Origin of the sequence: Akkermansia sp. JRP_AM1 (assembly GCF_049262625.1) — a bacterium.
GTDB lineage: Bacteria > Verrucomicrobiota > Verrucomicrobiia > Verrucomicrobiales > Akkermansiaceae > Akkermansia > Akkermansia massiliensis.
Genome location: NZ_CP118234.1, coordinates 2,634,638 through 2,692,308, shown reverse-complemented (window position 1 = coordinate 2,692,308; position 57,671 = coordinate 2,634,638). Strand labels below are relative to the sequence as shown.

The following is a 57,671-nucleotide window of genomic DNA, read 5'->3' as shown; positions in this document are numbered from 1 at the left end:
CGCACTCGTGAGAGTGCGACAGGGTTGCAAGTGCGCCTTGATGCTGATTGGACGGTTTCAATCCACGCACTCGTGAGAGTGCGACATTCAGGCAATGGAAGAAGCCAGAATCAGAAAGGTTTCAATCCACGCACTCGTGAGAGTGCGACCAATAGAAGAAATTGCAAGTTGTTCAAACATATATTGTTTCAATCCACGCACTCGTGAGAGTGCGACATTTCCCTGCTCTGAAATACAAAGGTGCCAATAGGTTTCAATCCACGCACTCGTGAGAGTGCGACCGTCCGGCACAACAAATAGAAAAAAAAGAAAATGTTTCAATCCACGCACTCGTGAGAGTGCGACCCGCTCTGGCCACCGTTGAAGACCTTGTTAAAAAGTTTCAATCCACGCACTCGTGAGAGTGCGACTTCGCCGAATGAACTAGCAAAAATGGTTGAAGCAGTTTCAATCCACGCACTCGTGAGAGTGCGACTAATGCTGAATTGGTTGATGAAGTAATGGGGGAAGTTTCAATCCACGCACTCGTGAGAGTGCGACTCGCATGGGGTTTACCTTTGTAGATTGCAATGATGGTTTCAATCCACGCACTCGTGAGAGTGCGACTCAATACCTGTTTTCTTGCTGGCAACTTGTAAAAGTTTCAATCCACGCACTCGTGAGAGTGCGACTCTGGTCTTCCGTAAAGGTCTGGCTTTCAGCATGGTTTCAATCCACGCACTCGTGAGAGTGCGACACCACGTTGGAGTTGGCCTTGGGAAGAGTGACAATGTTTCAATCCACGCACTCGTGAGAGTGCGACTCAATACCTGTTTTCTTGCTGGCAACTTGTAAAAGTTTCAATCCACGCACTCGTGAGAGTGCGACGACATGGCAAGGTGCTTCTGGACAGCGCGGTCCCGTTTCAATCCACGCACTCGTGAGAGTGCGACCCGTTTCAAGCTTAATGGCTTCAAATATTACAGGTTTCAATCCACGCACTCGTGAGAGTGCGACAGTCTGGTGTTCTACTTTGAATTCAATCCTTGAGGTTTCAATCCACGCACTCGTGAGAGTGCGACGGGAGGAGCCCCCTTCGGATTGCCCGTTCCCGGAGTTTCAATCCACGCACTCGTGAGAGTGCGACCATCAGGCCGCAGGGCCAGACCCTGCCGGGAAAGGTTTCAATCCACGCACTCGTGAGAGTGCGACTATTCCAACCGTCCTTGGGCATCGCCATAATACCGTTTCAATCCACGCACTCGTGAGAGTGCGACTCGAGAGACTGCCGACTGCATTAGCCAGAAGAGGTTTCAATCCACGCACTCGTGAGAGTGCGACAATTGCGCGCCTTTGGCGTCATGATACTCTAGCGGTTTCAATCCACGCACTCGTGAGAGTGCGACGGGTCCTGGGCAGGATTGTCAATCCGGGTGTATTGTTTCAATCCACGCACTCGTGAGAGTGCGACTCATGTAGCTCCACCGCCCCGTGCCCTTGTTGAAGTTTCAATCCACGCACTCGTGAGAGTGCGACGCGTTGATCCCCGTCTTATAGTCGGCAATCAAAGTTTCAATCCACGCACTCGTGAGAGTGCGACTTCCGTAGAGGTAAAGATGTCCTGAACCAGATTAGTTTCAATCCACGCACTCGTGAGAGTGCGACATTCCTTTGCAATGTATGTTTGCACTGCACGACGGTTTCAATCCACGCACTCGTGAGAGTGCGACGGCCTGGACGCCTATGGCTTGAGTATCAACAGCGCAACGGGTGTTTTGCGCCAACCTCCCATGGAGGCACACATATTCCAGGCCGTAAAAAAGAGATGATAGTTGTCAAGATTAGAACCCCAACGGATTACGTAAATCGCCGGTGTCCCGGGAATTTTCTGTGAGCTTGGGGTTGGCGGAAGGGAGACCGGGAGACGCGCTTTTCATGCGTTAAAAAGCCCACATCTCCGGCAACCAGGGCCTGTGCACGATGCAGGAATATCCTAGCCTGTTCCCTCTTTCCCGTCCAGAATTTTGCAGGCCCCTCCCCGGAAACCGCCTTATTCTCTTTTCCACAAAAGAAAAGGCGCCCCGGGACTGCCGTGGTCCCGAAGCGCCCTGCGGAAAATATCCGCGGTTTACATAATGCTTTTGCGCGTCCACCTGTTCAGGCTCAACAGCCATACCAGCGCCAGGGAGACGGCGGAGGCCAGGCAGGCCAGCAACGGTATTTTCACGGCGGCGGGGAGCCCCCATTCCAATGAAGTTCACGAAGTCATAGGAACACTGGACAAAGAAGAAGTGGCACAGGTACACGCCGAAGGTGAGCGCCGCCACCTTGCCCAGCACCGGGCTGGGCTTGATCCTGAGCCTGCTGACGATGGCAAAGATGGCAAAGGTCATCAGGAAGACGTTGATGCCGGAGAAGTACCAGAGTACCTCAAGCTTGGAATATTGGCCGGGGAAGTGCTTCTGCGTTTCCAGGAAGCCGAAGAACGTGACGGCAAAGCCGACCAGGAAGAGGGGAACAGTGATGGCGAGCATCTTTTTCCAGCTCCAGGCCAGCGGGTATTTGGCCAGGTAATGGGCCAGCACCATGTACCCCAGGAAGCCGGCAAAGTTATAGAACATGCCGTACGGGTTCCAGTCGCAAACGCCCAGAATGCCCATGTTGCCGTAATTGCCTTCATAGCCCAGCGCCGGGGCAAGCATCTGGAGGTAGGGGAGAGTCATGCTGAATACCCAGATGCCCAGGAAGATTTTCACATCCTTCCTTTTGGCCTGCGTCAGCCACGCGCTCATGATGGGCATGAAGAGGTAGAGACCCACCAGCATGTATACGTACCACAGGGGCGTGGTGTCATAGTTGAAGTTGAAGAGAAAGGTGTAAAGCTTGCCGACGGTGGCGCTCCAGGTGTAGTTGTCCATCACGATGTTGGGGCTGGCCGTATGCACGCCCGCGGCAAAGTAGCCGAAGTAGAGCAAGGGAAGCACCAGGGACCAGACGACGAGCGGAATCAGCACCCTTTTGAGGCGCTTGGAGTAAAAAGCGCCCATTTCCATGGTGACGGGAAAGAGCAGCACGCCGGAGATCATGGCGAACAGCGGCACGCACGGCCGCACCAGACTGCCCCAGAAGACGGCGGATTTAAAGTTGAAGGTGCCGTCAAAACTGCCTACGAACGGATCGCAGCAATGGGCCACTACAACGAGAAAACAGGCCAGGATGCGCAGGAAGTCAACCCAGGCGATGTGGGTGCCGTGGGAGGTCAGTGGTTGGTTGGTGCTCATGGATGTGTGGTAGGGAAAATTGCCGCATCGTCGCGGACGTTCCAGGAAATATACCCGTTTCCCGGAAACGTTCTATCACAAAATGGGGAAAAGAAACAAAAGCGCCCAGGAACAGGCCTACGAGAGCGGAAGAAAGCCCGGGAAGAAGCTAAAAACAGCGGCAAGCCAGTCAGAAGAGGCCGTGTTTCCTGTGGATTTCAACTTTTTTGCCGCCCGAAGGGCGCAATAAACGCCGCAGGCCCTCTTCCGTGCTACTTTAACTTTTCACCGTTTGCCGGAGGGAATTTCTTGTATCCGGCAGAGTTTATCTTTTACCCAACCGGGTAAGCCCGGTTTTCCCGCCCTTGCAAGAAAAATCCCTCCGCAGGGCTTCGGCGGCAGTTCATCCAATGAAGGCCGCCCGGCCTTCATTCCCAGGAGGGCGTTTTCCGTTTGGACTGCGGGGGCATTTTCCTGCGCTGTCTTTATACTCATAATCACGCCGCCTGGGAGCCAGGGTTCAAGGCTCCCCTCACGCCCCGGCCGTCTTGAAACTGCCCGGAGGCGGGATGATGTTGCCGTAGCGGTGAACGGTTTCGGAAACGGCTTGTTCCCGGAAATAGCCCAGCAGTTCCAGGCGTCCGTTGGCAAGCACGGGCCGGTCCAGCACTTCCACATCCCGGGCGCGTGCGGCATTCGCCAGAGCCTCGGAGATGCCCGTTCCACGCAGGAATTTCACGCCCTGGGCTGCCTCCGGCATCCGGTCGATGAGTTCGGCTTCCGTCTCCACCGTCAGGGACGCATAGTAACCGTTCATTTTCTGAATCCAGGGATGGCCTTCCTCCACGCTCAGGTGCAGGGCTGCTCCGCACAGTTTCGCGCCCAGCAGCAGGATGGCGGCGTCAGCGTCAGACATGTTTTCCACACGGGCCAGTATCCCCTTCACGGGTACGTAACGGAATGTGTTGTTTTCCCCGTAGATATGGGAAGGGTCATGCTCCACGCCGAATTCCTCCATCCACCACTTGGCCTGGGAACCGGCCGCGGAACGGATGCGCTTGGCGCAGTCCGGCAGTTCGGAGCACAGCTTTTCCACCAGCCCGGTGATGCGTTCCCCCGGCGTGCGCAGTTTCTGCGGGAGCGCCTTTTCCTCCCAGCTTCCCAGCATGGTGAGGTAGTTGGGGCCGCCGGCCTTGGAGCCGGGCCCCATGGAGGAGTGGTTCCACCCGCCGAACGGCTGGCGGCGCACGATGGCGCCGGTGATGACGCGGTTGATGTACGCATTGCCCACCTGCACCTTGCTTTTCCACAGGGCGATTTCCCGTTCATCCAGGGACTGAAGTCCCCCGGTGAGGCCGAATTCGGAGTCGTTCTGGATGTCAATGGCTTCCTCCAGGTTTTCCGCACGGATGATGCCCAGCACCGGGCCGAAGCATTCCGTCTGATGGAACCAGCTTCCAGGCTTCACGCCCAACCGGATGCCGGGCGACCAGAGGCACGGGTTGTCTTCCGAGGGTTCCGGCTTGAGCAGCCATTCCTCCCCGGGTTCCAGTTGCGTGAGCGCCCGGAGCAGGTCGCCTTCCGGTTCCTTGATGAGCGGCGTCACCACGGAGCTGACCTCCCAGGAGCCCCCCACCTTCAGGCTGGCTGCGGCATCCTTCAACTGGCGCAAGAAGGCCGGGTTGTCATAGACGGAGGCCTCCACAATAGCCACGCTGGCGGCGGAGCATTTCTGCCCGGAATGGCCGAAGGCGCTTTTTACCAAATCTTTCACGGCCTGGTCCGGGTCCGCCGTGGCGGTGATGACCATGGCGTCCTTCCCGCTGGTTTCAGCCAGCACATGCAGGTCCGGCCGCAGTTCACGCAGCATTTTCCCGGTGCGGTAGGAGCCCGTCATGATGATGCCGTTCAGGCGCGGATCCATCAGGAATTTGCTGGGAAATTTCATTGCGCGGCATCGGCACGAATTGAAGCACGCTCTTAGGTACCCCGGCGCGCCAGAACGCCTGGACGATCTGCCAGGCCGTATAAACGGCCAGCTCGGACGGCTTGAACACCACCGTGTTCCCCGCCATCAGCGCGGCGGCCACCCCGCCCGTGGGAATGGCGAAGGGAAAGTTCCAGGGAGACATCACGCAAACGGTACCCAGCGGTGTCATTTCCACGCCGTCGTTCATGCCATCGCGGTCCAGCCCTTCCGCATAATAGCGGCAGAAGTCTATGGCCTCACTCACTTCCACGTCCGCCTCCGTGGGCACCTTTCCGGCGTCCCTCACCATGGCTGCAATGGCCTCCCCCGGATTCTGGACAGCTCCTGCGCCGCCTGGTGCAGGATTTCAGCGCGTTCGCCAACGCTCTTGGACGCCCAGGAGGCGCGGGCCTTGTCCGCCGTGTCCAGCGCGTGTTCAATCTGGTCAAAGTCCGCATACGCGAATTTGTAGGAGACTTCATTGTGGCGGGACGGGTCGCGCCCCACGCCCCACAGGTTGGTCGTGATTTCCTCACCGTTGATGACCAGGGGAATTTCCTCGCCGGATTTTTCCTTTTCCGCGGCAATCAGGCCGTTGATCCATTCCGCATTCTGCCGCAGGGACCAGTCCGTATCACGCTCATTGGCAAAGGCGTCCCGGTAATGCGTGGGCTGCACGGGGTCCGTAGCGCGGTTCTGCGTACGGTTGGGGCCGTATTTCACGTCGTCCTTCTCCTGGCAGGCTTTTAAGAACCGCTTTTTTTGCGCCTCCCAGCTCCGGGAGCCCGGCGTCATGCCGAAGAGGTCATGCAGGAAGTTTTCCTCACTGGTGTTTTCATCCAGCCGCCGCACCAGGTAGGCAATCGCGCTGTGGAAGTCTTCCTTCAGCACCACAGGGGCATACAGCAGCAGGCCGTCCGCCGCCTGGCGGATGACGCGCGCCTGATGGTTCGCCATCCCCTCCAGCATTTCAAATTCCACATGGTCCCGGACGCCTTCCCGCTCACGCAGCAGCATGGCATAACACAAGTCAAACAGGTTGTGGGAGGCAACGCCGAACTGCACATATCTAGCGTTCTCCGGCATGCAGCCGTAATGGAGCATTCTCTTGTAGTTGGCGTCCACCTGGGCCTTCGTGCCGTATGGGGCCTGCGCCCAGTCATGCATGGAGGCCTCCACTTTCTCCATCGCCAGGTTGGCGCCTTTCACCAGGCGTATCTTGATGCGCGCGCCGCCCTTCTCCACCCGCTCCTTCGCCCAGGCGCACAGCTTCATTTGTTCCTCCCAGGAGTCCGGCAAATAAGCCTGGAGCACAATCCCGGCTTCCATCTGCATGAATTCATCCTCCATCAGCGTGCGCTTGAACGCTTCCGCCGTCAGGTGGAGGTCACGGTATTCCTCCATGTCCAGATTCACGAATTTGGGTCTTTTGGAGCCGTCCGGCAGTGTCACCGCATTCGTGATGGCCGCCCGGTACAGGATGCGCAGGCGCTCCTGAATCAGCTGCACGGTTTCTTCAAAGGCCACCAGATGAATCTGGCTGAAAATGGCTGAAATCTTGACGGAAATATAGTCGCAGTCCTTGTCCGCCAGGCGGTCCACGACCTGCTGGAGGCGGTGGTGGGCCTCGCTTTCACCCAGAATGGCCTCTCCCAGCTGGTTGATGTTCATCCGGATGCCGGCCTTGCGCCTGCGGCGCAGGTGGGAGCGCAGTTTTCCATCCTCCGCCGGAAGAATCACGTTGGAGCTCTCCTTCCGCAACTGGCTGGTAATCATGGGCATCACTACGCCGGGAAATTGTACGGAGAATTTGTCCCCCAGCTTCATGGCGAACCGGTCCGCGGCGGACAAATAACGGGGAATACCGTAGCCGTCCAGCAGGTAGCGGAACAGCTCCGCGCCCCGCGCCGGCGAGGAAGGGCGGAACACGCGGTCCGCCAACGCCAGCGTAAAGGCCTTGCCCGCAGGGTCGTTCATCATGCGCTCCATCTGCTCCGCCTGCTTTTTCTCCTTCCTGCGCATCCCGGCATTCGACTGTTTCAGAATGGATTCCGCCAGTTCCACAGCCTTGGCGGCCAGTTGCTGGTCAGTCCATTTGTCACGGCGCGCCGCCGCCATCATGTCCGGGATGGATGAGTCTGTCATAACGGTCCGAAGACTAGCCCCGGACAGGGGCAAAATCAAGCCAATTTGCCGGGCCCTTCCTGTGGAGAAGGGAATCACGAAGAAAAAACGCGTCCCTTGATTCCGTGACGGCAACCGGGAACCCTTCCTGTCCGTTTCCGGAAGCTCCGGAAAACCGCATCAATCATACCGCGCGGCAGCCAGGCGAGCCCTCCTCAGCTCTTCCCGGAGCTGGTGCGCGCGCCTGCCGCAAACGCTGGCGCGGTCCATGTCCCGCACTTCCTCCAGAACGGCAACCGCCCGGTTGAAAGCCTCCTCACTCTCCGCCGTGTGGGCGTCCCGGTACAGCGCTTCTTCCAGCCGGACCCAGAGGGGATGCACCATGGAGAGCAGGATCAACTGGCGTTCTTCCAGGGGAAGGGAGGGATCATCCGCCCTTTTCCGCCACGCTTCCAGGCATTTCCGGATGGAAGGGGCATCACAGGCCTGGAAGGATTCGCAGAGGAGCGCCGCCGTTTCCCGGTTTTTCTCCAGGCGGCGGGCTGCCGCGCGGGCGTTCAGAAAGGCCGGAACCGTGCAATTCAGTTTTTCCAGGCGTTTCATCGTTCCCGGATAATCCCGGAACCAGGCTTCCGCCGGCACCGGTTCCAACGCCCGGCAAATGGCGGCGGCCTCCTCCGCAGGGTCTCCACCCTTCGGAACGTCATTCACCAAAGTCACCGGGCGCACGCGCCGGGCCTTGTCCGCCAGCAGGGCCGCCTTTTCCCGCAGGGATGCGGCATGCGCTCCCCCTTCCACCAAGTCAAATACACGCCCCCTGGAATCAAGCAAAACCACCGCAGGCAGCACGCGCACGCCATGCTCCGCCGCACGGGACAGGCTGCCGCCTTCTTCCCAATCCTTCACGGAGGGACGTTTGGGCACTGTGACAAACTGCACGTCACGGACATGTTCATCCAGCGCACGGCGTTCTTCCGTTCCTGGACGGAGCGCCTTCAGCCAGCGGGCTTCCGCCGCGCCGGGCTCCGCAGAACCGTACACCACCAGCACGGGAGGCGGCGGAGAAGGAGGCGGGGCGCAGGAAGCGGGGGAATCCTCCGCTTCCGCACGGCCCGGAACCGCCGTCACCAGCGCCAGGCAAACAGACGCAATAACCGCTGCAACCTTCATGAAAACTGCCGGCTTCAGGCGCGCCGGATGGTAATGCGCTTGTAACGGCCGTCGCCTTCCTCGGATTCCGTCGCAATGCCTTCCATGGATTGAAGGGCATTGTGCACCAGGCGGCGGTGGTAGGCGTTCAGCGGCTGCATCTTCATCGGCTTGCCGCTCTCCTGCACGCGTTCGGCCAGGGAACGGGCCTTTTCCAGCAGGCGGGCCTCGTTGCGTTCCCGGTAGTGATCGCAATCCACCTTCACGCGGGGTGCATCCTCCATCTTGCGCTGGATCATGCGGTTGACCAGGTACTGGAGGTCGTCCAGTCTGTCCCCGTCTCCCCCGATGATGTACTGGGAATCCGGGGAGGAAATATTCAGGCACACGATGCCGTCCGCCTCCGTTACTTCAATATCCGCGGAAAAACCCAGGGAGGCCAGAAGGCTCTTCAAACTCTGTTCAGCTATTTCTTGCACCGTCATCACTTTAATTCAATAGGAAAATGGTTCCATACCGGAAAAGCCGCCCCGCGCCATAACGGCATGAGCCTTTTTTCCAATACCCGATTGACATAAAAATCATAACCTATTTATTCCCCGCGTCTATGAAAATTTGTGGAAGTTCCGTCCCATTTCATGTACGCAGCGTACCCCCGTCCCGCTGCGCCGGAAACGCCGCTGCGCTGCTCCCTCCTATTCCGGCTTCCCCTGCTCCGCTCCTGTTTATTCCACCTCCTTCATTCCGTCCGCCCCCTGTTCCAGACGGTATTTTTTCACGGATGCCGGAATTTTTCCTCCTTCCGGATAAGTCTTTACCACCACCGTTCCGTCATCCTCCAGCCTGACGGTTCCCATTCCCGTGCGGCAGCAGCCCACCTGCTTCAGCATGGCAGAGGCGGAGATGCAGCTCTTATCGTCGGAGACATTCGGTTCTTGGGAAATGCGGAAAATGCGCATATATGAAGCTCCTGCTCCCGCTTCATGAACCAGAACCAGTTCAGGAATGCCGTCCCTGTCCAGGTCCACCAGCCTCATGCACGGTTCCCCTGCGGGAGAACCGGCAAAGATTCCCACAATATGGGGCTGGTCCCCGTCTTCCCCGCAGAAATTCATTTCCGCCACCAGATAAATTGAATCTTCACCCGAGCCATGGGAGCGGTCGGCATAGAGATGCACGCGGCTAATCATGCCGTAGGGAATATCCGGATTTTTCGGCACTGAGAGGCTCTCCACCGGTTCCAGATGCAGGGAACGCGGAGGCTTCCCGAACGCCGTCCGCGTGTCCACGGCTACATCCCCGCGGTCTTCCGCCTGCTGCCCTGCTGCGAATGAAGCATGGACCACAGGCAGAAAAGCCATGCCAATCAAACAAGCCTTTTCCATAGATGCCATTCTCTATCATATAAACGTTTCAAGTCGAGTTCTTTTCAACGAATCTCCATCATCCCTGAACGGAGGCTGCTGACAAAACATGACAGAACATCACCGGAAAAAGAGAAGTCGAACCCTTACCCGTATAGAAGAAATTCGGTCCCATCATGAACAAGCAAATGAAAAAAAAGACGCCGCCCATGGAAGACAGCCTCGCTCCTTTCACCGACGGAAAGGAAGCGGAACCCCATTACACGGATACGATTGATCCGGAGCTGATCAAGCCCACTCCGAAGCCTACGCCGCCCAATGCGGAACCCTCCGCTCCCGGCTCCATGAAAATGCCGGACAATACCACGGAAAAAATCAAGGATCTGGACACCATGCGCTCCAACGGCATGGACCAGCCGCTCACAAGCAACCTGGGAGTTAAAATAGCCAATGACCAAAATACACTTAAAGCCGGAAGCAGAGGCCCCTCTCTGCTTGAAGACTTCCACTTTCTGGAAAAAATGGCTCATTTTGACCAGGAGCGGATACCGGAACGCGTGGTTCACGCAAGAGGTTCCGGGGCACATGGCTATTTTCAGGTATACAAGTCCCTTTCCAAGTACACCAAGGCGGGCTTTCTGCAGGATCCGGGAGAAAAGACCCCGGTCTTTGTGCGTTTTTCCAACGTGCAGGGCTTCCGAGGATCTCCGGATACGGTGAGGGACATCCGCGGCTTCGCCACCAAGTTCTATACCAAGGAAGGCAACTATGACCTGGTGGGCAACGACACGCCCGTCTTTTTCATTCAGGACGCCATCAAATTCCCGGATTTCGTCCATGCCGTCAAGCCGGAGCCCCACAATGAAATGCCTCAGGGGCAGACGGCCCACGACTCCTTCTGGGATTATGTTTCCCTTCAGCCTGAAACCCTGCACAACGTCATGTGGCTCATGTCCGACCGCGGCATTCCCCGGAGTTACCGGACCATTGAAGGCTTCGGCATTCACACGTACAAGCTGGTCAATGAAGAAGGGAAAAGCACCTTCGTCCGCTTCCACTGGAAACCGGCGTATGGTAAAAAATCCCTGATCTGGGATGAGTCCCAGGCGTTGACAGGACGCGATCCGGACTTCCACCGCAAGGATCTCTGGCAATCTATTGAAGCCGGGGATTATCCGGAATTCGAACTCGGTTTGCAGCTCATTCCGGAAGAGGACGCAGACAAATTCGACTTCGATATTCTGGACGCCACCAAGCTCATTCCGGAAGCGCTGGTTCCCGTGGAAATCGTCGGCAAGATGGTGCTGGACCGCAACCCGGACAACTTCTTTACGGAAACGGAACAGGTCGCCTTCTGCCCCGCCAACATCGTGCCGGGCATCGATTTTTCCGACGACCCGCTACTTCAGGGCCGCATCTTCTCCTACAGCGACACCCAGCGGCACCGCCTGGGCGGAGCCAACTTTACGGAAATCCCCATCAACCGGCCCGTCTGCCCCTTCCACAATAACCAGAGGGACGGCTTCCACCGCATGCAGATAGACACCGCTCCGGCCAACTACAATCCCAACTCCATCGGGGACAACTGGCCGCGTGAAACGCCCCCGGAAGAAGGCGGTTTCTCCACCGCCCCCCAGCCGGTGAGCGGCGTCAAGGAACGTCTCAGGAGCCCCTCCTTCGCGGAATACTATGCCCAGCCCCGCCTGTTCTGGATGAGCCAGACTCCCGTGGAGCAAAGGCACATCATTGACGCCTTCAGCTTTGAAGTAGGTAAGGTGACGCGCCCGTACATCCGGGAACGGGTAGTGGACCTGCTGACGCGCATTGACCCAAACCTGGCAGCCGGAGTAGCTAAAAACCTGGGCATTGAACTCACGGAGGAACAGCTTAACCGGGAACTGCCCAAACCGGTCTGCGGCCTGGAAAAAGACCCGGCGCTGAGCCTGTACGCCAACCCGGACGGCAACCTCAAGGGCATGCGCGTCTCCCTGCTGGCGGCGGACGGCGTCAGCCTGAAATCCGTGGAGGAAATCTGCAGCGCCCTGCACAAGGAAGGCGTGCACCCCCAGATTCTTGCCCCGCACATGGGAAGCGTGAATACGGAGGAAGGGAAAGACCTGCTTGTGGACGGCACCCTGTCCGGCAACCCCTCCGTCGTGTTTGACGCCGTCATCGTGCCGGAAGGAGAGCAGAGCATTAAAACGCTCCTGATGAACGGAGACGCCAAGTACCACCTGCGCCAGGCATACCGGCACCTGAAAGCCATCGGCCTGCCCGGCGACGCCAGTGAAATGCTGGAAGCAACGGACCTGCCCCGGGATATGGACGACGCCGGGCTGCTCACGCCGAAAGACACCAAGGCCCTGATGAAACCTTTCATCACGGCCATGAAACAACACCGCGTCTGGGCCCGCGAACCCAAGGCGCTGGATTTCGGCGCCTGATTCATTCCCATTCAGAAACCGATTCAATACATCATTAAACAGGGGCTGCCGCACCGAAAGGTGCGGCAGCTTTTTTATCCATAACGGCAGACGTCCAAATGATGCTCCAGGCAAAAGCAGCATTCATGCAGTCTTAACGTTCCATGCGGGATGACCTTTCTCCGGGACAGCCGTAGATTTTTTCCGAAGTGGGTTTCAACCGTTTCCATTTTATCCGGGGAATGTAAGGCACTTCAAGCCAGGGCGCCGCTGGATCAAATTTCAGCCCATCCGCAACCGAAGGAAGGGTAGATTCTCATGAATCCCGTCCAGAGTTGCCCTGACCGTTGAAGAAGCCAGCCCGCATGGAATGTGCAGGCCTTCCATGCCGGATGAGCCGGAGTTCATCATGGATAAGGAGGCGCCAAAGTTGTTCAACTACCTCACTACAACCAATAATAAACAAAAATCATGGATAAAATTACCTCCATCAACGGAATTTTACTGACGGCCCATAATGATTTTTATGAGCATGAAAAAAATAATTCCGTTCACATCACAGAGGATGAACGAACGGCCTGGAACTCCAAGGCTGAAGCATCTGAAGTTAATTCCAAAGTAAGCACGGAAACATTCGATGCCCACAAAGCGGACGCGTCAGTCCATATCACGGAAGAGGAGCGCAACCGATGGAATACCGCTCCCCACTTGGATGAGAGTGGCAATATGACGCTTGCAGGAAGCCTGACGACGGCAGGGACCTACAACGCCAACGGCGGCATCAATATTCCGGTTGATCCTGTCACGGAAACGGACGCGGCGCGAAAACATGAGGTCAGGGTACTTAACGAGATTTCCAATGGAGCCGCTCGGAATTATTTCAATTTTTCCACGCCTCCGTTTGGTAAATTGCTCTCGCCGTTTTCCTGGCTGGCTACCTATTGGCCTAAACCGGCAACGGAAAATGGCTGGGTGGATTTTAATTTCCGATGCGCGCCTTTTGGGCAGGAAAGCGATCGTGGGGGGTCTTATACCGCTGTGACCGGAGTTTTTTTACCACTGACTACCGGTTTGGGATATCAGCGCATGTTCCAGGTTGTCGCTGGCGGATTGTTGAATGTCACGCTTAATGAGGAGTGGTCCGGACCTGACGATTATCCGTTTTCCAGCCCTACGGAAGGTGTATCCATGTGGTGGGATGTTTATTTTGGAGACCAGCTCGCGGACCAGGACAACAAAATTCCCGCGCGCGGGAGGCTTTGCAGATTTAATCACAACACCAAACAGGTAGAGCTGTTGAGCAAGACGGCGCTGCTGCCTGACAATTTCAGGCTGCGGGGGATTGCGATAGGATGGGGAAATGACGGTAATGGGGGTATATGGGTTGTGGGAACCAACGAAAAGACGGCAGGCCGGCTGGAGGCCTACCGCATTTGTGAAAACACATGGCTCACCTCATCCTATCACAATTGTGTCAACATGCAAAATATAAGGCTATTATGTGATAGAGAAGCGCTGGAGGTCGGAGTGGAGCCGTTAAAAACTTACACAGGCCTTTACGGGGAAAAATCCGTAGTGGCGGAATGGTGTGAAATGATGGAAGTTAAATCATGATGAAAGCACAAATACAAATACAATTCCCATTGTTGGGAGAATGGGACAAATTGAACATGACTGCCGTTTTTCCCTCTTCCGGAGGTTTTATAGAGTCCCGCATTTACACGGAGAACGACATTCCTCCTTCTCATGCTCCGGCCCTGGAAGCTGTGGTGGAAGCCCTTGTCTCCATGGGCGCGCCCTGGCAGGTCCAACAGGTGTGGGCGAGAGTGGAGCAGTTCATTTCCAAGGTTCCGGAAGGAGAGCAGGAAAGTCCTATTGAGATGACGGAGGGTGTGGTCCTGACGGTTGACGCCGTCAATGAAAGCGGAGGACACCGGAGATTCACCTCCGTCCATTATCCGGATTTTGTGCTCATGAACTCCGCCGCTGTAGATTTTTTCAAGCATTTTACTAAATAATAGATTGAACATCAACAAACAAGATACTAAAAAAGATAAACAGGCGGAGTCTGGCCGCTGGGGGAGGCGGGTCAAATACCTGATGGCGGCAACCATGGCAGCATCGGGCGCCAGTGGATACGTTAGACATTCCGGGGATGCGGGGGCGGAATACACGGCAAGCTGCCATGCCGCCGCCCTGCTCCGGGAATCAAGGCATATTCCCTATTCCCGGGCACAGCCGGGAACGGACATGCCGTCCGTTATGCAGCAACATGCAAGCAAGTAATCATGTGCACCAGAACCCGCGCTTACCTGACGCTCCTGAGAGAGTACAAGGCCGAGATTGTCATGATTGTAGGCTTTGCTGCCGCTGCAATCATGTATGCCGACATGCGGACGTTCATCAATGAACAAACCCGCACCCTTACCGAAATTAATTTACGCCTTTCCAATCTCGAACACCAAACTCAAAAATAAATATCGCACCCGACCAAGGCCAGAGTGTATCCGCCTGGTAAACCACCTATAAAAGAAAACCCCGCAAGCCATTAAGCTTGCGAGGGTTATTAATGGTACACGGAGAGGGATTCGAACCCCCGACCAACTGTGTGTAAGACAGCCGCTCTACCACTGAGCTATCCGTGCATGAGGTGGCGGGAATATATACCGGAGAACCCGGACCGGCAAGGAGAAAATGAGAAAAATGCGTCCTTCTCCCCCTACCTGATGTCCACGCGCCGGAGCGCGCGGTAATGCAGAATGACGAAGAGGACGCACAGGACGGCTTCAGACCAGTAGAAAATGTCCAGGGCGTCACGGCCGGAGGTGAAGCCGTAAGAGTGCAGGCCCACGCCCAGCATGTTGACGCCCCACCAGGCAAAGGCGATGATGACGCCGCCCACCACGTTGCTGAAGTGGAGCAGCCAGGGGGACAGCCACCCGGCTTTCCGCGCGTGCAGCACGGTCAATTGCCACAGCACAATCATCAGGGCCCCGTTTTCCTTGGGATCCCAGCCCCAGAAGCGCCCCCAGGATTCATTGCCCCAGATGCCGCCGAAGACCGTTCCCACCAGCGTGAATACCAGGGAGAAGCACAGGATGCCGTAAGCCATGCGGTCCAGGGATTGTTCCGTTTTCCTGCCGATCAGGCGCAGGGGGGAGGCCAGCAGGTACACATGGGAGAGCACCGCCGCCAGCAACCCGGCCGCGTACCCCAGCACAATGGTGATGACATGGGTGGAGAGCAGGAAGTTGGAGCGCAGGATGGCTACCAGGGGGTCCATGTGGTCCACGGCCTGGGAGGATTCGTACAGAATGCCCATCTGGCAGGAGAAGGCCCCCAGCAGAAGCCCCGCCGCCAGCACGATGCCCTTTTTGCTGAACAGCTCCGCCACCAGCGCGCAGAGCACGCCCATGCACGCGATGAAGGCGATGGTTTCATACGTGTTGCCCACCGGGGACCTCATGGTGATGAGCACGCGGATGACCAGGGCCGCCGCCAGCACGCCGGTCCCCGCCGCACCCAGCAGCCACGCAGGGCTGAACCCGCCGGGCCGCAGAAAACGGCGCCAGAGGGGAGCGTTGGCGGCAGGACGGAAGAGGGCGCAGAGCAGCAGGCACACGAACGCCGCCACAAAGACGGCCAGGGAGGCATAGAGCGGGTCCAGGCGGTAGTAGAAGATTTCCCTTTCCAGGCTGTGCCGTTCCCCGGCGGAGGCGGCTTCATTGGGCTGCGCCAGTTTTTCCAGCAGCAGTCCTTCCGCCTTCATCCGCAGTCCGGAGGCTTCCGCGCCTTCCATGCCGATGGCCTTGCGTTCCAGCAGGGAGGCCATTGCCAGAAAGGCTCCGGTGGCTTTGTCCGGGGCAGCCGTCCAGAGACGCTCCCCATTCTGGCCCGCAGAGGGGAACCAGCGGGGGAATTCCATCCGTTCCATGGCGGAGGGGTCTTCCAGCATGATACGGGAGCCGAGCATCCAGCCGCGCACCACGTCAAAGTTGCGGGAAAGGGCCAGGATTTCCTTCTGGGCTTCCGTCAAATCCGTTTCTCCCAGCAGCCGGATTTCCCGGACGGCGCGGGTCATTTCCTCCCAGTGTTCCGCAATCTGCGCGTAGGAGTATTTTTTCCGCTTGTCCGCCTGGTCCGGCAGGTGCAGACGCCTGACCACTTCCTCCCGGTTAACCAGGAAAACGGGGTATTGTTCCGCGAATTCCGGGCGGAACATGCAGTCCAGCATCCATTCCACCGGAGAGAGTTTCCTTTTCCCCTCCGGCGTCTCCATGGCAAAGCTTCTTTTGCCCAGGGTCCGGAGCAGATGGAAGCCCGCGTACGTGGAGACGGGCTTCAGGCGGCCGCCGTCCTGGACGGCCATTGCCCCGGCCCGTTCCACCAGGAAGGAGGACCAGGGCACGTAATGCTCCACCCGGACCGGATGAGAGGCAGGCCGGGCCGCCAGCATGCCGACGCCGAAGATTGCCGCCACCAGCACGCAAATGCCTATCAGTCGCAGGCGGCGCTTGCCGCCGGGAGCGGGCGGCTCCAGATGGTCGTCCGCCGCCTCCGCTCCGGCGGGAGCCTGGCCGGGTTTGCGGCGCAGGTACCTTCCGAAGACGCAGGCAAAGTGCCACAGCAGTCCCGCGGCAATGATGTAGGAAGACCATTTGGGCATTTGCTCCAGGGGATTGTGGGAAGCGCGGAGGACGGAGATGAGCCTGCCCGGATGCAGGGAGTCCTGCCCCCAGCTCATCTGGTACAGCGTCCAGCCGGAAAGGCGGAGAGGCTCGTTCATGCGGATGACGGCATCATACTGGCCGCCGGATTCCGGAAAGACGGTTACCTGGGATTCATAGGATTTGGGCTTGGAGGTGCCGGGATAAAATTCCGGCACGAAACGGTTCAGGCGGAGGTCAAACGGCAGGGACTGCTCGTGCACCCGGTCGCCCTGGGGCAGTTCCACCTGGTCCACGGCCACCGTCATTTTATTGCCCAGCATGATGCCGGCCAGCAGCAGCAGAATGCCGCCGTGGGCCACCAGCACGCCCGCGTGCCTCCAGGTCCACCGGACGCGGAACATCCCGCCTATGAGCAGGTTGGCAAACAGCAGGGCGCAGGTAATGCCCATGCCGGGCAGCGGCAGGGAAACCAGGGAGTTTTCCCCGCCCAGCGGCATCAGCACATACGGCGCGCCGAAGAAGGATTCTATGGCCGCCTCCGGCCCCATGGAGGAAGACAGCCGCACCTGATGCAGCGTTCCGGCAAACGTCAGCACCAGCAGGATCAGCATCAGAGCGATGCCCAGCCCGTAGCTTCCGGCGAATTTCCAGAGGCTGCGCCCATATTTCATCCACACCGCATCCGTGCGTTTCCAGTCCATCAGCGTAAGGCGTCCGTAAGTAAAAAGAGGGCCGATCACACGATCAGCTCGTGAAACCGGCCCCAATCATGTTTCTGGAGAAAGGACGATTAGAAGTTGTCCGCCAGTTCTTCAAAGAACGCCTGGGGATGCACGCAGGCCGGGCACACCTTGGGGGCGGTGGAGCCGGTGTGCACGTAACCGCAGTTGCGGCACTTCCACTGGATTTCCTTTTCCTTGGCAAATACCTTGCCTTCGCGCACGTTTTCAGCCAGCTTGAGGTAGCGCGCCTCATGGTGCTGTTCCACAGTGGCAATCTGGCGGAAGGTTTCCGCAATGGCGGGGAAGCCTTCACGGTCAGCCACCTCGGCAAACGTGGGGTACATTTCGGACCATTCGTCGCGCTCGCCGGCAGCGGCGGCCAGCAGGCATTCCTCCGTAGATTCCAGGGGGGCCGTGCAAACGGTGTGCGTTACTTCAACGCAGGCGTCCTTCAACAGCTTGAAGAACACCTTGGCATGTTCCTTTTCATTGTCGGCGGTTTCCAGGAAGATGGCGGCAATCTGCTCATAACCGGCTTTCTTGGCCACGCCGGCAAAGTAGGTGTAGCGGTTGCGCGCTTCGGATTCTCCGGCAAAAGCCTTGAGAAGGTTCTTTTCTGTTTCTGTTCCTTTGATGGATTTCATAAATTAGTCATCTGGTTGCGTAAGCGGGATTATCCTAATCCGGGCTTGCCGAAAAACAAGCTTTTATTGAATGAATCTAAAAAATCATTTTCCTGCCGATTTTCCGGAAAAAGCCTCGCGCCACGGGTCATCCAGCTTGCCCGGAACGCTTTCCAGCTCCCGGAGGATTTTCTCCCGCTCACGGGAAATGCGCTCCTGGTCCGCGGGGTCCGGCGCGGGGGCCTCCCCGGGCACCGGCAGCAGCCCGTCCGGCGTTTTGCCGCCGTCCGGGGAAATCGGCGGGGTGACCTCCTTGCCGTCTTCATCCGTCCCCGGTTCCGGATTGTCCGGGTCCGGGTTATCCTTTTTTCCGGAGCTTTCCGGAGCGGCCAGGTTCCGGTACAGGAACACCAGGTCCCCTGCCTCCACGGCTCCGCTGCGTATGTCCGCCGGAATGCGCGCCCGGCCCATACGTTCCTCCGTCACGATCAGGTTCGCGACCCTGCGGTTTTCCTCCCTGCCCGGAGACTGGGAAATGAGCACGGTTCCCGGCTCGTAAACGTTCCCGGCCAGCGCAATGAGCACATAGTTGTGGCTGGGGTACACCTGCTCCACCTTCCCCACGTACACGGGAGGCCGGGCGGTCTTTTTGACGGGCCGCACCTGCTGGGAGCAGGAGGCGCCCAGCAGCGCGAACGCCGCCAGAGCAGGCAGGGAAAGGATTCGTTTCATGGGGAGGGGCTTTTCTCGTCGTTTCATTCCACCAGCACCTTGCGCGGACGGTTGGTATTGTCCGCCGGGGCAATGATGCCGCGGGATTCCAGCAAATCCATCATGCGCGCCGCGCGTCCGTACCCGATGCTCAAACGCCGCTGCAGCAGGGACGTGCTCACCTTGCGCTCAATGACAGCCACTTCCAGGCATTTGGCGTAGCATTCCTCCTCCGCGTCGTCCAGCGGGCTGTCCGCCCCTCCGCGGGAGGGTTCGTCCAGGGATTTCTGAACCTCTTCATGGAATTTCTGCCTGGCCTGGGAGGCGCAGTGGGCTACCAGGGCTTCCACTTCGTCATCGGAAATAAAGGCGCCCTGCGCCCGCTCCACCTGGGCGGAACCCGGCGGCAGGTACAGCAGATTGCCCTTGCCCACCAGTTTTTCCGCGCCCTGCCTGTCCAGAATCACGCGGCTGTCCGTGCCGCTGGCCACCTGGAAGGCGATGCGCGTGGGAATATTGGCCTTGATCGTCCCCGTCACCACCTGCCTTCTGGGCGTCTGCGTCGCCACAATGAGGTGGATGCCCGCGGCGCGGGCTTTCTGGGTCAGGCGGCCGATGTTCGTTTCAATGTCCGCGCCCACCGTCTGCATCAGGTCCGCAAGTTCGTCAATGATGATGACGATGTAGGGGAAGCGTTCAGGGATGACGCCGTCGTCCTCCAGGTCCAGTTCATCATCCTCTTCCGCGGGCCATTCCCCCTGGGATTCCAGGTCACGGGCAATGGATTCCGCCAGGGCTTCATCCACCTCCCCGTCTTCCGGTTCCTCCGCCTCTTCCGCAGGCGCGTCCGGCGGCCGCTTGTTGAAGGCTTCAAAGTTGCGCACGCCCACCTTGGCAAAGCAGTGGTAGCGGTGCTCCATTTCATTCACGCACCAGCGCAGGGCATTGGGCACTTTCTTGGGGTCCGTCACCACCGGCACAATCAGGTGCGGCAGCTTGGAATAAGGCTGCATTTCCACCACCTTCGGGTCCACCAGGATGAGCCTGAGCTCATCCGGCCGGAATTTCAGGAGCATGGAGGAGATAATGCTGTTGATGCACACGGATTTGCCGGACCCGGTGGCCCCGGCCACCAGCAGGTGCGGCATGGATGCCAGGTCCCCGATCACGGTGCGGCCATACACGTCCTTCCCCAGGGCCAGCGGTATTTTCTTCTTGGGGAGCAGAAGCCGGGGTCCTGCAAGAGTTCCCGCAATGGCACGGCCACCTTGTTGCGGTTGACGATTTCAATGCCCACCGTGTCCTTGCCCGGAATGGGCGCCACGATGTTCACGCTCTCCGCCTTCGTCGCCAGCGCGATGTCCTTCGCATACTGGTCAAAGGTGTTCACGCGCACGCCGCGCGCGGGGTAAACTTCATAGCGGGTGATGGTCGGGCCGCGGGTAATGTCCCCCGGCGTCACGTCCACGCGGAACGTCGTCAGGGTATCAATGATCTTCTGCTGGATTTCCAGCATTTCATCCTTGTCCTCTTCCGTAGGGCCTTCCGGCTTTTCTTCATAATGCAGCAGCTCAAACGGAGGAAGCTCGTAATCCCGGAATTCCTCCGTAGGCGGCGTGGACAGTTTGGAGAAAGGCTGCTCCCTGGGAGCGGGCTTGATTTCCGCCGGCTTCGCCACGGTAATCCTGGGGCGCGGCGTCAGCGGAAGATGCCCCTGCGTACGCGGTGCGCGGGGGGCGGGAGCGGGGTCTGCGGACCTGGCAGGGGAAGCCGCGGCCACTTCATTATATAAGCCTTCCAGGTCGTCCCCGGTGCGCTGCAGGCGGGGAGAGGATGCCCTGCCCTTTCCGGCCGGCCTGGGGGCGGACAGGGCCGCATCTTCCATGCTGGCCCTCACGCGCGCCGCCTCCCTGGCAAGCTGCGCGGACTGGCGCGCCATTCTTTTCTCCTTCCTGTTCATGCGCCAGGCGCGCCACTCCCGCAGCATGGCGCGGAACAGCGGGCGGGGATGCATTCCCGCGGCATAAACCAGGGCCAGCAGATAGCCCAGCCCGGAAAGAACCAGCACGGCGGACGTGCCGGTCAACGGAAGAAGCAGCCCCGTTCCCAGCAGATGTCCCGCCAGGCCGCCGGCGCCCTGAATCTGGTGGCGCGCCACCCATGCGTCACCCGGCACATGCCCGGCCGTCAGGAACAGGCAGCCGAACAACAGCAGGAAAAGGCCGCCGTACACCACGCTGCGGGGCAGACTTCCACGGTGCAGCAGACGGTAAAGCCCCCACCATTCCAACAGAATGACCAGCATCCAGGCCATGCCGCCCAGCGCCCAATAAAGAATCCCCGCGCCGTACAATCCCGCCACGCCCAGCACATTGGAGGTGCCCGGAATCACCTGACCGGAATCATTTAAATAACTCCAGCCTATTTCCCGCACGTCAAACGTCAGCATGGCCGCAAGCAGCGCAGCCCCGCCCAGCAGGGACACGACGCCCCACGCCATTCCTATCCAAACAGGGGGACGCCCCTCTTCACGCTCAAATGCATGATGCTCCTGCACATCCAATGCCATACCTGCCTTCTATCCTAACAACTCCGCGCCCCCAACTCAAGGCTAAACAAAAGGAGGGGGTCCGGAAGGCCGCAGGTTTCTCCCGATTACGGTGGAAATGACAGATTTCAGGAAGGAAAAACCCGGAAGAGCCTCCTTTCCGGACTCCACCGAACAGCGTCATGCATAGTCCTTCCCTTACCTGCGCAAACGGCTTCATTCCCCTTCAAACCAACACAAATACAGCAATAACCAATTCAACCTTCCTATCTTATTGATTACACTAATTCAACCATATTTCTATTATAAAAAGACATGTTATTCAATACTTGGGCACCTGTAATAAAATATCCAGCGGATTGCAAATCCTATCAAAATAATAGGGTACGATAAATTCCATCATAACACACTTAATTACATATATTTATATACAGAAAACAATAGTTTGAGTTAAATTTTTTTAGTTTTTTAAGGCGCGGGAATGATAAATAAGTATTTTTTCTTTAATGATTACTATTGACATCGGATTTGCAATCCGGTAACTCTGCCGCGCCGCTTATGTACATACATATCTGCAAACCGTTTCTTGGAAGCCTCCTTGCCGGAATAGCTCTCATCATCCTCATTCCGCTGCTGCTGACCGTTTCGGTACTTCTTGTACTTTCTACAGGGAAATCCCCGTTTTTTCTTCAAACGCGCGTAGGGTACAGGGGAAGACTGTTCAAGATCATCAAATTCAAAACGATGAACGACCGGAAGGATGAAAACGGGCAGCTCCTGCCCGATGAGCAGAGGCTGTTCCCGCTGGGGCGCTTCCTCCGCAGCTCCTCCCTGGACGAACTTCCCCAGCTCATCAACATCCTGAAGGGTGACATGGCTTTTGTGGGCCCCCGTCCCTGGATTCCGTCCCAAATGGCCGCGTTCCCGCCCAACTACTGCCGGAAGCGCTGCTCCGTGCGTCCCGGCATCACCGGCATGGCCCAGATCCACGGCCGCAATGGCATCCCCTTCTGCCGCCGCCTTTGCTATGACCTGATCTACGTCCAGAACGTCAATCTGAGAATGGATCTCTCCCTCCTTTTCCAGACGGCCCGCACGGTCGTCATCCGTGAAGGAATCCAGCAGTGCAACGAGGCGTTCCAGAGCAAGCTGGGGCAGACCCTCGTTCATAACGACCTTTCCCTGCCCTCCTCCCCCCTTCCCAGAAGATCATTCTGAATACCTCCATCCAACCTCTCTCCAACCAATGAACATCAACAACCTAATCAGCAAAGCCGCCCTCTGCTCCGCAGCGCTGGCCGCTTCCTCCCTCCTGCCCTCCTGCGTCAGCCCCAAGGAAGTCCTGTATATCCAGGACGTCTCCGGACAGACCAATGAAAAGATCAAGGGGAATTACCAGACCGTCATCCAGAAGGACGACCAGTTATCCATCACCGTCAGCAGCAAGCAGCCTGAACTGGCCGCCCCCTTTGCCGTCTCCGAAATAGGGTCCAGCAGCCAGGGCACCAGCTCACGAAAGGGTTACCTGGTGGACGCCAACGGCTACATCGTCCTGCCGGTCATCGGAAAGATCAAGGCGGCCGGCAAGACCTGCTCCCGGCTGGGGGATGAAATTGCCGCCACCCTGCGGAACAGGGACTACATCAGCGACGCCTCCGTCAACGTCCAGATCACCAACTTCAAGTTCTCCGTCCTGGGTGAAGTGGCCTCCCCGGGCACCTACAACGTGGACGGCCAGCGCCTGACGATTCTGGAAGCCCTCAGCCGCGCCGGAGACCTGAACATCGACGGCAACCGGGACATCACCCTGATCCGTGAAACCAACGGACGCCGCCAGATCGCCACCGTGGACCTCCGCAGCAAGGACCTCTTCCAGTCCCCCTATTATTACATTCAGCAGAACGACACCATTTACGTGACGCCTGCCGAACGCAAGATCAACACCCGCAGCGATACCGTCCAATACATCGGCTGGACGGCTTCCGGCCTCGGCCTGATTATCGGCATCGTTGCCCTGTGCGCCCTGTAAGCGCACATCCCCCCATTTCCCGCCTTTCCGTCCTCCGGAAAGGCGGAGCCTTCTTTGATTGATTCCTTTTTATGCCAGATACTCCTGCTCCCCCGCAGCCCCTCCCGCCGAGGAACCGGAATCTTCCCTGTCACTGGATGTCATCACCAGCATCCTTCTGAGACGCTGGTACTGGATTTTGCTCTTCGCCCTTCTCGGAGGCGCCGGAGCCTATTACGTGACCGGCAAGCAGAATTACATTTTTGAAAAAACGGCCAGCGTCATCATGCGGGAATCCAACAAGGATTCCTCCTCCTCGGACCGCATCAAGGTGGAACTGGGCATGGATTCCGGAGCCGCCAACCTGGCCAATGAAAGCTTCATCCTCCGCTCAAGCACAGTGATGCGGAACACGGTGGAGGACCTGACGCTGAACGTCTCCTACTGGAAGCAGCAGGACCTGCGCCAAATAGACCTGTACAAGGACAGCCCCATCACCGTGACGTTTGACGACATCGCGGAGAACCGCTTCTGCACCTTTGACGTTACGCTGGAGCCGGAAAACGCCGTGACGCTGACGTACCATGACGCCGCCGGCAACCCCATCCAGGAGAAAGGGAAGCTCCACGCCCCCATTTCCCTCCCCTTCGCCACCGTCACGGTTTACCCCACCTCCAACATGCCGGAAACCGTTTCCGGGACCACCATCACCGTGCGCCGCATTCCCGTGAACGCCGCTGCGGACCAGCTCCTTGCCAATTTTACGGTCACGCGTCCGGACGCCAAGGAATCCAGCATCCTGCAAATGACGCTGACCTCCACCAATCCGGACAAGGCCGCGGACACGCTGAACAAGCTGATCGCGGTTTACAATGACCACTCCACGGAGGAACGCCGCACGAAGGCGGTGAAGACGAAGGATTTCATCCGGCGGCAGCGCGGCCAGATCGGCGCGGACCTGAAGGAAGTGGACCAGAAAATGGATGATATCAAAATCAAAAACGACATCATCGCAGACACGGAAGCGTCCATCTCCGCAGACTTCAACGCGGCCCAAACCCTGGACAATTCCATCTTTGAGCTCCAGACGCAGATGAAGCTGGCGGACGGCCTGAAGGAAAACCTGGACGCCCTGGGCCACAAGGCGGGTCTCATTTCCCTGGATACCGGCATTGCGGATTCCGGGGTTTCCCGCCAGATTGAAGCCTACAACGCCGCCTATCTGGAATACCAGAAGGTCGCCGGAAGCGCCGGGGGGCAGAACCCCATTGTCGTCACCCTCACGAAGAGGATGGACGCCACCCGCAGCGCGGCGTCCAGGTCCCTGGACAATCTCCGCAACAATCTGGAGCTGAAACTCCAGGAACTCACCAGGAAGAGGCAGGACATCGCCAAGCGGCTGACGGCCACCTCCGGAAAGGCCCGGGAGCTGACCCCCCTGGACCGTGAACACCGGGTGAAGGAGGAACTTTACCTGACGCTTTTAAGCAAGGAGCTGGAAAACGACCTGACGCTGGCCCTGACGGAATCCTCCGCGCGCGTGCTGGAATCCGCCCACGGCACGGATTACCCCATCTCTCCCAACACCAGAAAATCCGTGCTGACCGCGGCGGCGGGGGGCGCCATCGTCTGCATCCTCGGCTTCCTGGGGCTGGCCCTGCTCAACAACAAGATAAAGAACAGGAAGGACCTGAACGCCGTCACGCACCTTCCCGTGGTCGCGGAGCTTCCGGCCATGACCAAGAAGGAGCAGCGGCAGGTGGCCCGCATGTTCACGGATGAACACTCCGTCATTTCTGAGTATTTCCAGATCCTGTGCCACAATGCGGACTCCATGCTCCCCGTCACCCGGAACCAGGGGCACGTCATCCTCCTCACCTCCACCATGCAGGGGGAAGGGAAAACGTTCATCTCCGCCAACCTCGCCATGTCCTTTGCCAACATCGGCAAGCGCGTCCTGGTCATTGACGGGGACCTGCGCAAGGCCTCCCTGTCCAAGCAGCTTGACGGCAAGGGCCGCAAGGGGCTGAGCACCATCCTTCTCCGCAAGGTGGAAGACCCGTTCTCCGTCATCCGCACCCTGCCGGAACATCCCGGAGTGGACATCCTGTACGCCGGGCCCCAGGTTCCCAACCCGGTCACCCTCCTTTCCCTGCCGGAAATGGAGGAGCTCATCCGCCTCTTCAAGGAACGCTATGACGCCGTCATCATTGACTCCCCGCCGTACGGCATCCTGGCAGACACGGCCATCCTCGCCAGCCACGCGGATATTTCCCTGTACGTCATCCGCAGCAACAGGATAGACAAGCGGCACATCGCCACCGTCCAGCAGCTTGCGGAATCCGGCCAGCTTCCCAACATGGGCTTCGTCATCAACGCCGTGGATTTCAAATCCAGCAGCTACAGCTATTACGGCTACGGCTACCACTACGGCAACACCTCCAAGAACAACCCCTCCTGATTCCCGGCCTTGTTTTCCTCCCTCTTTCAACCCAGGTTTAAAACCGCTGCGCTCTGTCCGGACGGAATGGATATGCACTGCCATTTGCTGTGGGGCGTGGACGACGGAGCGCACATCCTCCGGGACAGTCTGGAAATCATTTCCCGATTGAAAGAAAAAGGATTCAGGGGAGCCTATTGCACCCCCCACATCAGCAGCCGCTATCCCTCCAACACGCCCGCCCGCCTGAAGGCCCGCTTCCAGCAGCTTCTGGATGCACTGCCGGACCGGGATTTCGACCTGCGCCTGGCGGCGGAATACATGCTGGACCACCATTTTGAACAGGCGCTTGAGGAGGAAGAGCCGCTCAGCCACGACGGCAGCCACCTGCTCGTGGAGCTTCCCCAGTTCCGCCTTCCCAGCGCCTGGAGGGACAGGCTCCAACTGGTCCAGGAGAAAGGCTTCGTTCCCGTCCTGGCCCATCCGGAACGCTACGGGAAGATCATGCCTCCGGAGGAACTGGCTGCCCTGGCCTCACAGGGAATCAGCTTCCAGGGGAACATAGGCTCCCTGTTCGGGCTTTACGGGAAATCCTGCCAGGCGGCCGCCCGGAAATTCCAGAAGGAAAACCTGTACCTGTGGTGGGGAACAGACGCCCACAATGCCAACATGCTCACCAAACTCCGCCTGTAACACCTTCCCCGCCGGGAAGGGCGGGACGCCCGCTTTTTCCCTGCATCCGCCGCCATGAAAATCACCGTCATCACCGTTTGCCGCAACAGCGCCGCCACTCTCCAGGACACCCTGGAAAGCGTGCTGGCGCAGTCCTGGACCGGCTATGAATACCTGGTCGTGGACGGCGGCAGCACGGACGGCACCCTGGAAATGCTTCAGGACGTTGAAGAGCGCTTCCACGGGCGGCTGAAATGGATTTCCGAACCGGACAACGGCATTTACGACGCCATGAACAAGGGTGTCCGCATGAGTTCCGGAGACGTCGTCGGCTTTCTGAACGCGGACGACTATTACCAGGACAACGGCGTTCTGGAAACCATTGCCGGAGCCTTCGCGCAGCACGGGACGGACGCCGTTCACGGCAACCTGCATTACATCAATGCGGCCCGGAAAGTCGTCCGGACATGGCGCGGAACGGACTACAAGCCCGGCTCCTTCCAGCGCGGATGGTGCCCGGCGCACCCCACGTTCTACTGCAAAAAGGACTGCTTCACCCGCTATGGCGGCTTTGACCCCTCCATCGGCAGCGCGGCGGATTTTGAGCTGATGCTCCGCTTTATTGAAAAGAACCGCGTCTCCACAGCCTATATCGACCGCAACATGGTCTTCATGCGCACCGGCGGTTCCAGCACGGCGGGATTGCGGGCCATCCTGCGCAATACGCGCCAGAACAGGCAGGCCTTCAGGAAAAACAGCCTTCCGTGCCCGTGGCACTACGGCGTCACCCGGCTGCTGTCCAAGGCGGGCACCACGGGCAATCCCGTCCGCTACTTTTTCCAAACCCGGTAATATCCCCTTTCACTGTCCCATTTGCCTTCCATGAACCTGCTCTTCTATTTTGACCATCCCATCCTGCCCCATGCGGGCGGAACGGAACGGGCGGCGTATCTTCTGGCGCAGGCCCTGTCACGGCACGGCCACCGGGTTTCCTTCCTGTCCCTCCGGGGCGCGGATTCACTGCCTGCGGAACCGCCTTATTTCCTCCTTCCCCGCACAGGCACGCTCTCCTGCGCGGAAAACAGGGAGTACGTGGAAACCCTGTGCGCCGGGCAGCAGACGGACTGCATCATCAACTGCGGAGCCAACCAGGACGACTCCTTCTTTTTCAGCCATGAGCGCCTTTCCGTCCAGGCGTCCATCGTCTCCTGGATCTCCTTTGACGTCCATACCGGGCTGGATTACTTTTCCGCCCTGCTCCGGAAGGATTTCAGCACCTGGGGCAACACCGTGAAAACGCTGCTGCGCCGGGCGCTCCTGCCGTACAAAAAGCATGTGGCCGTCAGCAACAAGAGGAGGAAATACAGGGACATGTTCCGCGGCTCGGACAAGGTGGTGTTCCTTTCCCCCGCTACACGGAAGACGCCCTTCAACTGGCGGGCGAACCGGAAAGGGCGCGCCTGTACGCCATCCCCAACCTGCTGACCTATGATCCCGTGCAGCCCGGCCTTTCCGGGAAGGAAAACGCCGTTCTTTACGTGGGGAGGCTGGTGGATTCCCCCAAGAAGGCGGACCGCCTGCTGAAGGTCTGGAAAAGGGTGCAGCCCCTGCATCCGGACTGGCGCCTGTACCTGGTCGGGGACGGCCCGGAACGCGGCAACCTGGAACGGCTGGCGGCACGGCTGAACCTGGAAAACGTCCATTTTGAAGGAGTGCAGGACCCCGCGCCCTACTACCGGAAGGCCCGGATACTCTGCCTCACCTCCACGCACGAAGGCATGCCCATGGTGATTAACGAGGCCCTTTCCTACGGCTGCACCCCCATCGCCTTCAACAGCTTCCACGCTGCTGAAGATATGCTGCCGGACCGGGAGACGGGGCGGCTCATTCCGCCCTTCAGCCTGCGCCTCTTCGCCCGGGAGCTGGATGAGCTGATGAGCGGCCCCTACGTGCCGCCCAGCACCAGGGTATTAACCAATTATCAACCGGAAAAAGTGATTCCCCTCTGGATGGAATGCCTGCAAGAACAACCATGAGCAACATCGTCATCTATCTCCCTTACGAGCCTCTGGGCAAGCAGGGCGGCATGGAGCGCGCCACCCATGGCCTGGCTGAAATGCTGCGGGACGCCGGACACAGGGTTCTGCTGCTCTGCCGTGAGAAAAACAGGCTGGGGGAAACGTACTTTGCGCCCGTTCCCCTCGCCTTCCTTCCTTCCGGCCTTTCCCGCAGCGGAGAGAGGGACTACCTGCTGAAACTGCTGCGGGAGGAAAAGACGGACGTGCTTATTGACCAGACGGAGGGGGGCGTCACGGGCCGCTGGGGCATCTTCCGCACGCGCACCCAGATGGAGGAGGCTCCCGTGAAGCTGGTCGCCGTGCAGCACAGCTCCCAATACTCCGCCCTGCGTTATTACCATCTTGTCCACAAGCGCCGGGGCGCCGCCTCCTTCTCCGGAAAATGCAGGGACTTCCTGTTCAACGCACTGGCGCTCCCCGTGAAGCGGCTCCGGGCGCGGCGGCTGCAAAAAAGCCTGTTCCGGGAACTGGCGGCCAATTATGACCGCATCGTCACTCTTTCCCGCGGCGGCATGGAGGAATTCCGGCTGCTGGCTCCCGGCACGCCTGCGGAAAAACTGGCGGCCATTCCCAACCCCGTCCCGCCGATTGAAGCGCCGCCCCTGCCGCAGGAAAAGGAACAACGCGTCCTCTTCGTCGGCAGGCTGGACAACTCCGTCAAGGGCGTGGACAGACTGCTGAGGATATGGGCGCGCGCCGGAAAATCCCTGCCGGACTGGCACCTGGACATTGTGGGAGACGGCCCGGACGCCGCCGCCCTGAAAGAACTAGCGGAACGCCTGCGACTTTCCAACGTTTCCTTTGAAGGCTTCCGGAACCCGGCCCCCTATTACCGGCGGGCCTCCATCTTCTGCATGACCTCCACGTTTGAGGGCTTCGGGCTGGTTCTGCCGGAAGCCATGCAGCACGGCTGCGTTCCCATGGCCTTCAACAGCTACGCCGCCGTGCGCGACCTCGTCATCCCCGGTGAAACCGGCATCCTGGCCCCCCCTTTGACGAGGAGGAATACGCGCGCCAGCTCCTCCGCCTGATGCAGGACGACCCCCTCCGCTCCGCCATGGCGCAGGCAGGCCCGCAGCATGCCGCCCTTTTCTCCCCGGCGAACGTCGTGCGGGAATGGAACTCCCTGCTTCAGCACTAACCGTCCACCTTTCAATGAAGATTCTCTTTTGTTTCATGGGCACGCTCAATCCATCCTGCGGCGGGGTGGAGCGCACCATGTGCAATCTGATTCATGAATTGCAGGCCCATGGGCATGAATGCGCCATCGTGAGCTGGTACCGGAACACCCCCTACGAGCCCTTTTCCGGGATTCAGAAAATCCTGCCCACTCCTTCCTCCCGGATAAGGGAGGAGCGGCAGGCGGCTTTCAGGCAGGCCCTGGAGGAACGGCAGCCGGATATCATCATTCATGACGGGGAACTGCTGGGGGCGGGAGCCCTGTTCCCCGGTCCGGCAGGCAGGAAGCGCCTTCTGGAAGCCTTTTCCGGGAAAACTCCCGCCATTGTCGACATGCACCACTCGGACATCCGCGGCCGCCTCCGCGCGCCTTTCCTGAAAAGGATGTATTACAACGTCACGTGGCGCAGGAATTTCTATCTCCGCATCTCGCAGGCGGACGCCTTCGTCGTCCTGTCAGAGTCCTTCAAACAGGACTTTTACGACTTTCTGCCGGGAGTCCGGAAGGAAAAAATCACCGCCATCCCCAACATGAATTCCTTTGAGAACGGGAGCATCCCTTCCGGAAAGGCCAGGGAAGTCCTGTTCGTGGGGAGGCTGGACAATCCAGTGAAGGGGGTGGACCGCCTGCTGAAGATATGGAGCATGGTCTGCCGCCGGGAACCCGGCTGGTTCCTGCGCATCGTGGGGGACGGACCGGACCGGGAATACCTGGCCGCGCTGGCGGAGGAATGCGGCTGCACCAACTATTCCTTTGAAGGAGCCACGGACCATCCGGAAGAATACTACCGCAAAGCCGGAATCCTGTGCATGACGTCCACCTTTGAGGGCTTCGGCATGGTCCTGATTGAAGGCATGCAGCACGGCTGCATCCCGATGGCCTTTGAATCCTTTACCGCCGTGCGGGACATCATTGAACCGGACCGGACCGGAATCCTGGTCCCTCCCTTTGACCTGGAGCAGTACGCCGCCCGGCTCCTGGACCTGATGAGGGACGGAGGGAAGAGGGAAGCCATGTCCGCGGCCTGCTTCCGGAGCAGCGGGAAATTCGGCAAATCCCGCATCGCCGGACTGTGGGAAAACCTGCTCTCCAAGCTGGCGGAAAAGCCCAGATGAACCGAACCCTTTCCGTTTACTCATGAATATCTGTTTCATCGCCTGGGAACATTTCGGCGTGGGGGAGTCTCCCGCGTCCTGACGCGCATCATGAATGCGCTGTGCCGGGAGCATGAAATCAGCGTGTACTGCCTGCGGCGCCCACCGCTGGAAAACGCGTACGGGCTGGACCTGGAGAACATCCGCTTTTTCCACCATGAAATGAACGTTTACGAGAAAATGAGGCGTTCCGTGATGGACAGGCTCGTCACCCGGACTCCCCTGTTCTCCTCCTCCGCAGGCGCCCGCGCGTACGCTTTCCTGCGGTACACGCATTCCTTTAAAAAGCGCCTCACCAGCCACATCAACCGCCACCAATATGACGCCGTCGTCTTCGGGTCCGGCTTTGAGGACTCCCTGCTGCTCGCCCTGCTCCGGCCGCGGCTTTCCCCCGCACCAGAATCATCTCCTGGTCCCACGCGGCCTATGAAGACTACTTCGGGTTCAAGGGCCCCCATTTCTCCCGTTACTTCCGCCATGCGCTCAAGCGGTTCTACCACCGCTTCGACCAAATCGTCGTCCTGTCGGACCACGACAGGCGGAACTTTGAAACGCGCCAGCACCTGGCAACGCGGCGCATCTACAACCCGGCCAGCTTCACGGCGGAACGGCATTCCGCGCTGACGTCAAAAACGTTCGTCTTCGCGGGCTCCCTGTCCTCCCACAAGGGGGCGGACCTGGCCCTGGTGGCATTCGGGGAATTCAGCAGGAATAACGGGGAATGGAACCTGCACGTGTACGGAGACGGCCCCCTGCGCCCGTGGATGGAGGAATTCATCCGGGAACACGGCCTGCAATCCCGCGTTCGCCTGCACGGCAGCCACACAGCCATGGAGCGGGAATACCCCAAACACGCCATTCTGCTCTTCCCCTCCCGGTGCGAGGGCTTCGGCCTCGTGCAGATTGAGGCCATGAGCTGCGGCCTCCCCGTCATCGCCGCAGACATCCCCATCTGCCGGGAACTCATACGGGACAGCGGAGCGGGGCGCCTGTTCCCCGCCGGGGACAGCCGCGCCCTGTGCGGAGCCATGCACTCCATGGCCGGGGAAGACCTGGCACTGTACGCGCGGAAGGCGCGCGCGCAGGAACAATTTTTCACGCTGGAACGGATTATCCGCGAATGGAACGGCATGCTCAAGGAGGTGAACCCATGAAAAAGCTTCTTCTGCTGGAACCTGTCCGCAAAAAGGGGAACCACCAGTTCTTCATGGACTGGTTTGCCCGGGCGTGGCAGGCCTGTGGGGGCGGCATCAAGCGCAGGCGCCCCCTTCCCTGGCCCGCGCTGCTGGCCGTGGCCCGGCTGAAGCTGTCCGCCAACCTGCCTCCGCTTTCCTCCCGCCGGAACGCCCTGCTGGTCCCCGGCGCGGGCTATCCGGACTCCTTCGCATGGCCGCATGCCTACACGCATGAAATCATCCCCATGCTGTGGGACGTCTGGCCGCGGTACTGGCCGCGCCTCATCTCCTCCCTGAAGCGCCACCGCGTCCGCACCTTCCTGTGCACCTCCTCCCAGGTCTGCGAACACGTCCGGAAGGAACTGCCCCGTATCCGGACCGTCCACGTTCCGGAAGGCATTGACCCGGCGGGCTACCTGCCCGGAAAGGACCTCCGGGAAAGGCCCGCCGATATTCTGGAGCTCGGCAGGCAGATGCCCTTCTTCCACCGCGCCGCCGTCCGGGCCTGCCGGGAACATCCCGAATGGGTTCATCTGTTCCCCGCCGCGGAGGGTCCCCTCCTGTTCCCGGACTTCCGCTCCCTCTGCGAGGGGCTGGCCTCCGCAAAAATCACCGTCTCCTACCCCCGCTGCGATACGCACCCGGCCATGGCCGGAGAGGTGGAAACCCTGACCCAGCGCTACTGGGAATGCATGCTGTCCCGCACGCTCCCGGCAGGCAGGGCCCCGCAGGAACTGGTCAACCTGCTGGGGTACAATCCCGTCGTTGAAATAAGCGAACGGAACGCCCATGAACAAATCACGAACCTTTTAACGAACATTTCCTCCTATCAGGACCTGGTGGATAAAAACTACCGGGCGGCCTGCGAGCACGCTCCCTGGGAAGCGCGGATAGCCTCCCTGCTCCCGCAGCTGGAACGCCTGGGCTACCGGATAGGAACGCCTTCCCCGTCCGCATGAATTTCCCCTGAACAGCATGGCATCCCTTCTGCAATACATCAAGAAACACGGAACCTGGTCATTCCTGGTAATGGCGGCGATCGCCTCCACCATGACGGGCGCCATCTCCTTTCTTGCCCCCCTGTATCCGGTGATGCTGGCGGTGGCCGCTGCGGTGTGCGTGACGAAAATGAAGAAGACCAGCATGCCCCTGGTCATCATGGCGGCGGCATGCGTCCTCAGCCTGGCGTTCAACCATCCGCCCGCCATTTTCAAGCCCTGGTACCGCCTGGCCTATTTCCTTCTCCTCCTGCTGGCGCTTACCCCGCTGACTTCCTCCCGCCTGTTGAACGCGTTCCGCCTGAACCTGTTCCTCTGGCTCATGCGCTTCTGCGTCTTCATCGGGGCCGGCTCCTTCATCGGCTACTTCCTGGGCATCAACTACATGCGCTACAATACCAGTGAGATGATCAATGTGGCGGGCCTCTTCGGGGGGCTGGTCTGGCAATCCATCACGCTGGGCCTGCTCGCCGGGCTGGGGCTGGTTTATCTGACCGTCCTCCATCTGGAAAACCGGGATTCCGGCAGGAAGGAGACCAAACTCCGCCTGGGCCTGATGGTCGCGTGCCTGGGCTCCATCCTGCTTTCCGCCTCCCGCTCCGCCCTGGTAGCCACCCTGATGGGGGTGGGGTACGTCTTCTTCATGTACTTCAGGCATGCCCCCAAAAAGCTTTTCCGGGCGCTGCTCGCCCTGTTCTTCCTGGGCATTCTGCTGGTGCCCTTTGTCCAGCACTTCGGCGCCAACACGCTTGCCAAGCAGCAGGCCAACCTGAGCATGGGGAGCGCCATGTCCTCCCGCACCCAGTTGTGGGAAGACCGCGCAACGGAGTTCCTTTCCTCCCCCCTGTACGGCGTGGGGTTCGCCTCACAGAAAATCATTTCATTCAAGCAATCCCTGGTGACCGGCATCATTGAACCGGGCACGTCCTACGGGGCCGTGTTCGCCATGACAGGACTGCTGGGGGGAATTCCCTTCCTCTTCATCCTGTTCGGCAACCTGCTCAAACGCCCGTTCCGCGCGCCGGGCTCTCCGCCCGTTTCCCCGGCGCAGGCGGCCCTGGCCCTCTTCGCCGTCCACATGATTGCGGAAGGGTACGTCTTTGCAGCCGGTTCCGGACTTTCCGCCGTCTTCTGGGCCGTCATCGGGGGGGCCCATGCGTACCGCAACCTGCCCAATGGAGGAAAATAACACCATGCAATTCGTCTTCTGGCAAAACATGATCAGCATCCACCAGTCAGCCCTCATCAAGGCGCTGGCCCGGGAGCACGGCGTCCTGCTGGCGGTCCAGACGGACTTTGAAGGGGAGAGGGAATCCAGCGGCTGGACGGTGCCGGACATGGGGAACGCCCGCATCCTCATCTCCCCGGACGCCCGGACGGTGGAGGAAACCCTGCGCGCCCATCCCGCGGCCGTCCACGTCTTTTCCGGCATCAGCACCTACCCGATGGTTTACGCGGCGTTCAAGCAGGCCGTCCGCCGCGGCCTGAAAACCATGGTGTACGCGGAACCCTACCGCCGCCAGGGCTGGCGCGGCTTGCTCAGGAGCGTCAAGTACCGCTTTCTCCGCCTGCGGTACGGGAAAAAGATCGCGGCCCTGCTGGCGACGGGGCGGCTGGGCGTGGAATGCTACCGCCGCGCCGGATTCCCGGCGGACTCCGTCTTTGAATGGGGCTATTTCACGGAATCAGCCGCATCCGCGGCTGGCGCGGAAACTCCCGCCATGTCTCCCCCCGCTCCCGGGGAAAAGCCCGATCTCCTGTTCGTGGGCCAGCTCATCCCCCGGAAGAACCTCCTGCCCTTCCTCCGCGCGGCCCGGCAATGCCGCGGCGCCTTCCGCCGCTGCCTCGTGGTGGGGGACGGCCCGCTGCGGGAACAGGCCGCCCTGGAGGCGCAGGGCTGCGCGCAGATTTCCCTGCTGGGCACGCAGGGGAATGAAGAAACGCGCCGCCTGATGCGGCAGTGCGACCTGCTCGTCCTGCCCAGCCTGTTTGACGGGTGGGGAGCCGTGGTGAATGAGGCCCTCCAGGCCGGCATGAGGGTGCTGTGCTCCACGGCGTGCGGAGCCGCCAGCCTGCTTGACGGCCGCCAGCGCGGCGGCTCCTTTGACCCGGACCGTCCGGAAAGCCTGCGCCGCGCCCTGCGGGAATGGCTGGACAAGGGCCGCCTCTCCCCGCGGAACGGAACGCCATCGCCGCGTGGGCGGAACAAACCATCAGCGGAGCCGCGGCGGCCCGCTATCTGGTCCATATCGTTCATTATACGGAAGGCCGGGAAGAAAACCGCCCCGCAGCTCCCTGGGCTCCACTCAAGGAAACGGCATCATGAAGATCCTGCACACCATCGCCTCCATGGCCTCCCAGTCCGGGGAACCACGGCCTGCACCCGCGAACTGGTGCAGACCCTGAACGACCTCGGCTGCGCTACGGACATCCTCACTGTGGAGGACAAGGCCGGGAATCCCGCGGAAGAGGAAAGCTCCTTCATCCACGCCGTCCCCAACGACCTCCGCACCCCTCTGGGCATTTCCATGAATCTGCGCCGCCGGCTCGGGGCCTGGCGGGACTACGACCTTTACCACACCAACGGCCTGTGGCTGGACGTCAACCACGCCACCTGCGCGCAAGCCCGGAAAACGCGCAAGCCCTGCGTGGCCTCCCCCACGGCATGCTTTACCCGCAGGCGCTGGCCATCAAGCCGTGGAGGAAAAGCTCATGCTGGCGCTGGGCCACCGCCGGGACCTGGCGCAGGCGGACTGCCTTCACGCCACCTGCCGGGAGGAAGCGCGGCACCTGCGCGAACTGGGCTTTGCCAACCCCGTGGCGGTCATCCCCAATCCGGTGGCCGTGCCTTCATGGATTGACCAGATCCGGCGGAGAGAGGGAGAGCGTTTCCGCGCCGGGTTCCTGGGCCGTTTCCACCCCATTAAAAATCTGGAAAGCCTCATCCGGGCCTGGGGCAGCCTCAACCTCCGGGACGCGGAGCTCCTTCTCATCGGGGACGGCCCGGAGGACTACGCAGCGCAGTTGAAACGGCTGGCGGCGGAAGTGGGCGGCCCCGGCATCCGCTTTACGGGCTTCGCCGCGGGGAGGGAGAAATACGAACTGCTCGCCTCGCTCAACGTCCTCTGCGCTCCCAGCCATCAGGAAAACTTCGGCATGAGCATTGCGGAAGGGCTGCTGGCGGGAACGCCCGTCATCGCCAGTAAAGGAACGCCGTGGGAGGAGCTGGATACCCGCCGATGCGGCTGGTGGCGGGACAACAGCCCCGCCGCCCTGGCCGCCGCGCTGGAAGAAGCCTTCAACCTCACGCCGGAGGAAAGCCGCGCCATGGGGGACCGCGGGCGCAGCCTCATCATGGAAACCTACGCCTCGCCCCAGGTGGCCGCCAGCATGAAACGCCTGTACCGTTACCTGCTGGGGCAGGAACCCAAACCGGAATTCGTCGACCTTTCATGAACCTCCTCTTTCTGCTTGGGAAATTCCCCTCCATAGGCGGCGTGGAAACCGTCACCGCCATTCTGGCGAATGAATTCTCCGCACGGGGCCATGAGGTGCATGTGGTCTCCTTTGAACAAGTGACGGAGACGCCCTCCCCGCGCTGGACAGCCGCGTCACCCTGCACCGGCTGGGCTATCCTGTCTCCAGCCAGGCCAATCTCGCCGCCCTCCGGGACCTCCTCTCCTCCCGCCGCATTGACATCGTCATCAACCAGTGGTGCCTGCCCTTCCACGTCACCCGGCTGTGCCGGAAGGCCATGCGGGGCCTCTCCTGCCGCCTGCTGGCCGTGCACCACAACGCCCCGGACTGCAACGCGCGGCTGGAAGGCCTCAGAATGCGCATGGCCCGGGCGGGGAATCCGGTAAACAGGGCCTTCCTGCGCCTCCTGCTGAAAGGCTGCGCCATGGCTACCGGGGCCAGCCTGCGCTACGTTTATGCCCATAGCGACCGTTACATCCTCCTTTCCGACAGCTTCCACCGGGCCTTCCGGAACATCACCGGACTGAAGAATACCGGGAAACTCCTGACGATTCCCAACCCCGTCACCGTGGAAAACCGGGAATTCCGCTATGATCCGGCCTTCAAGAAGAAGGAGCTTCTTTTTGTGGGGCGGCTGGAACCCAACCAGAAGAGAGTCTCCCGCGTGCTGGAAACGTGGGCCCTGCTGGAACCCCGCTTCCCGGACTGGACCCTCCGCCTGGTGGGGGACGGCCCGGAAAAGGAGGCCCTTCAGGCATTCTGCGCGGAGCGCCGCCTGGAACGTGTCTCCTTTGAGGGCTTCCGGAACCCGGCCCCGTATTACGAACAGGCCTCCCTGCTCCTTCTGGCCTCGGAATACGAGGGACTGCCGCTCGTCGTGGTGGAGGGCATGTCCTTCGGCGCCGTGCCTCTTCTCTATGGAAGCTTCTCTTCCGCGTATGACCTGGTGGACCACGGGCAGAACGGCTGCATCCTGCCGGCGTCCGGCGGGTTCCAGGCGCGGCAGATGGCTGACATGGCCGCCGGGCTGATGCAGTCCCCCGCCGCCCTGCACGCCATGGCGCGGGAAGCCGCCGCCAAAAGCCGGAAATTCACGCGGGAACACGTCGTCCGCCAGTGGGAGGAAGTCTTCCGCAATAATACGCCCACCCCCTAGCAGAACTTCATTCAGCCACCTCATGGAACAGACACGGAAAAACACGGACACAGCGTTCACCATCAGCGGCAGGCTCCTGGCTTCCTGCGCCGTGGCCTATATGGCTCTGCCCACCATCCTCTTCCTGCTGGGCTGGGTCAGGCCCCTGTTCTCCGTTCCGGCGGCCATGGCCGTGGCGGCGGCTTCCGTCCTGCTGTGCGTGAAGCTCCCGGTCCCCACGCTTCACTTCACCAGGCGGCAGCTGGCCGTTTACCTCTGCGCCCTTCTTCTTTCCCTCCTGTGGCTGCTGGCGGGAGGAATAACGGGGGTGGCCCTCCAGCACGCGGACTTCGTGGTCCGCAACCCCATTTACGAAACACTCATCCGGTGCGACTGGCCGCTGGCGGAAGCGGACGGCAGGCACTTCATCTACTACCTCGCCTTCTGGCTGCCTCCGGCCCTGATATGCAAATGCTTCTCCTGGTCGGACGTCTTCATCGTCAACTATGTCCTGACCGCCTGGATTGAACTGGGCCTGGCGCTGGCGCTCACGGTCCTCTGGGGCAAATTCCGCATGGCCACCCTGCTCTTCCTGGTCCTGCTCATCTTCCAGGGCCCGCTGGACGGCGTGGTCAGATGGAGCGTTCATTTATTCAACCCGCAGGGGCAGACGGCCCATGAACTTTACCTGACGGTGCTGGCCTTCTTCGGCGGCGTGGCCCCCACCATGCAGCTCCATTACACCTTTCACCACACCACGCTGCTGTGGCTGTTCCTCGCCATGGCGGTTGCCTGGGACATACCGCCCCGGCACCAGCTCTTCCTGGCCTCCCTGTGCCTGCTGGCCTCCCCCATCGGTTCGCTGGGCCTGCTGGTCTTCATTGCCGTCCGCGCGCTGGTCCGCCGCATTCCCGCCAGGCAGTACTTCTCCTCCTGGACGGTGCTGGCGGGCGGCGCGCTCGTCCTGCTGGCCGGAATCTACTTCACGAGCAGCAACGGGAACAACCGCATCCGCCTGACCTGGGAGGACTCCCCCTTTGACCTGCTCCGGCACGGCGGCTGGAAATTCTGGGGCGCGCTGGCCGGGTCCTGGCTGCTGACGGTCGGCGCTCCGGCGGTCCTCCTGTTCCGCCGGTTTAAAAAAGACGACCTCTTCTGGACCGCGCTGGCCGTTCTGACCCTCACCTACTTCATTTACATAGGTTCCGTGGGCGGCTACAATGAGTTCTGCTACAAGGCCTCAAGCGTCAGCTTCTTCTGCCTGGCCCTCCTTTTCACCCGCATCTTTGCGGAGCCGGTGGGCACCCGCCCGTGGCGCGCATGGTGCGTCTGCTATCTGGCGCTGGCGGCCCTGCCCAGCCTCTCCGTCTTCGCCAAGGCCGCGCCCACGCTCGCCTTCACGGAATCCGCGCGACTTGCCAACATGCAGCGTCTGTGGGAGGGCCACCTCCACCACCCGGAGCATCCCTGGAACGCCCCGCTATGGGGCAGCGGAGAGGGAGCCGCCTTCCGGGCCGCCTATTTCCAGAAAGCAGGGGAATCCGCGGACGGCCCCCTGCGCCCCTTCTCCACCGGAATGAGAACAGACGCGGAACCTTCCGCCGCTCCGGCCTCCCGGCCCTGAACGCCTTTCACCATTCAAACGACATCCTCCCGCCATGAACCTGTCCCGTTACCAGGAACACTACTCCCTCAGCCACCGCCTCAAACGGTACGGCTGGTACGTCATCAACCGGACCCTCTTCCGGATGATGGCCACCAACGCCATGAAGGTGCCCCGGAATCTGCTGCTGCGCCTGTTCGGGGCAAAAATACCGCTCGTCTCCCTCGTGTACCCCAGCAGCAGGATATGGGCGCCGTGGAACCTCTCCATGGGGGAATACGCCTGCATCGGCCCGGATACGGAAATCTACAACAAGGCCCCCATCTCCATCGGCAGCCACGCCGTCATCTCCCAGGGAACCTTCCTCTGCACGGCCTCTCATGACATTTCAGACCCCGGCCACGCCCTCGTCACCGCCCCCATCACCGTGGAAGACCGGGCCTGGGTGGCGGCGCAGGCCTTCGTGGGCATGGGGGTGACAATAGGCACGGGAGCCGTGGTAGGAGCCCGCAGCACCGTCTTCAGGGACGTGGCCCCCTGGACGGTAGTGGGAGGGAATCCGGCCAAGTTCATCAAACAACGCACGCTCCGCTGAACCATGCTCGACCTTTCCGTCATCATCCTTGCCAAGAATGAGGAACTTCACATCCGCCGCTGCCTGGAGAACATCCTTCCGGCGGCCAAAGAAGTTTTCGTCATCGACTGCTTTTCCACGGACAACACCGCCGCCATCTGCCGGGAATACCCCCGCGTGCAGGTCCTCCAGCACGAATGGCCCGGCCTCTACGCCCCGCAATTCAACTGGGCGCTGGACCACTGCCCCATCACCACCGCCTGGGTTCTGCGCCTGGACGCGGACGAGTGGTTCATGCCGGAAGCCCTGGAGGAGCTGAAGGAAAAATTGCCCGCCCTTCCCCCGGACGTCACCGGAGTCATCCACAAGCGCAGGCACATCTTCCTGGGCCGGTGGATGAAGCACGGCGTTTACCCGGTCAAGCTGCTGCGCCTGTTCCGGCACGGAGCGGCCAGATGCGAACAGCGCCATATGGACGAGCACATGGAGCTCAGCCGCGGGCGCGCCGTGGAATTCGAGCACGACTTCGTGGACGAGAACCTGAACGGACTGGGCTGGTGGGCGCACAAGCACGTGGACTACTCCGCCCGGGAGCTGGCTGACCTGGAAGACATTCTTTCCTCCGCTGCGGCGGACTCCGGCATCAACGGGCAGGCGGAAAGGAAGCGCGCCATGAAGGAACGCTACGCCCGGCAGCCTCTCTTCTGGCGCTCCTTCGCCTACTTCTGCTACCGCTACTTCCTCAAGCTGGGTTTTCTGGACGGACGGGAAGGATTTTTGTGGCATTTCATGCAGGGCTGGTGGTACAGAACCCTCGTGGACGCCCGGCAATTTGAGAAACAGAAAAAAGGCTCCGGCAAGACGGCGCGCTGACCCCCATTTCTTCCCGCTTTTCCATGAATCCCTTCTTTTCCATCATCATTCCCGTTTACCGTTCCGGCCCCTTTCTCCGGGATTGCCTGGATTCCGTCAGGAACCAGGCCATGACGGACTGGGAATGCATCTGCATCAATGACGGCTCTCCGGACGGGAGCGGCGCCATTCTGGACGAATACGCCCGGAAGGACGCGCGCTTCACTGCCATCCACCAGGAAAACCGCGGCGTGAGCGCCGCCCGCAACGCGGGCCTTTCCCGGGCGCGGGGAACCTGGACCGCCTTCGTGGACGGGGACGACTCCGTGGAGCCGGACATGCTGGCCTGCCTTCATGACGCCGCCCTCCGCACGCCGGAAGCCGCGCTCCACTGCTACGGAATCAGCAAGGACTTCCACACGGGCTGCCGCCTTACCCGCACGGAAACCGCGCTGCCCAGCCGGGACCAGTACATTCCCGCGGAAGAAACGGGCGCCTTCCTGCGCTACCTGCTGACCAGCTTGGACATGGAATCCTCCTGCAACAAACTGTTCCGCACGGAGCTTCTGGAAAAAAACGGCATCCGCTTCAACGCCTCCGCGGTGGTGTTTGAGGACTTCCAGTTCGTCCTGGACTACCTCTCCGCCTGCGCTCCGGGCATCAGCCTGGTGAAAAGGGCCTTCTACCACTACCGGGTGCGGGAGGAGGAAAACGGCGCGGCCAAGCGCAGCCGCTTCAACCTCGTGCAGGACATAGACATGCTGGCAGCCAAATTCCTGGCGTGGACGGACACGCTGGCCCTCCCGCAGGAAGACGTTCCCGTGGTCAAAGGCTACATCCTGCAAAAAATCAACGTGATCTTCCACGCCCTCCAGCAGCAGCCCTACGCCGCCCGCAAGGCGGTGTTCCGGGACTTCCTCTCCAGCGGACTGGCCGCGCGCGGAGCTGACCTGCGCCTGTGCGGCCCCTACTTCCACCTGGTCTGCCGCCTGCTGGCCGCACGCAGGTACCGCATGGCCCATCTCCTGCTGAAAACAAGGCATCTTTAACGCCTCATGCGCCACTCAACCGTTTTTTTCCGCCGCCCATTTTCCAGCCATGCAAGCAGCCATTGACAGCGCCATTCCCCCGCCCGCAGCCGCGCTCGGCAGGGGCCGGATTCCGCAAGTGGACTACCTCAAGGGAATTCTCATCACCCTGATGGTCCTTTTCCACCTGTCCTGGTTCTCCACGCACTACCTGGACGTCACGCGGTACGTGTACGTCTTCCACATGTCCGGCTTCATCATCCTTTCCGGCTTCTTCGCCAATACCGGCAAGACTCCGGGCCAGTTCCTGAAAACGTGGCTGGGCATTCTGGCGCCGTACCTGGTCTTTGAATCGCTGTACTACCTGGCCCTGTCCCATCTGCCCGCCTCCGTTCCCGCCAGCAACCGGCTGGACCCGGCGTTCCCCGCCTTCTGGAAGGCGCTGCTGCTGGCCCCCGCCGGAACGTACTGGTACCTCTACCTGCTGGCCGTATGCCTGCCCGTTTACTATGCCGTCTCCCGCATTCCGCGCCTGTCCCCTCCGGCCCGGCTGGCCGTATGCGCCGCCCTCCTGGCCGCCGTCTCCTGGTTCAATCCGGCGTTCCAAATGATTCACGCCGCTTACTTTCTCCTGGGGGCTTTCTTCCGGATGACCGGGCTCCCCATCCTGAAATGCTTCTTCCCCACCCTGTGGGCGGCTGTCCCCGCCGCCGCGCTCTGCCTCCTTTTCCCCTCCCCTCCCGGGACAGCATGCTGGGGCTCTGCCTCTGCATGCTCACGCTCAGCTTTCTGGTAAAAACCTGCGATTCCGCAGGCAGGGCCATCCGGGAACTGTTCGCCTACCTGGGCAGGAATTCCCTGTCCATCGTCATCTTTTCCCCCGCCTTCACGCTCCTGTGCAAGCCGCTGGTCCCGGTGCTGGCCTTTGATTCCAGCAGAATCTGCTTTGCCGCCCTGTCCGTGGCGCTGGTGCTGGCGGCCTGCCTGGGAGTCACCAGATTATGCGATGCCCTGGGCTGGAGCAGGTTCCTGTTCCTCAAAAAGAAGATGTACTCCCCCCTCGCCCTTTCCGTTGAACCCGCCGCCCCCCTGACTTTCCCTTCATGACCCCGGACGCGTACACCCCCCTGTTCAGCATCATCATCCCGGTGTACCGGAATGAAAAGCAGCTTGCGGCCTGCCTGGACTCCGTCAGGAACCAGACCCTGGCGGACTGGGAATGCCTCTGCATTGACGACGGCTCTACGGACGGCAGCGGCGCGATTCTGGATGAATACGCCCGGAAGGACGCGCGCTTCCGCGTCATCCACAAGCGGAATGAAGGGGTGTCCGCGGCGCGCAACCTGGGGATAAGCCTGGCGCATGCCCCGCATCTGGCGTTTGTGGACGCGGACGACCGGCTCCTCCCGGAAACGCTCCAGGCCTGCCATGAAACGATGCGGGAGACCGCAGCGGACATGGTCGTCTTCGGCGCAAGCCTCGTTTCCTGCGCGGCGGAATGGACGGGCTTCATGTCCCCTTCCATCCGCTCCCTGCCTCCGGATTCCACGGCTGTTTTCCACGCGGGAACACCGTTTGTGGAAAACAACAACATTCCGGCCTGCTGGGCCAAGATATATAAAAAGGAAATTCTGGTTAAAAATAAAATTAAATTCCCGGAAAACGTCAAATTTGCGGAAGATCTTTATTTCACGGCTCAATGTTTCTGCCATTGCAGCTCCGTAACCGTCATCAACAAGCCTTTTTATCAATATTCCGCCGACGGGGAAACAGGGGTTACCAGCAATTTCTTCAACCGGAAAAGGCCTCTGGAGGATTACATGAACGCCCTTCGCGCCATCCTGGACTTGAGCAACTGCATTGACGGGCGTTCCCCGTACAGCAGCAACTATTTCCAGCGGAGCCGGAGCCTCCTGGTCCTGTTCAGGCTTTGCTATGCCAACTATAAACTTCTTGCGGATAGAATAAAAAGCCTTTACCCCGACCGGGAAAAGGCCATACGGAAAGAAGCTTTTTCCGCCTTAAAAAAATATGTGACGCTTGCCAACCTGCCGCGGATACTTTACTTTTCCCTCAAATCAAATTACGGGCACCTGCTCGGGAACCTGCTGGCCAACAAGAAATAAATTCCACATGAATGAAATCAAGACGGGGGCCTGCATTAATTACATATCCATCATCGTCAGGCTGGCGACGCAGTTCTTTCTGACCCCGTTTACCCTGTCCAGTCTGGGAGAAAATGAATACGGCATTTTCATGCTCAGCAATTCCGTGATTGCGTGGCTGTCCCTGACGGACTTCGGCCTGGGGGTGACCGTCAACAAATACATCGCCACCTATCACGCGAAAAAGGAGAACGACCGGGAGGCCCATTTCCTGGGACAGGCCATGATGCTGTTCTCCTTCCTGGGGCTGCTCACCTTCGCGGCGGGCATGATCTGCTATGTAAACCTGGGCGCCCTGTTCCCCAATCTGTCCGGGCCGGAGCTTGACACCCTGAAAATCCTGTACCTGCTGACGCTGGGCAACATCATCCTGGCCTTTCCCCTGCGGCCGCTGTCCTGCGTGCCTGGGTCCTACATGAAATTCATCGTTCCCGGGCTGGTCAGCCTGGGCCTCTCCCTCTTCAATACGCTTCTTACTGTTCTGCTTCTGGTGTGGGGGTACAAGGCGATCGCCCTCACCGTCCTGGGCGTGGGCATCGGCGTAGCCAGCCTGGCGTGGGGAACGTATTACACCATCCGCTGCCTGGGCGTGCGCATCATTTTCCGCAAGCCTGACTGGAAGCTGTACCGGGAGATGTTCACCTTTTCCTTCTGGATTCTGCTGAACCAGCTCATGGACCTGTTCTACTGGCGGGCGGGCACTCCCATCCTGGCAAGGACGGCGGGGGCCCAGGCGGTCACCCTGTTCACGCTGGGAATCTCGTTCTCCCAGTACTTCATGACGGCTTCCACCGCCATTTCCGGAGTCATTGCCCCCAAAATCATGCAGATGGTGGCCCTGGATTCCACCAAGGAGCAGCTCACCCGCATGATGATACGGGTGGGGCGCCTTCAACTGGCCCTGCTGAGCGTCATCCTGGTTTCCTTCATCAGCTGCGGCCACGACTTCCTGCACCTGTGGGTGGGGAAAACCATCGGGGACCAGACAGGCACGGTCTGGGTGGGGGCCGTCATCGTGCTGCTCCCCCTGCTGGTTCCGCTGACTCAAAACACGGGCCTCGCCATCCTCCAGGCCCTCAACATCCACAAGGGGAGGGCCATCATCCTCTTTTACTCCTCCCTGCTCTGCGTCATCCTGGGCTACTTCATCTCCCTGTACTACGGCACCATCGGAATGTTCATCGGCACCGCCATTTCCCTGTTCATCGGCCAGGTGCTGATGATCAACCGCTACTACGCCCGCACCGCCGGTCTGGACATGAGGCGCTTCTTCCGCCGCACCTACGGGCCCCTGCTGCTGCCCTCCGCCGTCATGATCCTGGCGGGGCTGGGAGCGGTTGCCCTGCTAACGCTGGACAACTGGTTCTCCTTCCTGGCCTTCGCCTTCTGCTACGGCCTCCTGGCCGTGGGAACCATCTGGTTCTTCTACCTCAACCGGGATGAACGGGACATGTTTCTCGGCCCCCTGCAAAAACTGATTCCTTCCCGCCATGATAAAAACTGACGCCCCGCCTGAGCTCTCCACCCTGTGCACGGGCTGCTCCGCCTGCGCCAACATCTGCCCCAGGGACGCTATTTCCATGAACTGGAGCCCCTCCGGCTTCTTAACGCCCGCGGTTAATCTGGAAGCGTGCGTCCACTGCGGCCTCTGCACCAAAACCTGCCCGGACCTGAATCCGCCCGCACGGCCCCCCCAGGCGTTTGACGAGCCCAGGGCATACGCGGCCTGGGCGCTGGACGAGGCCGTGCGCCTGAACTCCTCCAGCGGAGGCGTATTCACCATCCTGGCCCGGCATATTCTTGCACAGGGAGGCGTGGTCTACGGCGTGGCGTGGAACACGGACGGGGAACTTTCCGTCCGCCATGTGCGCCTGGACTCCCTGCCGGAGCTCAAGCTCCTGAACGGCAGCAAATACCTTCAGGCGGACCCCGGCCACGCCTACCGGGACATCAAGAAGGACCTGAAAGAGGGAAAAACGGTCCTGTTTTCCGGCACGCCCTGCCAGGCGGCGGCCCTGAGAGCCTATCTGAAAAAGCCCTGGGACAGCCTCTTCATCATTGACATCGCCTGCCACGGCGTACCCTCCAAAAACCTTTTTGACGCGTACCGACAGGATTACGAACGGAGCACGGACCGGCAGATAAGCTGCATCAACTTCCGGGACAAAACCCACGGATGGAACCACTACTCCGTGATGAAATTCCACCGGGACGGCTCCGGTTCCGGCGCGCGCATTTATACGGAAGACCTTTTCATGCAGGCGTACCTGTCAGACATCTGCCTGGGGGAAGCATGCTACAACTGCCCGCATGCTTCCGGCCCCCGCACCAGTGACCTGACCCTGGCCGACTTCTGGGGCGCGGGATACTTCCATCCCAAGTGGGATGACTCCAGGGGAATCTCCCTGGTTCTGGCAAACACCTCCCGCGGGGAAGAACTTTTAAACCAATGCGGGAAGGAGCTCTTTCTGCACCGGGAGAACTGGCAGGCCGTCAAACACACCAACAGGGGCATCCGGCGGCAGCCTGCCTTCCCCTCCCGGCTGGCGCGCCGGAACTTCCTCCGGGACCTCCGGCAGAAACCCTTCACGGAAGCGGTGGCGCAGCACACGGCCCGCTTCAAACCCCGGGCGGAGGTGGGCCTGCTGGGCGTCTGGATGACGTGCAACTATGGAGCCGTGCTCACCTCCTTCGCCCTTTACCGGCTGCTGGAGCAAATGGGAAAAAGCGTTTCCCTGATTGATTTTTCCTTCACGGAGCGGCAGAAAGACCCTGCGACGGTATTCAGAAAATTCCTGGTCCGGGAGCGCATTTCCACAACGCCGCTGCACTCCCTGGACTACGCCTACCACTTAAACGACCAGTTTGACACGTTCATGGTAGGCTCCGACCAGGTGTGGAACCAGGGTTTCATGGGGCACTTCTTCTTCCTGGACTTCGCCAGGGGGGAGAAACGGAAAATCGCCTACGGGCCGTCCATGGGGCAGTTGACGGAACCTTCCGGGAAATATCTTAAAAAAACGGCCATGCTGCTCAAACGGTTCGATGCCGTTTCCGTCCGGGAAAAACCGATGGTGGAGCACCTCAAGCGGCACTATGGGCGTGAAAGCGCCTGGGTGATGGACCCCGTCTTCCTGCTGGGTAGGGAACGCTGGGAGGAGCTGGCACGGCAGGCGCCTCCGGCGGCCAAAGGCCGCATCGTCTCCTACATCCTGGACCCGGCGGCGGAAAAAAGGAAGCTCCTGCTGGACGCCTCCTCCAAACTCGGGCTCCCCCTGCTGAACATGGTGGACATCCAGAAAAAGGAGGTGGACAACCTCGGCAGGCTGAACCTGCCCAATACCATGAAGGAAGCCACGTTATATGAATGGCTCGGCAACATCCTCCACTGCGAGTTTTTCATTACGGACTCCTTCCACGGCGTCTGCTTCGCCCTGATCTTCAACAAGCCGTTCTTGTGCATCAACAATCCCATGCGCGGCTCCGGGCGCTTCCACTCCCTGCTGAACCTTCTCCGGCTTCAGGACCGCATGCTGCCCGAAGACGCGGAAGCCCTGCCGGAGAACGTCCCGCTCACGATGGACTACGCTCCCGTCAATGAACTGCTGGAACAGAAAATCTCGCAATCCCGGGAATGGCTTCAGCAGGCGTTCTCCGGGGAAAGGGATGCCACCCTGGAAGAATACAGCCGCCTGACGGAGAAAAAACTGACCAGGAGACCGCCGTCCCGGTGGGGGCGGCTCAGGAAAAAAGGAAGAAAACTCCTGGCACGGGCGTACCACCGCATCCGCAGATCATGACGCCCGGACGGTTCCCTACCTTCCGCCCTTCATTAACTTCAACCCTCTGCCAACTCAATATCCGGCTCATGCCGCAGAAAAACTCCCTTCCCATGGAAATCCCTAAAAAACGTGTCGCATGGATTGACGTGTCGCGGGTGCTTGCAGCGCTCCTGATCATGTACGTGCACCTGTCCTCCCCCTTGCTCAAGACAACGGGCATCCACCTCTTCTACAACGGCAGGGTTCCCTTCTTCCTGGTGCTGGCCGGCTACTTTCTGGCAAGAAACATCACCTGGAACAAGGCAGTTGACCGGGCTTTATGGCTGTTCATCCCGTACATGATCTGGAACGTGCTGTACCTGTTCCTTCTCTCCTTCCCTGCCGGCAGCTCCTTCCAGCTTGCGGACCTGGCCGGCATCCGGGACGTCTTCCTGCCGGGCATGGACCTCTTCTCCTTTGGGAGCGAGTCCCCCGACGTTCCCCCCATCGGCCCCTCCTGGTTTCTGCGGGACATCATCATTCTTACCCTGCTGACGCCGCTGCTGGCCCGCATTAAAATACTGCTGCTGCCCGCGCTGCTCCTCTTTCTCCTTCTGCAACATGGCTCCCGATCCCCTGGTGACGCTCTCCGTGGGGTCCTGCGCCTTCTACCTGCTGGGCGTCGTGCTCAGTTCCCGCCGGATTGACGACATCCATCTGGTGCTGAACAAAAAATTCGGCGTCGTCTTCTGCGTGAGCATTCTCGTTTCCTCCGCGATGGTTCTGCTGCACTCCGCCGGAATCCTTTCCCTGTGGACGGAAACGGTCGCGGGCATGCTGCTGGGAGTCATGCTGATTATGTACGCAGGCATCTGGATGGAAAAGCGTCTGCCCGGCGTTGCCGCCAGAATAGCCCTGCTGGCTCCCGCCTGTTTTCTGACCTTCATGCTGCACCTGCCCATTTACGAATGCCTTCCTTACTCCATGAAATTTGGTGCCTTCTCCCTGTTCACCCCGCTGCTGGCATTCACGGCTATTGTGCTGTTCTATTTTGCCTTGAAACGTTTCACCCCTTTCCTGCTGCCGTATCTGGCCCATGTTAAACGGCCGTCAGGAAAGCCGTCGGCTTAAAGGGCAAAGACCCATTAAAGACATCCGCCCCGTCCACCGGGAAAGGATACCCGGTCACAGCCGGAGAAATGCCGCCCAAGCCACATGGGGGAAGCTTCCGCCAGTTTCTGCCTGGGATAAAACACATTCCTTACGCAGAAAAAGAATGTGCCCTCATCCCTTCGGCTGCATGCATCTCCATGAATTGATGAGCTGTCCGTCCATGTCCCTCCGGGACCGCCTTGTTATCTTCCATGGCCGCCTGTCCCGGATGCATTCGCCAAGTTCCGGCCCCTGCAAATGCGGCAGGGCAGAATTTAAGAAAGGGCAAGGAAACTTTAATTCAAACAATAAGATTCCGGAGAATGGAGAATGTCCCTAACGGAATCAACAAGGATTACGGGCCGCGGCAAGAACGCCGCCGATGATTTTTTATTCATTTCTGACCAATGGATGAAGTATCCAGAAAAGAAAGGAAGGCATATGCCTCCCTCCAAAAATTACCCGGCTCTCCGGGGAATCCACAACACTCATTGATGGCAACCACCCTTTATTGTGTTCAACAAGGACATTCATTGAGCGATTATCAATCATACTCCGCTCAAAATCTTTGATTCATCATTACAATGAGCAAAGTACCCCACATGGAAGAACCTCTTGTGGATATTCTGGAGCTGGGGCGTTGGATGGCTGAAAATCATATCAGCCGCTCCACGCTGGCTTCGGCCATTGGCATGAACAGAAGCGCCATCGACAACTACTTTGTCAGAAAAAAGCTCTCCCGGCATGCCCAAATCCTCATCAAGCGGTTCATGGACGGCCAGGAAGCCCTGGCCGCCTCCAATGAGGTATCTTCCCTCATCACGGTTCCCCTGAAAAACCGGATCATCAATCTTGCCATGAAAGCCGCCGTCCGGAAAAACCTCACGCTGGAGGAATTCATGGCGCGGGCCGTGGAGGGAGCCGCGAAGAACGTTGAGGAAGAAAAATAAAATCATGAAGCGTTTGCAGGCAATGGCGGCAGTCCCGGCGTAAGATCCCAGCAGCATCACCTTTTCCTTGGCATTTCTCATGGCAGCCCCGGCCCATTCCAGAAATCACGGCATTGACCTTCTCCGGTGCCTGTCCATGTTCTTCGTCGTCCTTCTTCATGTGCTCAAATGGGGGAGGGCGGCAACCTGGACAACAGCTTCCTCGGAACGCCCAATTACGCCGTCTCCTGGTATCTTGAACTCAGCGCCTACTGCGCCGTCAACTGCTTTGCCCTTATCACAGGCTACGTGGGCGTCAATGTGCCGTACCGGATTTCCCGTTTTATCAACTTATGGTTTCAGGTCTTCTTTTACACCGCTGGAATAACCTTTTTATTTAAATGGCTCGTGCCGGGCAGTGTAAGCTTTAAGGGAATGATCCAGGCATTCTTTCCCGTGCTGCGCCTGGCCTACTGGTACTTTACGGCTTATGCCGTCCTGTTCTGCTTTATTCCCTTCCTTAATCCGGCCATCCGTTCCCTCAGCAGGGAATCCGCCAGGTGGCTCTGCCTGCTGGTCCTGATTGTCTTCTCCCTCTTTTCCACCATATCCGGCTACGGGAACTGGCTCAGCCAGGGCGGCTACAGCGCCATCTGGCTGGTCTGCCTGTACGTCGTCGGCGGCTGCCTGGGGCACTTCCAGCTCTGGAGCACGTTAAAGCGGCCCGCGCTTTACTACGTCCTGTGCTGCATCCTCCCCACCGCCGGAGTAATCGCGTTGGGGTATCTTCCCCTCAATCCGGGCATTGCGGAAAAACTCTTTGTCTCTTATACGGCGCCGTTCTGCTGCCTGTCCTCCTTCTTCCTGCTCATGGCCTGCGCGCGCATGCGCATCAGCAGCGGAACCGCCATCCGCCTCATTTCCTTCTTCGCCCCGCTTTCCTTTGCCGTTTACCTCATCCATAACAATCCCCTCATCTGGCAAAACATCATCAAGGCGCGGTTTGCGGAATTGCAGGCCTGCCCCTGGTACTTCACGGCCGCCGGGGCGCTGGGAGCCAGCCTGGGCATCTACCTCGCCTGCTCCCTGATCGACTACGTGCGGAGCGGCCTGTTCCGGCTGCTGCACATCCGCGAACTGTCCCTTAAATTGGAAGGAACCCTGTTAAAATTGAAGGAATGGATTCTCCGGCTCATTCCATTATAACTTCCCCCTGTAATTTAACTGAAAATTCTTTCGAATTTATAAAGATTGTCTTGCGGAATTGAACGGCGCCATTACTATGTCGGCAAACCATGCAATATACAACTATTACCGCTGCGGCATGCACGGCGGCCTTCGCTCTCTCAGGAATGGCTTCCGCCGATATTCAAGTTCCCCTCCGGGTGCTGAATTCCACTTATGACGCGTCCCGTCCGTTTTCCGCCCTGCTGGGAACGGGCTACGCTACCAAGTACGTCAGCCGCGGACTGGCTTTCCAGCAGTCCGGCAGCGACCATGTGGTTCCCGTGGAAGCCATAGGCGCTTACGACCTCAACAAAAAATACTCCATCCTGGCCGGCGTGAAATATCAGTGGCTGACCCAGAATGACCTGACGCACAACAGCACGGGCATTTCCGACGAGGCAACGGCCCTGCTGGGCGTCAGCCGCAAATTCAGCGACTATACGATGGCCTCCCTGGGCTACCAGTTCGTCAACGGCGGCCTGCCGGGCCTGATGAACGTCCATCTGGGCCAGACCTCCAGCGACTTCCCGGCGTTTGAACACAGCCGTTCCGAAGAACACAGCTTTGTACTGGACATCCACCACGACTTCGGGAAAGGACTGGAAAACTTCTTCTGGGACTGCCGCGTGCAATACACCTTCCGCTGGATGTCCGGCTGGTGGTTCACCAACACGCTGGGCTACAAATATGACTTCAACCCGTCTTCCTCCCTGATTGTAGCGGGAACCTGGAACGCCTCCGCCGGCTACTTTGACAGGGACTCCCTCAACGCCAACGGAACCCAGGGCATTTCCGTGACCGTGGCCGTGCCCTTCAAGGCGGTGGACCGCCTGGTCCTCACCCCCTTCGTCAGTACCGTCTGGCTGGGCAACGGAGGCATGGCGGGCAACTACCGCGGTCCTTCCGACCGCTTCCCCTCCAGAATCCCCGCCAGAATTTACCGCAACTTCACGTTCGTGGCGGGGCTGGGGCTCACCTACTCCTTCTAAGCCCTTCAATCCCTACTCCCGCGGCTCCCGGCACTTCCCCGCATGCGCCGGGAGCCTCTTCCTTCCCCGCTCATGCCTCTGTCCGCCGTTTTCCATACTGATTCCCTCCAGGAACAGGTTGCCGCCCTGGGCGACGCCTTCGCCATCGCCGGAGAATTCCTCCATTGCGACACCATCAACAGCGGCCATATCAACATGACCTTCCGGGCCACCTACCGGAAAATGGACGGCACCACGGACCGCTACATCTTCCAGCGCGTGAATGACGCCGTTTTCCCGTGCCCCAGGGACGTCATGCACAACGTGGAAAAGGTAACCAACCACATCCGCTGGAAGATGCTCCGGGTGCTGAAAACGCCCTTCCGCCAGACGCTGAACCTGTACTCCGCCCGTGGAGGCCGCAAGTACCTGGAAATCCCCGGTTCCGGCTTCTGGCGCTGCTACAACTGCATTGAAAGCACCCACACGTTTGACGTGGCGGAACATCCGCGCCAGGCGTATGAGGCCGCCCGCGCCTTCGGCGCCTTCCAGCAGCTCCTGTGCGACATGAACCCGGAGGACATCCATGAAACCATCCCGTTCTTCCACCACACCCGCAAGCGCTTTGACCGGTTGCAGAAAGCGGCCGCCAGGGACTCCCGCGGGCGTTTGGACTCCTGCCGGAAGGAGCTGGACTTCATCCGCCGCCGCGAACGGTACGTGGACGTGCTGCTGGACCTTCAGGAACGGGGGAACTCCCCGTCAGAATCGTCCACAACGACACCAAGATCAACAACGTGATGCTGGACAGGGAAACGGACAAGGCCGTCTGCGTCATTGACCTGGACACCGTCATGCCCGGCAGCATCCTGTACGACTTCGGGGACATGGTGCGCACCATGACCTCTCCTGCGGCGGAAGATGAGGAAGACCTGGACAAAACCTACCTGCGCATGCCCATGTTTGAAGCCGTCGTCAAGGGCTACCTGGACGCCGTCAAAGACTTCATCACACCGCAGGAAATCTCCAAACTCGCCTTTTCCGGGCTGCTCATCACGCTGGAAACCGGCATCCGCTTCCTGACGGACTACCTGGAAGGGGACGTCTACTTTAAAACGGAAAGGGAGCGCCACAACCTGCACCGGGCGCGCACCCAGCTCAAGCTGGTGGAAAGCATGGAACAGCAGATGCCTGAAATGGAAGAATGCATCCGTAAATGCTTTCATGCCGTTAACGGCTGAGGGAGAATCATCCGCGCTCCTTCAACTTTTATGGTAGTACCGGAACGCGGGAAGGTGCTATACTGCGGACCATGTTAAAAAACATCTCTCCCCTCATCAGCCCTTCCCTGCTGAAAATTCTTGCGGAAATGGGGCATGGCGATGAAATCGTCTTTTCCGACGCCCACTTTCCCGGCCACACCTTCAACCCCACGGTGCTGAGGGCGGACGGACTGGGGGCGGACGCCCTGCTGGGCGCCGTCATCCCCCTCTTTGAACTGGACGCCTACGCCACGCCCGTCATCATGATGGCCCCGGTGCCGGGAGACTCCCTGGACCCGGCGGTGGAGGCCAAATACCGCAAGGCGCTGAACTATGACGGGGACATTGAACAAATGGAGCGCTACGCCTTCTATGAACGCGCCAAAAAGGCCTATGCCGTCGTCATTACCGGTGAAACCGCCAAATACGGCAACATCATCCTGAAAAAGGGCGTTACCCCGCTTTCCTGACCTTTGCCCGCGCAGACAGACCATTCCATGCAGTACGACTTTGACGAAATAATCGACCGCCGCGGCACCGGCGCCCTGAAATATGAAGCCCTGCTGCCCCGCTGGGGCCGGGATGACCTGATCCCCCTGTGGGTGGCGGACATGGACTTCAAAACGCCCCCCTTCATCATGGAGGCCATCCGCCGCCGCTGCGAACATGAAATACTGGGCTATACCGTCAAGCCCCGCGCCTTCTTTGACGCCATCCGGAACTGGGTGGGCCGCCGCCACGGCTGGGAGGTGCGCGCCTCGGAAATCGGCTTTGCCCCGGGCATTGTTCCCGGCATTTCCAGCGCCATCCAGTGCTTCACGGAACCGGGGGATAAAATCATGATCCAGCCTCCGGTGTACCATCCCTTTGCCATGATTATCCGGGAAAACGGACGGGAAATCGTGAACAACCCCCTCCTTCTGGAAAATGGGCGCTACCGCATGGACGTTGACCACATGCGGGAGGCCGTGCGCGGCTGCCGCATGTTCATCCTGTGCAACCCCCACAACCCCGGCGGCCGCGTGTGGAGCCCGGAGGAACTGCGCCGCGTGGCGGAAATCTGCGCGGAAAGCGGCACGCTGGTCGTCTCTGACGAAATCCATGCGGACCTGGCCCTTCCTGGCCACAGGCACACCGTATTCGCCACCGTCTCCGAACAGGCGCGCATGAACTCCGTCACGTACATGGCGCCCAGCAAGGCCTTCAACGTGCCCGGACTGGGAAGCTCCTACCTGATCTGCCAGAATCCGGCCCTCTTCGGGAAATACCAGAGCTTCGTCAGCGGCAGGGAACTGGCGGAAGGCCATGTCTTTGCCTACGAAGGGTTCATCAGCGCCTACTCCGGCCCGGAAGGGGAGGAATGGCTCAAGCAGGCACTGGACTACATCCAGGAAAACATCCGCTACATTGACCGGGAACTGCGCCGCCGCATGCCTAAAATCAAGGCCATGCTTCCGGACGCCTCCTACCTGGTTTTCCTGGACTGCCGGGAACTGAACCTGCCTCAGAAGGAACTGGCGGAATTCTTTGTGGACGGAGCGCGCCTGGCCCTGAATGACGGATCCATCTTCGGCAAGGAAGGGGAAGGCTTCATGCGCCTGAACGCGGGCTGCCCGCGCTCCATCCTGGAACGGGCGCTCAACCAGCTGGAAGCGGCTTATAAGAACCGTGGCTTCCATCAGCATCAGGCATAGGATCAAAACATTTTTTGTTTTCCTGCGGTGCATGTTTCCTGCCTGGAAACAGGTACTGATGAACTTTGCCGTAGCTCGCCGGTTCTCCTGCCCCGGAGCGTTCCTCTCTCCTTGAAATATTTCCTCCTGAAGTCTTCCCGGAAAGCAGCAAGATCATTTTCCACCACAGGAGGAATGGACCCTCACCCCGGAGCCGCCCTGTTAAAAAGAAAGGGGGAGGGAATCCATGGATACCCTGTGGAGGAATAAACGCCGGGATGATAAAAAACGGTTCTTCCGTGCGCTAAGAAATAAAAGGGAAAAACAGGAATCACCGTGCCTGGAACTCTATTGAAAGCCGGTATTATCTCTTTTAAAAATAATTTGAGGAGCAAAACGCTGCGCTATCCTTTTCAGGTGGCATGTATTGCATGGGTTTTACTTCCAAAATTATCTGTTGCTGAATGAAGAAAGGGGGTGTTATTGATTATTTCTTCATAATGAAATTACCTATTCATTTTATGATGAACGCATCACCCCATCAAACACCTGCCGCAGCATGTTCCGTGTTGCAAGAAGGGCCGGGAACGGGAACGCCTCTCCGAATTCCATCCTGCAAGAACATGTGCAATGAGGGACGCCCTCCCGGTTCCGGAAACATTATCTACAATAACGTCCCAGTCCTTTCCCAACCGGGGAGGACCATCACGATCAGCCATCCCCAATGGAACGACGAATTCCGGATCACCCATAGCCGCGGATGCCGGCTTCACCGCAAGGACCACGCGACCGTACTCTACCACGATGGAGAAAAACTGGTACTGAAATGGGATGATTGGGGAAAGGAACGGTTTATCCGGCGTTCCGCCGATATTTATCATTTTACCTTCTACGAGTGCACGGATTCCATCACCCCAGAAAACGTAAATGCAGAAGAACTTATTATCAACCCATTCGACCGTCCGGGAAAACACTTTCTCTTAACGGATGACCACAGACCGACCATAAACATCCGTTACCTGCAATGGGACATGCTTCTTCATTTTCAGGAAATGTATCAGGATGTGTCTGAGCGTATCAGGCAGATGCCATGCCTGAAATCAGTCCTTCTTGCGGGATTGTGTAAAGATTGCCTGGCAGCCGTGTATTTGGCCTTTCGCTTATCTAAAAATTCCCTGAGCTATCATTTGGAGTATGGGGATGCCCTTGGGTGGCGAATCGCAAAACAGCCGACCTTAGAAAAGGGCCGTTATGGTCCTGGGAAAACATAGAAACGTGCAACCTGCCGCCTTATAGCAGCGTTCTGTTGCGATGGGGCGATCCTGCGGATATTTTCGAGGAAATCAGCCGCTTGTCATTGAAAGTTCGCGGATTTGCATTTTATGGAAGTTCGCCGAACTGGAACCACGACAGGGAATGTACGGAAAGACTTAATTCATATCTTTGCAAACACTACATCTATGAACCGTCATCTCCGGAATCCTGCCAAGGGCTGCATACGATCATTATCCCTATCATACGCCAAAATGCAGCCCTCTATCATCACATGATCAACGACATGTTTTCTATAATCAACAAGACTGACCTTCCAGAAAAATGTGAGAAGGAGGCGCTTACCCTGTAAAACACCACGGACATTCAGGCTCATTGGGCTTCCGGCTACGTTCCATGGGGAAAATGCAGCCATTCCCTGGGTGGCCAACTAGTGCGGAAGAATCGTCATCCGCTTCATCCAGACCTCCAGCTGCATCTGGTCAATGCCATTCAAGCGCTCATGAATGCGTCGCCGGGAAAAGCGCCAAGACGCAGAATCTTCATGGGACGCGTTCCACGCTGTCCGGAATGCAGGATGTCAAGAAAGAAAGAGGCCGCCGGACTCCATGGAAAGGAACTTCCGTGCGCCTTCTTCCTTCATTGCAACTCCTTATTCTACCATTCCATGCTTTTAAAAATACTCGCTGGACGCCGCCATGACTTTGCTTGCAAAACGGAAGGAAAGGAGTATCGTTCCCCGCATGTACTATATCACCACGGCCATTGACTACACCAACGGACCGCCCCACATCGGGCACGCCTATGAAAAAGTCCTTGCGGACGTTCTCGCGCGCTGGCACCGGATGAAGGGGGAGGAAGTCTATTTCCTGACCGGGGTGGACCAGCATGGGCAAAAAGTACAGCAGACGGCGGAAAAACTGGGCATTACGCCGCAGGAGCATGTGGACAACATCACAGCCAAATTCCTGGCCCTGTGGGAACGCCTGGGCATCAGCAATGACGGGTGGGCCTCCACCACGGACCCGCGCCACAAGGCCTGCGTGCAGAAAATCCTGACGAACCTGAAGGACAGGGGACAGCTTTACAAAAAATCCTACAAGGGATTCTACTCCGTGCGCCAGGAACAATTCCTGACGGACAAGGAGAGGGACGCGGAAGGCAGCTTCGGCCCGGAATGGGGGGAAGTGGTGGAACTGGAGGAAGAAAACTGGTACTTCCGCCTGACCGACCATGTGGAGTGGATGAAGAAGTTCGTGGAAAAGAGCAGCGGCTTCGTTCTTCCGGCCTTCCGCAAGGCGGAGGTGCTCAATGCCATTGACTTTGACTCGGACCTCTGCATTTCC

Annotated in this window: 51 protein-coding genes, 1 tRNA gene, 1 pseudogene and 1 CRISPR repeat array (2 of these 54 running past the window's edge); of the genes and pseudogenes, 40 read left to right on the top strand and 13 right to left on the bottom strand. The window is 59.4% G+C overall.

The genetic code is table 11. The features are described from left to right. A CRISPR array of direct repeats spans positions 1 to 1,709; the repeat unit is 31 nt; unit sequence GTTTCAATCCACGCACTCGTGAGAGTGCGAC (it extends 531 nt beyond the left edge of the window). A 398-nt stretch (positions 1,710 to 2,107) separates the two neighbouring features. From PVA48_RS12960 to PVA48_RS12930, 7 genes and pseudogenes are all read right to left on the bottom strand, one after another. Beyond that, positions 2,108 to 3,260 (bottom strand): annotated as a pseudogene (locus PVA48_RS12960) (acyltransferase). Positions 3,261 to 3,771: 511 nt separating this feature from the next. Then, the gene (locus PVA48_RS12955; protein WP_423231863.1) at positions 3,772 to 5,187 is read right to left on the bottom strand and encodes an aldehyde dehydrogenase family protein; all 1,416 of its coding nucleotides are present in this window, start codon (positions 5,185 to 5,187) and stop codon (positions 3,772 to 3,774) included. Then, positions 5,099 to 5,518, bottom strand: a complete 420-nt coding sequence (locus tag PVA48_RS12950; RefSeq protein WP_423231862.1) for an aldehyde dehydrogenase family protein — start codon at positions 5,516 to 5,518, stop codon at positions 5,099 to 5,101. The genes PVA48_RS12955 and PVA48_RS12950 overlap by 89 nt, the downstream gene beginning before the upstream one ends. Continuing rightward, positions 5,512 to 7,353 carry a proline dehydrogenase family protein gene (locus tag PVA48_RS12945; RefSeq protein WP_423231861.1) on the bottom strand — a complete coding sequence of 614 codons (1,842 nt, stop codon included), beginning with the start codon at positions 7,351 to 7,353 and terminating at the stop codon, positions 5,512 to 5,514. The genes PVA48_RS12950 and PVA48_RS12945 overlap by 7 nt, the downstream gene beginning before the upstream one ends. Before the next feature lie 159 nt (positions 7,354 to 7,512). Further along, positions 7,513 to 8,502, bottom strand: coding sequence for a hypothetical protein (locus PVA48_RS12940; RefSeq protein ID WP_102728121.1), 990 nt, complete (start codon positions 8,500 to 8,502; stop codon positions 7,513 to 7,515). Positions 8,503 to 8,516: 14 nt separating this feature from the next. Then, entirely contained in the window at positions 8,517 to 8,966 is a 450-nt protein-coding gene (locus tag PVA48_RS12935) for a protein jag (protein WP_022395960.1), read from the bottom strand. A 240-nt stretch (positions 8,967 to 9,206) separates the two neighbouring features. Further along, a complete protein-coding gene (locus PVA48_RS12930) occupies positions 9,207 to 9,842 on the bottom strand; it encodes a hypothetical protein (RefSeq protein WP_102727145.1) in 636 nt (211 codons plus the stop codon). A 191-nt stretch (positions 9,843 to 10,033) separates the two neighbouring features. Here PVA48_RS12930 and katE point away from each other — a divergent pair, with 191 nt between their 5' ends. The 4 genes from katE (at position 10,034) to PVA48_RS12910 (ending at position 14,745) form a co-directional block, all read left to right on the top strand. Next, positions 10,034 to 12,289 carry a catalase HPII gene (gene katE / locus PVA48_RS12925; protein WP_423232533.1) on the top strand — a complete coding sequence of 752 codons (2,256 nt, stop codon included), beginning with the start codon at positions 10,034 to 10,036 and terminating at the stop codon, positions 12,287 to 12,289. A 450-nt stretch (positions 12,290 to 12,739) separates the two neighbouring features. Then, entirely contained in the window at positions 12,740 to 13,882 is a 1,143-nt protein-coding gene (locus tag PVA48_RS12920; protein ID WP_102722441.1) for a hypothetical protein, read from the top strand. A gap of 56 nt (positions 13,883 to 13,938) precedes the next feature. Next, a complete protein-coding gene (locus PVA48_RS12915) occupies positions 13,939 to 14,286 on the top strand; it encodes a hypothetical protein (RefSeq protein WP_146021085.1) in 348 nt (115 codons plus the stop codon). A gap of 270 nt (positions 14,287 to 14,556) precedes the next feature. Continuing rightward, on the top strand, positions 14,557 to 14,745 hold the full coding sequence (locus PVA48_RS12910; RefSeq protein WP_022397296.1) for a hypothetical protein: 189 nt from the start codon (positions 14,557 to 14,559) through the stop codon (positions 14,743 to 14,745). 93 nt (positions 14,746 to 14,838) lie between these two features. Here PVA48_RS12910 and PVA48_RS12905 read toward each other — a convergent pair. The 6 genes from PVA48_RS12905 to PVA48_RS12880 all read right to left on the bottom strand — a co-directional run bounded on the left by PVA48_RS12905 (position 14,839) and on the right by PVA48_RS12880 (position 21,563). Then, a tRNA-Val gene (locus tag PVA48_RS12905) sits at positions 14,839 to 14,913 on the bottom strand. A 74-nt stretch (positions 14,914 to 14,987) separates the two neighbouring features. After that, positions 14,988 to 17,678 (bottom strand): cytochrome c biogenesis protein CcsA, encoded by a 2,691-nt coding sequence (ccsA, locus tag PVA48_RS12900; RefSeq protein ID WP_102728118.1) that lies wholly within the window; start codon positions 17,676 to 17,678, stop codon positions 14,988 to 14,990. A 50-nt stretch (positions 17,679 to 17,728) separates the two neighbouring features. Then, on the bottom strand, positions 17,729 to 18,304 hold the full coding sequence (rbr, locus tag PVA48_RS12895; protein ID WP_022397298.1) for a rubrerythrin: 576 nt from the start codon (positions 18,302 to 18,304) through the stop codon (positions 17,729 to 17,731). A gap of 84 nt (positions 18,305 to 18,388) precedes the next feature. Continuing rightward, positions 18,389 to 19,015: a hypothetical protein gene (locus PVA48_RS12890; RefSeq protein WP_102722445.1), complete on the bottom strand. Its 627-nt coding sequence runs from the start codon at positions 19,013 to 19,015 to the stop codon at positions 18,389 to 18,391. A 23-nt stretch (positions 19,016 to 19,038) separates the two neighbouring features. After that, entirely contained in the window at positions 19,039 to 20,178 is a 1,140-nt protein-coding gene (locus PVA48_RS12885; protein WP_423231860.1) for an FtsK/SpoIIIE domain-containing protein, read from the bottom strand. Further along, the gene (locus PVA48_RS12880) at positions 20,160 to 21,563 is read right to left on the bottom strand and encodes a DNA translocase FtsK 4TM domain-containing protein (protein WP_423231859.1); all 1,404 of its coding nucleotides are present in this window, start codon (positions 21,561 to 21,563) and stop codon (positions 20,160 to 20,162) included. The genes PVA48_RS12885 and PVA48_RS12880 overlap by 19 nt, the downstream gene beginning before the upstream one ends. A gap of 537 nt (positions 21,564 to 22,100) precedes the next feature. Here PVA48_RS12880 and PVA48_RS12875 point away from each other — a divergent pair. The 36 genes from PVA48_RS12875 to PVA48_RS12700 form a co-directional block, all read left to right on the top strand. After that, positions 22,101 to 22,760, top strand: coding sequence for a sugar transferase (locus PVA48_RS12875; RefSeq protein WP_423231858.1), 660 nt, complete (start codon positions 22,101 to 22,103; stop codon positions 22,758 to 22,760). A gap of 28 nt (positions 22,761 to 22,788) precedes the next feature. After that, entirely contained in the window at positions 22,789 to 23,571 is a 783-nt protein-coding gene (locus tag PVA48_RS12870; RefSeq protein WP_022397302.1) for a polysaccharide biosynthesis/export family protein, read from the top strand. Positions 23,572 to 23,629: 58 nt separating this feature from the next. Then, positions 23,630 to 26,011, top strand: coding sequence for a GumC family protein (locus PVA48_RS12865; protein WP_423231857.1), 2,382 nt, complete (start codon positions 23,630 to 23,632; stop codon positions 26,009 to 26,011). A 72-nt stretch (positions 26,012 to 26,083) separates the two neighbouring features. After that, positions 26,084 to 26,683: a tyrosine-protein phosphatase gene (locus tag PVA48_RS12860; RefSeq protein WP_146019278.1), complete on the top strand. Its 600-nt coding sequence runs from the start codon at positions 26,084 to 26,086 to the stop codon at positions 26,681 to 26,683. 54 nt (positions 26,684 to 26,737) lie between these two features. Then, entirely contained in the window at positions 26,738 to 27,514 is a 777-nt protein-coding gene (locus PVA48_RS12855; protein ID WP_102722459.1) for a glycosyltransferase family 2 protein, read from the top strand. A 30-nt stretch (positions 27,515 to 27,544) separates the two neighbouring features. Further along, positions 27,545 to 28,147 (top strand): hypothetical protein, encoded by a 603-nt coding sequence (locus tag PVA48_RS12850; protein WP_423231856.1) that lies wholly within the window; start codon positions 27,545 to 27,547, stop codon positions 28,145 to 28,147. A gap of 11 nt (positions 28,148 to 28,158) precedes the next feature. Then, entirely contained in the window at positions 28,159 to 28,698 is a 540-nt protein-coding gene (locus PVA48_RS12845) for a glycosyltransferase (protein WP_423231855.1), read from the top strand. After that, positions 28,677 to 29,771, top strand: coding sequence for a glycosyltransferase (locus PVA48_RS12840; protein WP_423231854.1), 1,095 nt, complete (start codon positions 28,677 to 28,679; stop codon positions 29,769 to 29,771). Before PVA48_RS12845 ends, PVA48_RS12840 begins: the two co-directional genes overlap by 22 nt. Before the next feature lie 124 nt (positions 29,772 to 29,895). Then, a complete protein-coding gene (locus tag PVA48_RS12835; protein ID WP_022397308.1) occupies positions 29,896 to 31,035 on the top strand; it encodes a glycosyltransferase in 1,140 nt (379 codons plus the stop codon). A gap of 90 nt (positions 31,036 to 31,125) precedes the next feature. Continuing rightward, positions 31,126 to 31,698 (top strand): hypothetical protein, encoded by a 573-nt coding sequence (locus PVA48_RS12830; RefSeq protein ID WP_423231853.1) that lies wholly within the window; start codon positions 31,126 to 31,128, stop codon positions 31,696 to 31,698. Further along, positions 31,587 to 32,228, top strand: coding sequence for a glycosyltransferase (locus tag PVA48_RS12825; protein WP_423232532.1), 642 nt, complete (start codon positions 31,587 to 31,589; stop codon positions 32,226 to 32,228). Before PVA48_RS12830 ends, PVA48_RS12825 begins: the two co-directional genes overlap by 112 nt. Continuing rightward, complete coding sequence (locus tag PVA48_RS12820; protein ID WP_102727135.1) at positions 32,225 to 33,208, top strand: hypothetical protein; 984 nt, start codon at positions 32,225 to 32,227, stop codon at positions 33,206 to 33,208. The genes PVA48_RS12825 and PVA48_RS12820 overlap by 4 nt, the downstream gene beginning before the upstream one ends. A 16-nt stretch (positions 33,209 to 33,224) precedes the next feature. Then, entirely contained in the window at positions 33,225 to 34,436 is a 1,212-nt protein-coding gene (locus tag PVA48_RS12815; RefSeq protein WP_022397311.1) for an O-antigen ligase family protein, read from the top strand. 4 nt (positions 34,437 to 34,440) lie between these two features. Continuing rightward, positions 34,441 to 36,108, top strand: coding sequence for a glycosyltransferase family 4 protein (locus PVA48_RS12810; protein WP_423231852.1), 1,668 nt, complete (start codon positions 34,441 to 34,443; stop codon positions 36,106 to 36,108). Further along, complete coding sequence (locus PVA48_RS12805; protein WP_423232531.1) at positions 36,065 to 36,703, top strand: glycosyltransferase; 639 nt, start codon at positions 36,065 to 36,067, stop codon at positions 36,701 to 36,703. Before PVA48_RS12810 ends, PVA48_RS12805 begins: the two co-directional genes overlap by 44 nt. Positions 36,704 to 37,001: 298 nt before the next feature. Further along, the gene (locus PVA48_RS12800) at positions 37,002 to 37,880 is read left to right on the top strand and encodes a glycosyltransferase (protein ID WP_423231851.1); all 879 of its coding nucleotides are present in this window, start codon (positions 37,002 to 37,004) and stop codon (positions 37,878 to 37,880) included. 22 nt (positions 37,881 to 37,902) lie between these two features. Further along, a complete protein-coding gene (locus PVA48_RS12795) occupies positions 37,903 to 39,483 on the top strand; it encodes a hypothetical protein (RefSeq protein WP_102728114.1) in 1,581 nt (526 codons plus the stop codon). 34 nt (positions 39,484 to 39,517) lie between these two features. After that, positions 39,518 to 40,057 (top strand): putative colanic acid biosynthesis acetyltransferase, encoded by a 540-nt coding sequence (locus PVA48_RS12790; protein WP_102728113.1) that lies wholly within the window; start codon positions 39,518 to 39,520, stop codon positions 40,055 to 40,057. 3 nt (positions 40,058 to 40,060) lie between these two features. Beyond that, positions 40,061 to 40,909 (top strand): glycosyltransferase family 2 protein, encoded by an 849-nt coding sequence (locus PVA48_RS12785; RefSeq protein WP_102728112.1) that lies wholly within the window; start codon positions 40,061 to 40,063, stop codon positions 40,907 to 40,909. Between the two features lie 23 nt (positions 40,910 to 40,932). After that, entirely contained in the window at positions 40,933 to 41,937 is a 1,005-nt protein-coding gene (locus tag PVA48_RS12780; RefSeq protein ID WP_102727128.1) for a glycosyltransferase family 2 protein, read from the top strand. Between the two features lie 49 nt (positions 41,938 to 41,986). Beyond that, positions 41,987 to 42,712 carry an acyltransferase family protein gene (locus PVA48_RS12775; RefSeq protein ID WP_423231850.1) on the top strand — a complete coding sequence of 242 codons (726 nt, stop codon included), beginning with the start codon at positions 41,987 to 41,989 and terminating at the stop codon, positions 42,710 to 42,712. Next, positions 42,667 to 43,023, top strand: a complete 357-nt coding sequence (locus PVA48_RS12770; RefSeq protein ID WP_423231849.1) for a hypothetical protein — start codon at positions 42,667 to 42,669, stop codon at positions 43,021 to 43,023. The genes PVA48_RS12775 and PVA48_RS12770 overlap by 46 nt, the downstream gene beginning before the upstream one ends. After that, complete coding sequence (locus tag PVA48_RS12765; protein WP_102728110.1) at positions 43,020 to 44,042, top strand: glycosyltransferase family 2 protein; 1,023 nt, start codon at positions 43,020 to 43,022, stop codon at positions 44,040 to 44,042. Before PVA48_RS12770 ends, PVA48_RS12765 begins: the two co-directional genes overlap by 4 nt. Positions 44,043 to 44,049: 7 nt before the next feature. Beyond that, positions 44,050 to 45,585, top strand: a complete 1,536-nt coding sequence (locus tag PVA48_RS12760) for an oligosaccharide flippase family protein (RefSeq protein WP_102727125.1) — start codon at positions 44,050 to 44,052, stop codon at positions 45,583 to 45,585. Then, complete coding sequence (locus PVA48_RS12755; RefSeq protein ID WP_102728109.1) at positions 45,572 to 47,881, top strand: polysaccharide pyruvyl transferase family protein; 2,310 nt, start codon at positions 45,572 to 45,574, stop codon at positions 47,879 to 47,881. The genes PVA48_RS12760 and PVA48_RS12755 overlap by 14 nt, the downstream gene beginning before the upstream one ends. Then, positions 47,878 to 48,549: an acyltransferase family protein gene (locus tag PVA48_RS12750; protein ID WP_423231848.1), complete on the top strand. Its 672-nt coding sequence runs from the start codon at positions 47,878 to 47,880 to the stop codon at positions 48,547 to 48,549. Before PVA48_RS12755 ends, PVA48_RS12750 begins: the two co-directional genes overlap by 4 nt. Continuing rightward, positions 48,464 to 48,973: a hypothetical protein gene (locus tag PVA48_RS12745; RefSeq protein ID WP_423231847.1), complete on the top strand. Its 510-nt coding sequence runs from the start codon at positions 48,464 to 48,466 to the stop codon at positions 48,971 to 48,973. The genes PVA48_RS12750 and PVA48_RS12745 overlap by 86 nt, the downstream gene beginning before the upstream one ends. Positions 48,974 to 49,578: 605 nt before the next feature. Continuing rightward, complete coding sequence (locus tag PVA48_RS12740; RefSeq protein ID WP_022397325.1) at positions 49,579 to 49,944, top strand: hypothetical protein; 366 nt, start codon at positions 49,579 to 49,581, stop codon at positions 49,942 to 49,944. Between the two features lie 168 nt (positions 49,945 to 50,112). Beyond that, on the top strand, positions 50,113 to 51,129 hold the full coding sequence (locus PVA48_RS12735; RefSeq protein WP_423231846.1) for an acyltransferase family protein: 1,017 nt from the start codon (positions 50,113 to 50,115) through the stop codon (positions 51,127 to 51,129). 89 nt (positions 51,130 to 51,218) lie between these two features. Beyond that, positions 51,219 to 52,139, top strand: a complete 921-nt coding sequence (locus PVA48_RS12730) for a hypothetical protein (protein ID WP_022397327.1) — start codon at positions 51,219 to 51,221, stop codon at positions 52,137 to 52,139. 72 nt (positions 52,140 to 52,211) lie between these two features. Continuing rightward, the gene (locus PVA48_RS12725; protein WP_423231845.1) at positions 52,212 to 52,919 is read left to right on the top strand and encodes a hypothetical protein; all 708 of its coding nucleotides are present in this window, start codon (positions 52,212 to 52,214) and stop codon (positions 52,917 to 52,919) included. Then, positions 52,919 to 53,359: a hypothetical protein gene (locus PVA48_RS12720; RefSeq protein ID WP_423232530.1), complete on the top strand. Its 441-nt coding sequence runs from the start codon at positions 52,919 to 52,921 to the stop codon at positions 53,357 to 53,359. The genes PVA48_RS12725 and PVA48_RS12720 overlap by 1 nt, the downstream gene beginning before the upstream one ends. Positions 53,360 to 53,430: 71 nt before the next feature. Then, positions 53,431 to 53,850, top strand: a complete 420-nt coding sequence (fucU, locus tag PVA48_RS12715; RefSeq protein WP_022397329.1) for an L-fucose mutarotase — start codon at positions 53,431 to 53,433, stop codon at positions 53,848 to 53,850. 27 nt (positions 53,851 to 53,877) lie between these two features. Then, positions 53,878 to 55,074 (top strand): MalY/PatB family protein, encoded by a 1,197-nt coding sequence (locus PVA48_RS12710; RefSeq protein ID WP_102728241.1) that lies wholly within the window; start codon positions 53,878 to 53,880, stop codon positions 55,072 to 55,074. A gap of 443 nt (positions 55,075 to 55,517) precedes the next feature. After that, positions 55,518 to 56,324 carry a hypothetical protein gene (locus tag PVA48_RS12705; RefSeq protein WP_423231844.1) on the top strand — a complete coding sequence of 269 codons (807 nt, stop codon included), beginning with the start codon at positions 55,518 to 55,520 and terminating at the stop codon, positions 56,322 to 56,324. Positions 56,325 to 57,023: 699 nt separating this feature from the next. Further along, on the top strand, positions 57,024 to 57,671 hold the beginning of the coding sequence (locus PVA48_RS12700; RefSeq protein ID WP_102728106.1) for a class I tRNA ligase family protein. The gene runs 1,005 nt beyond the window's last position; the window shows 648 of its 1,653 coding nt (coding positions 1–648); its start codon is at positions 57,024 to 57,026; its stop codon lies off the right edge, out of view.

Excerpts from the sequence above, each read along its gene's own strand:
- PVA48_RS12940 (WP_102728121.1), bottom strand. The coding sequence starts at position 8,502 with ATGAAGGTTGCAGCGGTTATTGCGTCTGTTTGCCTGGCGCTGGTGACG.
- PVA48_RS12790 (WP_102728113.1), top strand. The coding sequence starts at position 39,518 with ATGAACCTGTCCCGTTACCAGGAACACTACTCCCTCAGCCACCGCCTC.
- PVA48_RS12725 (WP_423231845.1), top strand. The coding sequence starts at position 52,212 with ATGCCTCTGTCCGCCGTTTTCCATACTGATTCCCTCCAGGAACAGGTT.
- PVA48_RS12780 (WP_102727128.1), top strand. The coding sequence starts at position 40,933 with ATGAATCCCTTCTTTTCCATCATCATTCCCGTTTACCGTTCCGGCCCC.
- PVA48_RS12920 (WP_102722441.1), top strand. The coding sequence starts at position 12,740 with ATGGATAAAATTACCTCCATCAACGGAATTTTACTGACGGCCCATAAT.
- rbr (WP_022397298.1), bottom strand. The coding sequence starts at position 18,304 with ATGAAATCCATCAAAGGAACAGAAACAGAAAAGAACCTTCTCAAGGCT.
- PVA48_RS12875 (WP_423231858.1), top strand. The coding sequence starts at position 22,101 with ATGTACATACATATCTGCAAACCGTTTCTTGGAAGCCTCCTTGCCGGA.
- PVA48_RS12760 (WP_102727125.1), top strand. The coding sequence starts at position 44,050 with ATGAATGAAATCAAGACGGGGGCCTGCATTAATTACATATCCATCATC.
- PVA48_RS12765 (WP_102728110.1), top strand. The coding sequence starts at position 43,020 with ATGACCCCGGACGCGTACACCCCCCTGTTCAGCATCATCATCCCGGTG.
- PVA48_RS12775 (WP_423231850.1), top strand. The coding sequence starts at position 41,987 with ATGCAAGCAGCCATTGACAGCGCCATTCCCCCGCCCGCAGCCGCGCTC.
- PVA48_RS12945 (WP_423231861.1), bottom strand. The coding sequence starts at position 7,353 with ATGACAGACTCATCCATCCCGGACATGATGGCGGCGGCGCGCCGTGAC.
- PVA48_RS12730 (WP_022397327.1), top strand. The coding sequence starts at position 51,219 with ATGCAATATACAACTATTACCGCTGCGGCATGCACGGCGGCCTTCGCT.
- PVA48_RS12950 (WP_423231862.1), bottom strand. The coding sequence starts at position 5,518 with ATGGTGAGGGACGCCGGAAAGGTGCCCACGGAGGCGGACGTGGAAGTG.
- PVA48_RS12785 (WP_102728112.1), top strand. The coding sequence starts at position 40,061 with ATGCTCGACCTTTCCGTCATCATCCTTGCCAAGAATGAGGAACTTCAC.
- PVA48_RS12935 (WP_022395960.1), bottom strand. The coding sequence starts at position 8,966 with ATGACGGTGCAAGAAATAGCTGAACAGAGTTTGAAGAGCCTTCTGGCC.
- PVA48_RS12740 (WP_022397325.1), top strand. The coding sequence starts at position 49,579 with ATGAGCAAAGTACCCCACATGGAAGAACCTCTTGTGGATATTCTGGAG.
- fucU (WP_022397329.1), top strand. The coding sequence starts at position 53,431 with ATGTTAAAAAACATCTCTCCCCTCATCAGCCCTTCCCTGCTGAAAATT.
- PVA48_RS12735 (WP_423231846.1), top strand. The coding sequence starts at position 50,113 with ATGGGGGAGGGCGGCAACCTGGACAACAGCTTCCTCGGAACGCCCAAT.
- PVA48_RS12810 (WP_423231852.1), top strand. The coding sequence starts at position 34,441 with ATGCAATTCGTCTTCTGGCAAAACATGATCAGCATCCACCAGTCAGCC.
- PVA48_RS12750 (WP_423231848.1), top strand. The coding sequence starts at position 47,878 with ATGACGCCCGGACGGTTCCCTACCTTCCGCCCTTCATTAACTTCAACC.
- PVA48_RS12860 (WP_146019278.1), top strand. The coding sequence starts at position 26,084 with ATGCACTGCCATTTGCTGTGGGGCGTGGACGACGGAGCGCACATCCTC.
- PVA48_RS12850 (WP_423231856.1), top strand. The coding sequence starts at position 27,545 with ATGAACCTGCTCTTCTATTTTGACCATCCCATCCTGCCCCATGCGGGC.
- PVA48_RS12840 (WP_423231854.1), top strand. The coding sequence starts at position 28,677 with ATGCCTGCAAGAACAACCATGAGCAACATCGTCATCTATCTCCCTTAC.
- PVA48_RS12930 (WP_102727145.1), bottom strand. The coding sequence starts at position 9,842 with ATGGCTTTTCTGCCTGTGGTCCATGCTTCATTCGCAGCAGGGCAGCAG.
- PVA48_RS12835 (WP_022397308.1), top strand. The coding sequence starts at position 29,896 with ATGAAGATTCTCTTTTGTTTCATGGGCACGCTCAATCCATCCTGCGGC.
- PVA48_RS12745 (WP_423231847.1), top strand. The coding sequence starts at position 48,464 with ATGGCTCCCGATCCCCTGGTGACGCTCTCCGTGGGGTCCTGCGCCTTC.
- PVA48_RS12800 (WP_423231851.1), top strand. The coding sequence starts at position 37,002 with ATGCGGGGCCTCTCCTGCCGCCTGCTGGCCGTGCACCACAACGCCCCG.
- PVA48_RS12720 (WP_423232530.1), top strand. The coding sequence starts at position 52,919 with ATGCTGGACAGGGAAACGGACAAGGCCGTCTGCGTCATTGACCTGGAC.
- PVA48_RS12955 (WP_423231863.1), bottom strand. The coding sequence starts at position 5,187 with ATGAAATTTCCCAGCAAATTCCTGATGGATCCGCGCCTGAACGGCATC.
- PVA48_RS12820 (WP_102727135.1), top strand. The coding sequence starts at position 32,225 with ATGAAAAAGCTTCTTCTGCTGGAACCTGTCCGCAAAAAGGGGAACCAC.
- PVA48_RS12890 (WP_102722445.1), bottom strand. The coding sequence starts at position 19,015 with ATGAAACGAATCCTTTCCCTGCCTGCTCTGGCGGCGTTCGCGCTGCTG.
- PVA48_RS12830 (WP_423231853.1), top strand. The coding sequence starts at position 31,126 with ATGAATGCGCTGTGCCGGGAGCATGAAATCAGCGTGTACTGCCTGCGG.
- PVA48_RS12870 (WP_022397302.1), top strand. The coding sequence starts at position 22,789 with ATGAACATCAACAACCTAATCAGCAAAGCCGCCCTCTGCTCCGCAGCG.
- PVA48_RS12795 (WP_102728114.1), top strand. The coding sequence starts at position 37,903 with ATGGAACAGACACGGAAAAACACGGACACAGCGTTCACCATCAGCGGC.
- PVA48_RS12770 (WP_423231849.1), top strand. The coding sequence starts at position 42,667 with ATGCTGGGGCTCTGCCTCTGCATGCTCACGCTCAGCTTTCTGGTAAAA.
- PVA48_RS12880 (WP_423231859.1), bottom strand. The coding sequence starts at position 21,563 with ATGGCATTGGATGTGCAGGAGCATCATGCATTTGAGCGTGAAGAGGGG.
- PVA48_RS12755 (WP_102728109.1), top strand. The coding sequence starts at position 45,572 with ATGATAAAAACTGACGCCCCGCCTGAGCTCTCCACCCTGTGCACGGGC.
- PVA48_RS12705 (WP_423231844.1), top strand. The coding sequence starts at position 55,518 with ATGAAGAAAGGGGGTGTTATTGATTATTTCTTCATAATGAAATTACCT.
- katE (WP_423232533.1), top strand. The coding sequence starts at position 10,034 with ATGAAAAAAAAGACGCCGCCCATGGAAGACAGCCTCGCTCCTTTCACC.
- PVA48_RS12815 (WP_022397311.1), top strand. The coding sequence starts at position 33,225 with ATGGCATCCCTTCTGCAATACATCAAGAAACACGGAACCTGGTCATTC.
- PVA48_RS12710 (WP_102728241.1), top strand. The coding sequence starts at position 53,878 with ATGCAGTACGACTTTGACGAAATAATCGACCGCCGCGGCACCGGCGCC.
- PVA48_RS12910 (WP_022397296.1), top strand. The coding sequence starts at position 14,557 with ATGTGCACCAGAACCCGCGCTTACCTGACGCTCCTGAGAGAGTACAAG.
- PVA48_RS12915 (WP_146021085.1), top strand. The coding sequence starts at position 13,939 with ATGACTGCCGTTTTTCCCTCTTCCGGAGGTTTTATAGAGTCCCGCATT.
- PVA48_RS12855 (WP_102722459.1), top strand. The coding sequence starts at position 26,738 with ATGAAAATCACCGTCATCACCGTTTGCCGCAACAGCGCCGCCACTCTC.